Raw genomic sequence first — 56,711 nt, 5'->3', positions numbered from 1 at the left:
CGCCGTCCATTGCCGGGACGCGCCTTCACTCGGTTCGGGCACCGGCCTCGAGCACGGTGAGGTCGCGGACCGCATACCGGTGATGCTCGGCCTCTTCCTTGCACACCACCGTGAGGCAGCGGCGCACGACGTACTCCCGGTCCGGATATGGGTCCGCCGGCTTGCGACCACACACCCGATCGAGCTCGGCCTCGGTGAGCTCGTCGACGATCCGGCGCATCGTGGCCATGCGGGCCAGCCGCGGCGCGAGTACCTCGTCGAACGTCGGGGTGGCATCGAGGGTGAGCCCGAGCTTCGCCGATGCTTCGGCCGGCATCCCGCCGGCAGGAAGGCCCAACGGGTGGTACGGCGCGTCCTCCTCGAGCACGGCGTTGCCGATCCAGGCATCGCTGGCCATCAGCAGATGCCGCTGCGTCTCGACGAACGACCACTCGCCGTCGACCTGCTCGTGCAGCTTCGCCTCGGGTAGGCGCCTGGCGCGGTCGAGCGTCTCCTCCCATTGCTTCTCGATGGCATCCCAAGCGGCCCGGTATTCGGCGGCGGACGTGGCCTCACGGGCCAGCACCCGGTTGGGATGCAGCCGGTCGAGCTCGGCCTCGACGTAGGCGGTCACGTCGACGTCGTTGACAACGACACGCTCGAAGCCGCCACCGAGGGAGACGTTGCCCCCATAGCAGTCCACGATCTTCAGGCCGGTGACGTCGCAATCGCGAATCTCGAGGCCGGAGAGGTCGCTCAGGTGGATGCGGGCACCACGGAACTGGTAACTTTGGGTGTACTCAGCAGGCATTGGGACAGTTTCCCGTATCCGTCCCGCCCGTGCCAGTGAATGGCACAACGTGAGGGTTGCGTGTTGCGTCCGGGTGGGGGAGTGCGGGATCGAGCATCTTGGCGAGCGCTCGACGATCGATCTTGCCCGCGCGGTTGAGAGGCATCTCGTCCAGCCAGACGTAGACGCGTGGAATCATCGGCGCGGGTAGCCAACTACCCAGTTGGCTCGTGAGCAGCTCGTCGGGTCGCCGTTCGCCGACCAGATAGGCGACGATGGCCGCGCCGCCCGGGGTGTCCTCGCGCAACAGTGCCGCCGCGTCGACCACGCCTCGGCATGCGCGCAGGTTGTGCTCCACCTCGCCGATCTCGACCCGGTACCCACTGATCTTGATCTGGTCGTCGATTCGGCCGACGTACACGTAGTTCCCGTCCGGCTGAAGCCGAACGTTGTCCCCGGTGGCGTACATGCGCTCGCCGGGCCTCTCGGCGAACGGGTCCGGGAGGAACGAGGCCGCCGTGCGGCCGGGATGGCCGAGATAGCCTCTGGCAAGACCGGCGCGCCCTGATCGAAGGGGCCGCGTCCGCATCAATTTTTCGGACGGAGTTTTCTGGACGGCATCGTGGCTGGTCGCTATCGTGTCCAGAAACGTAAACGTTCTTGGACTCGCGAAGGGTGGCGGCGATGACCGTCTGGGCGTACGCGCGGGTCTCCACACGTGATCAGAACCCGCAGCTCCAACTCGATGCCCTGGCGGTCAGTGGCTACGACGAGCTGGTCATGGAAAAGGAGTCCGGCAAGCGCGGCGTGGCCCGACCGGCGTGGGAGGCACTGCTGGCACGGCCGCAGTCCGGCGACACGCTGAAGTTCTGGAAGTCCGACCGATGGGGCCGCTCGGCCGGGCACGTCCTGACCACGATCAACGAGCTCCGCGACCGCAGCATCATGGTGGTGTCCCTGACGGAGAACTTCGATTTGGATACCAAGGAAGGCCGCTTCATGTTCGCGGTCTTGGCCGCGGCCGCCGAGTACGAACTGGAGCTGCGCGCCGAACGCCAAGCCGAAGGCATCGCCTCGGCCCTGCGCCGCCAGGCCGAGGGCCGGATGCTGCCTGGCAAACAGCACATCGGCCGCCCACGCGTCGTCGGCCCGGCAGAACTGCAGACGTTGCGCCGGCTGGTAGATGACGGCACCTCGGTGACCGAGGCGGCCCGCACGCTGAAGATCTCACGGTCGACGGCATACGCCGCGCTCACCCAGCACGCCCCATAGCGCCGCAAGAATCACAAGCCAGACACCGAGCACGTCGCACCCGGCAGCGTCCGGCGAGCGAGGTTTCCAGGACCAAGGGGGCGATCGGTGTGGGGCAGGACAGCGAGCGCTTTTACAGGTGGTTGCGGGCATCGCGACTGCGGTGGTGGCGGGCGTCGCGGTCAACCAGGTCCTGCAAGACGGTCAGTGGAACTGGCCAGCTCTCGGTATTGCGATCCTCGGCGTGACGATATCTGTGCTGCTCACGATATGGATTGGCCTCCCACCTCCTCAACCTCTAGAACCGCCCGCTCCTGAGGCGCCCTCCAAGCGCATCCCGTTGATCCTTCAGCCAGACCCTGTCCCGAAGAACCACTTCCCGATCTGTTCGGACCCGACAAAGGCGTGTCTCCAGGTCCAGAATCTGAGCCGTCAGACCGTCGAGGTCATCCTCGACGCAGAGTGGCCACGCCTCGGCGAGATCGGTCCAGGCGGCACCTGCACGTTCTACGTCGAGCCAGGTGCCCACAACGTGCACGTGGAGTCCGGCGAGAACCGCAGCTCCCCTCACCAGTTCAATGCCCGGCAAGGGTCCACCGAGGCGCTCACATTCCACATCTCCGCCCCTGGACACTTTCGGCGACGATGGCAGAGAGCTAAGCAACTCTGACCAGCGGCTATCTAGTACTGCGGCCCGTTTCTGCCGTATTCCGGTGGCACCCGTGTTACGGATCAGCTTCCAATCACCCTCGACCAGCGTCCACGAACCGATCAGCTCATCCGGTTCCCACTCCGCGCGCATCCCCACCACTCCCAGAACGAGACCACCACCAGGACATGGCTCACGATCAAGGAAAAGGTCGCCCATTTCACCGGGATTGACCTACTTGCAACCACTACGCGACGAACCCGAAAGATAGCTCACCGCTACTTTGCGGCTCGCCGTAGCTTTAGGAGTTCCGGGCCTACTCACACCACCGGACATGCGGGCCCGCATCCGGCGGTTCGTCAGGTCGTGGTTTTGAGCCTGTGCCAGGTCGGATACAGACCCTTCAGGCCAAGATCGGCCCAGTGGATGTTGGGCAGCGCCCGCGCCAGAATGGGCGAGCCCGCGATGCGCCAATACCCCTTGCCGCTCGATGCCCATTCCCTGGCCTTATGGTCAGGAATGCCGAGCGTGCGCAGATTACGGCGTCGGGTCTTGGGCCTCTTCCATGTCTGGGTGACCGATCCGGACTTCGGGCACGTCCTGCTGGTCAGGCACCGGGTGCGGGGCTGGGTGCCTCCCGGCGGCAAGGTCGAGCGGGAGAGACACCCCGCGCCGCCGCAGCACGCGAATTGGTCGAGGAGACCGGGCTGCACACGGAACTGCTGGATGTGCCGGCCGCGGTCTGCGTGCGTTCCTACCGCTCGGACTGGTCGCCGACGCTTGGCCTGTCGTACGCCGCGATAGGCGATCTCGATGTGCCGCTGGGTGGGGAGAGCGGGCAGCCGCCGCGCTGGTTCGCCCTCGATGAGGAGTGGGACTCGGTGTTTCCCGAGGATCGCGCCCGAATCCGGGCACACGATCGCGGCTGGTGGCCGCCCGCGCTGTCGAGGCGCGCAGACCATCGGCTGCGGCGTGACGGCTGCGTGATGTGCCGCCGCGCGGGCCCCACGCGCACGCCCGCCCGCTGCGTGACCGGGCCATCGTCTACCTGCTGTTCGGCACTGAGCTGCGGCGCGCGGGCGCTGGTCGGCCTGGACCTGGACCAGCTGGAGCCGGCCGATTCTGAGCGTTTGCGCCAGGCCAAGAAGGCGCGCCTCGTCGGCGTACGCGGCAAGGGCCGCACCGTGTTCCATCGTCGAACTCGGGCTGAAAGGGTGCGACCATCGAGGTGACGGTCAACTGAGGTCGGCGAAGGCCCGCGCGCGGCGCGCCCTGACGGTCACAGCCGCACGAGGAACCCGTCCACGACGAGCGTACGGGCCAGCTCGATCTGCTGCGCCTCGGACAGCTCCGGCAGGTCGCGCACCTCGAACGGCTCGGTGTTCCCCGACAGGAACAACATCGCGGCCCGATGATCGGCGTCGGCGCTCACCAGCGACTGCGCGAACTGCAGCGCGACCCCGTCCGCCATCGTCAGCACACGCGAGTAGAGCGGCTGATACTTGACCACGCGGGTCCGCCCGTCGATCCGGGGCGCCTCGACGGCGTTGGGGACCAGCTGTCCGACGGGCCGGCATCGGCCACGCCGGACCAAGGCGTCCGCCAGGGCCCCGAAACCCTCCGCCAGGACGGCCGGGTCCTCGATGGCCTTGACCATGTCGCACAGGAGGCCGTCGAGGCTCGCGCGGACGCCCACGTCGTCGAGGTGCCGGGGCGGCAACTGGGCGAGGACGCGGTCGTCCTGGTAGCTCAGCGACTCGAGCGCCTCGATGATGAGCTTCAGCACGGTCGGCGCGTGGATCCCGACGGTCAGGTGGATGGACGGCTCGGCGTTGGCCGTGGCGGCGTGGACGCGGCCGCGTGGGACGTACAGCACATCTCCCGCGTTCAGCCGCAGGACGGCCGGCGCCGGGAGGCCGGACGCGACGACCTTCTCCCGGCGTCGCATCTTGTGCGGCGGCACGTCGTCGTGGACGTGCCAGGTCTTGGATCCCCGGACCTGGAGGACCAGCACGTCGTGGTCGTCGTAATGAGGGAGGAAGCCCTGCGAGCCGGGTGGCGTGATGTAGGCGTTGACCTGTGTCTCGAAGTTCAGCTCGACCTCGAGGCCGTGGGCCAGCGAGGCGATGGCGGGCACGTAACGCTCGACGCCGTTGAGGACGATCGTGTGGCCGTCCGCGAAGTCGTTGCGGATCCGGACGAGGTCGATGCTGCCGTCGGCGAACCGGTAGGAGCCGGGGCTCCTGTGGTCGTCCTCCCGTACGACCACCACCCCCGACGGCTCCGGACGGACGATCTCCAGGACGTCCTCGACGGCGGCCGGGCCGAACAGGCCGGCGAAGTAGTCTTCGCGACCGCGTTCGACGTGATAGTGCGTGACGCCCCACACCTTCTGTAGGAAGGTCTCCACCGTGAGCGGCTGGAGCAACTGGGCCAGTGTGAATTCGACGGTCATGCGTTCCCAAACTTTGCCGTGATCAGTTCACCGGGGTAGCCGTTGCGTACCAGCTCGTCGCAGACGTACTGGTACATCACCTTGTAGGCGTCGCAGTACACCGACCGGTTGTCGAACCCGTTCCGCTTCGAGAAGCGGTTCTCCAGATCGCCACCGCGGCAAACCTGCCGCCACCGGCACCCGGCGCATTCTCCGGGCAGGGTGTTGAAGGTCTCCTCGATCTCCAGGAAGACCGGTTCGGCGAGGAAGTCGCGCAGGCTGGTGTCGCCGGTGGAGCACACCGGCGTCCCGGTGTACCAGCCCAGTGCGGGGATGAACGTATCGTCGATCGCGACGGTGCCGTCGCTGCGCGCGATGACGACCTGGTTCTCCTTACGCGGCCGCCGGAACGCCTGGCCGGGGGCCACGTCCGGCCGGAAGTGGTCGAGCAACTGGTCGACGAAGCGCAGGTGCACGTCCGTGTCGTCTTCGCTGAACCATTCGTGGAAGAGATCTGAGAGGCACGACCCGTACTGCTTCGCCGCGCCCGAGGAGATGAACTCGACGTCGTCGGCGTTCCTGTCGGGAAGCAGGAAGGTCATGTTCCGCACGCCCAGCGCCCGCAAGTAGCGGTAGACCTCGCGATAGTCGTTCCCGCTGTGCATGACGCTGACGGTCGACGGCAGCGGATTCCCGGGCCCATGCGCCTCGACGAGCCGCCGGATCGCATCCTCCGTCCGGCTGAAGCTCGAACGACCGTGCAGGTCTAGGCGGAAGCGGTCGTTGGCCGCCTGCGGCCCGTCGATGCTGACGCCCACGGCGACGCCGTGCTCGGCGAAGGCCGCTATCCACTGGTCATCGAGCAGCGTGCCGTTCGTCTGGATGCTCAGCAGGACGGTCGCGACCGGCTCGATGATCTCCCGGAGGCGGCGGCACGCCTCACCGAACCTTCTGACCCCGATGAGGGTCGGCTCGCCGCCATGGAAGGCGATCTTCGCGTACGGGATACGCAATTCTTCACAGCCTTGGGCGATCCAGTGGGCCAGCGCCTCCGTGACGTCAGCGGAGGCGAGTGAAGGCCTGTCGAACGCCGTCTCCTCGCCCATGTTGAAGTAGTAGCAGTACGTGCAGTTGATGTTGCATCGTTCGGCCACCTTGTAGACGACCTGGAGCCCCTCGATCGACCCCGGCTCCGCCGGGTTCCACGCCGGCCGGACCGCTGTGTCCGCCACTTCGCGGGCCTATCTCAGCGGGGCCTGGTCGTAATTCCCGCCGCCGCCCTGGTGATAATTGCCCCCGCCCCGCTGCACGTAATTGCCGCCGGACTGGTTGTAGTCGAGAGAACCCGCGATTACCTCGCCCGGCCCGATGATTCCGTTCAGGATGCTTTCCCCGAGGATCTTACGACCCTCGACGGACAGCGTCGCCCGGCCTTTCGATACTTTCTCGTCATTCGCCTCTGGCATGACGAAATCTCCTTTCGTGTCAGTCTGTGCCTGGATCGGCCGTTCTCACGTTTCTTACGATCAGGGGGCATACCGCACAGGCACTCGGCCCGGCCTGTGCGAACCAGCGACATGTTCTCCGGATCGAACAGGCCGGCAGGGATTCGGTGGCGACCCCGAATTCCAGGGCGTCGTCGATCACCGAGCACCGCTCGCCGGTCCAGTTCCTGCAGCCGCTCTCGACGCAGGGCTGGGCGAACCGGAAACGCTCCTCCGGGGTCCGCCCTTCGGCGGTGCCGGCCACGAAGTCGTCATCGATCCTGAGAGCTGGACGTATGTATCCCAGCCGACCGGTGGCATCAAAGACCCCCAGGAGGATCGCGTCCTTCTCGCACCGGGCGCTCGGGCAGAGGATCTCCGCCGCGTTCTCCCCGTGGGGGCTCACCGGGTCAGCTCCCGAAGTCCGGCTTCGCGAGCCCGGCGGCCGCGATCTGCTCGTCGGAGATCTCGACCAGCCAGGCTCCCCGCGGCCTCCCGTCGTCGCCGTCTCCATGCCCTGCGCCCAGGATGGGATTGTTGATCCATGCCCTGTCGCTGAGATCGACGTTCGCGAGCTCGACGGTCACCGCTTTCTGCACGGCTTTGTTGATCCTGTTGACCACGCTCTCGTCGAGCTCGAAATCGAGCACCACACGAAATTCATGTCGCGCCACGGCCGCCTCCCTCACACTGTTTCCCGGGCGTCTATTCCACGGCAACCCCGGCCACAATCATGAGGAAAACCGAACCGTTACCTTCTTTGTTCGATCGATGACGTCGCCGGGCGCGGATGTTCTGGCCGGCATACGACCACGCCATGCTGTCGGCTGTGACGAGGTAGCGGCCATAGCTGCGCAGGCCGGCGAGCTTGACGCCGACCCCGTGCAGCGGGAGGTCGAGCTGGTCGAGGGTGCAGAAGATGTAGCCGATCTCGGCACTGGCCTGGCGGCGGCAGCGGGAGCCGACGCTGACGATCTCGTAGCCCTCGGCCAGGCGGACGCCGTGCTCTTCGTACAGGGCGGCGTAGGCGATCGCTTCGGTCCGGCGTTGGCCCGCCAGCGTACTTGCGCCGTCGAGACCGCGTCCTGTCCCGGTCATCCGCAGCGTGGGTGCCGGTCAACGTGCCTTACGTGCCAGACAAGATCATCTCGCTCTGACCTGCGAGAAGGTATCAATAACCCAAGATAACGATCGAGGTGATTCGCCCATGTTCGAGCCACGCGTGCTGCCTCACCGGTATGTGGGGTGGAACGACCCGGCCGATCCGGCCGCGCAGGAGGAATGTCGCGTCTGCGGCGGGCCGGGAGATCCGCAGCGGCCTGGGCTGCACAAGGGCGCGATCGCGCCCGAGCAGGCGCGGCGTACGGCCGGGCCGCCATCCGCGCGGCGGCGGCGTGCACCTGCGGCGTGCCGACGATGCTGATCTGCCCCTGCTGGAGTTCCTCATCCGGCTGGTGCGTACCGAGCTGGCCGACACACCGGTGCCGCTCCTCGACTCCCAGCTTGACATCCTGGCACGCCGCGCCGCGCATGCGCTGTATCTGCGCGGCGCGATCAAAACCCGCCGCTCAGACTGGCGACCACCGACCAGGCACGCCGCATGACCTCAGTCCCGCGTCATGGTGTGGGCTCGGATGCGGCTGGCCCTGCCAACTGCGAAGAGTTGGTGAAGGCGCCCAGGGGCCGCCGTCGCCGTTGGCTCCCGGCAGAGACAAGCGCGTCTTACGGGCGCGTCCCTATGACCCGAGCCTCGGTCCGTCGAGGATGCCGTCCGCCCCGCCGACGGCGGTGATCACGTTGATGATGACGGCGATGGTGGCGTCGCCTGCGGCGAGGTCGTGGAAGTTCGACAGCGGTCCGGACAGGACGCGCAGGGCGACGCCGCGGGCTTGGCACCAGTTGCGGACGGCGTGGATGTCGAGCAGGTCGCGGCAGAGCCGGAACAGCTCCGAGACCGTCAGGGTGTCGCCGGGCTGCGCCTTGGCGGCGATCTTGCCGAACGCGGGCCGGTCGAGGGCGGGGATCTTGGAGGTGGTGGCGGGGTCCTCGAAGAGAAGGACGCCGTTGGCCGGCCGGAATCCCTCGGCGACGCCTTCGGTGCGCACGAGAAGGCCGGCCTCGGTGAGGATGTGGCGCTGCCGCAGCAGGGACTGGGTCGCGGTGGAGACGCGGGAGTAGACGATCTGCACCGGGTTCTCCTCGAGAAGGGGTGGAGCCCGATTTTCCTGTCGTTAATTCGTGTGCGGAACTGGCCATCTGACGTTATGGTTCATCACTCGATGTCTGGTTTTCGAGAGGGCTTGCGGGGCCCAATCCGAGGGTGTCGTTAAATCGTCTAATCCCGACAGGCCGGCCTGCCGGGTCAGCCCTCAGGGGCGAGGCGGGCGATGTTGTGGTCGGAATCGGCGGCCACCTCATATCCGGCGGCGGTGAGGACCTGCAGCTCCTCCACCCGCCTCTGCCCGGTCAGCCGCTCGGCGGCGCGTAACCTGACCGCCGGGGTGGCGCGCCGCTCGTGGCGATGACCTGGCCAGGTCGAGCGGGGTGCGGCGCTGTGCCGCACCCCGTGGGTAGAACTATTGCTCGTCCTCAGAGGGAGATCACTCCTCGCTCCCGGGCTGGTGGTAGTCCTCGTCGCCGGAGTCGTCCCCGTCGTCGATGATCTCGTCGGGCTCCTCGAACTCCTCCTTCTTGGGCTTGACCTGCTCCGAGTCCGGCTTGACCTTCTTGCCCTGGACTGGCGTCGGTCCGGAATCGGAGGCCTTGCGTTTGGGGGGTTCCGTCGGGTGCTTCGTGAACTTGAGGTCCGTCTCGTCCTCGCTGGAGTAGTAGATCGTCTTCTGCGCCGCCCCCTGCTCGGGGAAGATGTTGATCGCCTTGACCACCATCGGCGCGGTCACCGGGTTCTCGATCAAGCGGGTGAGGTCCTCGTCCTGCTCGGAGTCGGTCACGCCCAGGATCGCCTTGAGCACCTGCGGGGAGGAGCCGAGGGCGAAGGGCATGGTCCACTTGCCGTAGGACTTGCCGTGGGTGCCCGACCCCTCCAGATTGACCCCTTCCTCTCGGGCCGCCAGGAGCGTGATCCAGCACTTGAAGCACGACAGCTTGGAGATGCCGATCGCCATCGTCATCTCCTGCAGCATCACCGTGATGCCGGTGGCCTCCTCGAGCTCCTCCAGGTCGGCCTTGAGCTTGTCGCGGCTGTGCTTGGCCTCATCGCTCGCCTGGGTCTCAGTGTGGACGCGCTCCTCCCCCGTGCCCTCGTAGGCGGTGGTGCGCGCGCTCAGGCGCACCTTCATACGCACCTTCGCCCACTCGTCCAGCAGGCCGCCCAGGAACCTGAGGGTCTTGAGCAGCCGGCGCTCGGCGTCGTGCCACTCCTTTTCATCGGGCTTCCCTGAGCGCTTGTCCAGCGAGGAGTTGTGCAGATCCCTCCAGAGGGAGTCGAGCTGCTGCTGCAGCTGCTCGGTGCCGGCCGTCGCCGCGGCGAAGAGCCGCTCCAGGTCGGTCCGCATACTGTCGTCGGGCACGTTCGCCCACACCCGCATGTTGTTCTTCGACAGGGCGACGGAGACGCACTGGCGGGCGTCCTGCAGGTGGGTCAGCACCCAGGACAGCCGGTCCAGCGCCCGCTGCTCGGGCGCGGTGGCGTCGGTCCGCTGCTGGCGGCGCTGCGTCGACCCCTTCCCGGCCACCTGCGTTTTGATGGTGTTGAACCTCGTCCTGAGCCGGTCGTGGACGAGGTCCCTGATGGCCTGCTCGTCCGTGCCGGTGACTCCTGCGGTGGTGACGGCCATGGTTTCCGGCGGATCGGTGGCCGTCATGAGACGGAGCGGGTCCACCTTCGCGGCGACCCCGACGTAGCCCTCCTTCAGGGCACGCTTCTCCTCCTCCGTCGGCAGGAGGTCCGTGAGCGCCTCGAGAACCCTGACGTCGCCGAACTCGCCGCGCAGGATGGCCAGCTCGCCCAGGATCTCCGACCAGTGGGTGAAGTCGCTGTCCACCAGCTTGCCGACAAAGCTCCACACCCTCTCGTCATACGGCTGGCGGTTGATCTGCCGGACCATCTCCAGAACGGTGATGGGCGAGTCGCCGAACTGCGGCTTGGCGCAGTGCTTCAGCCAGAAGCCCGTGGCGGCGGCCGACAATGTGGTGTTGCGCGACTGCTGCACCACGCTGCTCATCCACCTGCGCATGGCCGGGTTGATCGCGAGCAGGTTCATCAGGGATGCGAACGGGAGGAACCTCACGATGTACCGGCCGATATCGGGAGGCAGTAGCGTGAACACGGTGAGGTCCGGGCCGGGCGGGGCCGGGGAGGTCACCTGCTTGGTCTTGACCAGCGGCTCGGCGCCGACCGGCGGCCCGGCCGGCTCCTTCTGCGGGGACTTCTCGTCGCTCTGGGACTGCTCGCCGCTGCCGGGCTCCTCGTCCTGCGCGGGTTTCTCGCCGCCCTCGGAGCCGCCGCCCTGCTCGACCTCCGTGTTCTGCTGCTCGTTGCTCCCCGGCTGCTTCTTGCGCTTGTTCCTTTTGATTTTGCCCATGGCTGATCTCCTCCTCAGCGGACGTTCGACTTGTACGTCAGCACCAGGCCGACGTTCCGCAGCCCCGAGGCGTCACCGTCCACCTCCAGGACCCAATCGCCGGCGGTGAGCCCCGGCGTGGTCACGTACGTGCCGTCGCGCAGGGCGAAGGCGCGGTTCCCGGCGGCGAGCGTCACGTGGATCGCGCCCTGGCCCTCGTAGGCCGGCCGGACGCCGGTGATCTGGCCGCCGTTCATGCCGGGGAACAGCGAGGCGTCCACCGGGAGCGCCAGCTGCCCGCCGGTGGCCTGGAACTCCTCCCACTGCTCGGGGAAGTCCCTGGCCACGTCGATGAAGCGGGCCGCGGCGAACGGCTTGAGCATGCCCTTGACGGCGCTTGCGAACGGGTCCCCGCCGTGCCTGGCGGCGTACTTGACGGTGATGACGACCTCGCGCAGGTCGGCGGGCGGCCTGCCGGACAGCTCCAGCCGCCAGGTGGAGACCGCGCCGGTGCCCTCGAAGGGCAGGTAGCGGTCGTCGTCGTAGCGCACTTCGAACAGGCCGCTGCCGTCCTCGCCCTCCTCGACGTGCGACAGCGCGATGCGCTGGCCGGCCCGCCAGTCGGCGCGGACCGTGCCGGGCGCGGCGCCCTTGGGTTCGAGCAGGTGCTTGATGGCCTTGGCGTCGGCCGCCAGCACGGTCTTGTGCCCGAGCTGGGTGAGCGTGGCGTTGGGGGTGAGCCGGCCGTCCGGGCCTTCGAAGGCGAGGAAGACGGTCTTGATCTGGCGGCGGTAGTGGCCGGGGAAGTCCCGGTCGAACACCGCCTCGGTCAGCGCGAAGTCGCACGTGCCGGTGTACTTGAGCGTCAGCAGCGCCACCGGGTCCAGCCCGGTCAGCGGCACCTGCTTGACGATCTCCAGGTCGCGGCCGTCGGCCTCGACGTAGGCCTGGGCCAGCCGCTCCAGGTCCATGCCGAGGCTCTCTCCCGCCAGCAGCCCGGCGCGCCTGCTGTCCCAGTACGCGGGCCGGATGAAGGAGGTCTGCTCGGCGCCGCGCTCGAATTGGTAGGCCCGCTCGGCGGCCCTGGCCATGTCGTGGGCCAGCCCGTACGCCTGGAAGTACAGCCCGGCCAGCCGGTCCGACAGCCACGAGTACAGGTCGGCACCGCCGAACTTGCCGCGAACGAAGGCCGCGACCGCCTGCTGGTGGGCGATCTCCTGGTCGTGCACCTCCAGCTCGCGCCGGGCCAGGGCCAGCCCGTGCTCGGCGCCGGCCACCTGCTGATCGGCCTGGAGCAGGTCGTGCCGGGCGGTGTCGAGCTGGAAGCGCCAGTCCTGGGCGGAGCGCTCGTTCTCGGCGCGGATGCCGGTCAGCTCGCCCAGCATGCTGAGGCCCTCGCCGAGTGACTCCGAGATCTCCGCCCCCTTGTCCAGCGCGGCGCCGATCTGGTCGCCGCCGAACTCGGTGCCCATGATGAACGGGCCGGCCAGGATCTGCGGCGCGGCGTAGGCGATGGCCGCGCCGATCTTCAGCCCGGCCGCGGCCAGGTGGGAGTTGGCGGCGTCCTGCATCAGCCGGAGCTGGTCGAGCTGGAGCGCCGACAGGCCGTCGGCGATCAGCTGCTCGTAGTGCTGGGCTCGCGTGCTCACGGCCTCGCGGCCGGCCTGCGCCTCGTGCAGGTTCGCGGTGGCCGCGCGGACCTGCGCCTCCCTGACGCCGCGGGTCATGGCCAGGATCACGCCCTCCTGCCTGGCCTGCAGCAGCGCCAGTTCCTCGGCGTCGCGCCGCTCCAGCGCGCCGAGCAGGTCGCCGGCGAACTGGCGGAGCTTGTCCACCAGGTCCTGCGCCCGGCGGAACAGGAACCAGAAGCGGTGCTGCGGCACCACGACGGCCTGCGTCGCGGCCACCGCCTCGACGCCGGTGCCGGAGGCCGCGCCTCGCACCAGCTCCATGGGGTCGATCGGCGGCTCGAACAGCGGCACCGGCCGGCTGACGCCCAGGATGGTGAGCGACTGCCTGATCTTGCGGAGCCGGTCCTCGACGCGGTTCCAATAGCCGGTGAACAGCGCGTTGTCGGGGATGTGGAAGTACGGGTCCGCCACCCCTTCGTGCACGGCGCCCTTCCCGGTCAGGAGCTGTCCGCCGCCGGTCACCGCGTCCACCCGGTTGATCCCGGCGTACCCGCGGGCCTCCGGCAGCGGGCGCAGGCCCAGACCTTCGGGCCGCGCGCCCAGCAGGTCGTAGGCGTGGATGTAGACCATCCGGGCCTCGTCGATGCTCTCCGCCGTGTACTGGCGGAACAGCAGGTCGCCCCAGTCGAGCAGGTTGTCGATGTAGGCCATGACGACGGCGCGGCGGTAGGCGGCCGGGCGCAGCTCGGCGATGGCGTGCGGGTCGAACGGGTCGTCGCGGTAGGCGTCGAGCTGCCGGCCGTGGTCGCCCATCAGGTCGTACTGCCTCCGCAGCCCACCGATCATGGCGGCCCGCTCGCGCAGTCCCCGCAGCACCGCGGCGGCCTCGGGGTTGCCGGCGCCGGTCACGGCGTCGAACGCGGGCGCGAGGTCCGCCGCCGCCATGCCGGCGAGGTCGCTCAGGTCCTCGCCGGTCAGCGTGCGGTTCTGGAAGGCCGCGGCCAGCTCGGTCAGCCGCTCCAGCATGGGTTGGAGCAGGTCCGCCAGGTCCGTCAGACCGACGCCCAGGCGGCGCAGCCCGGCCAGGTCGGCCGCGCAGTTGGCGGCCAGGGCGCGCACGTCGAGCGTGAGGAAGGGCAGGAACCGCCAGTAGGCGACCGGCTCGGCGGGGTCGAAGACGTACTCATACCAGGCCCTGGCGTCCTTGAAGCGCTGGGCGCCGTTGAGCGCCTGGGCGATGAGCAGCGGCGCGTGGAAGAAGATCTCCCAGTAGTAGCCACCGTTGGCGCTCGGGAAGTCCAGGTGCGAGCTGGTCGGCATCGCGGTCACCTCGTACCGGGATCCGACCTTGATGGTCGTGGTGTTGGACACGGTCCTGCTGAAGGCGGGCAGCTCGTCGGTTTCCTGCGTCTGGGGGGCGAGCAGCGCGGCGACGCCGCCGGTCAGCAGCTTCTCGTTGAGCCGGTAGGCGGTGCTGGAGGTCAGCCGGACGATCTCGTACGGCAGTCCGGCGTACTCGAACGGCCGCTGGACGGCCGCGTCGGAGGGGTAGGTGGCGTAGTGGCGGTTCAGGAACACGTACAGGTTGTCGCCGGCGTCCAGCACGCCGGTGAAGTCGCGGGCGAACCAGGACGTCAGGCCGCCCCAGTTGCCGGCGATCGGCTTCCACGTCAGCACGGGACTGGTGGCCAGGCCGGCCGCCAGTTCCTTGCCCTCCGGCAGGATCGTGTAGTCGGCGCCGCTGAAGACGTAGCGCCGGCCGCCCCGCCTGAACACGGCCTTGACCTTGTGTTCCAGCTTCAGCGGGTAGCCGTCGTCGAGGTAGCGGCCGGGCAGCCCGTCCCGCAGGGTGTAGCGGTACAGCTCCTGCTCGCGGGTCAGGTAGAGCTTGTCCCCTTCCACGTACGCGGCGTCCACGCCCTCGTCGGTGACCATGACGGTGCGGACGAGGCCCAGCTCCTTGGAGTCGCGGGTCTGCGGGGGCGCCTCCCCCTTGAGGTAGGTGCAGGTGGCCGAGGTGTTGTCGAAGAAGTAGTGGCCGCTGTCGTAGGCGAGCACCGCGTTCACGGGGCCCTGCTTCGGCATGCCCGCCACGTCCCCCAGGGTGTGCTCTGCCGGGTCGCCGGTGCCGAGCAGGTAGTACTTGTTCCCGGAGAAGAGCAGGACGTCGTCGCCGAAGGCGGCGATCCCGTCCGGCAGCACGCCCGCGGGCAGCTTCCAGCGGCCGGCCAGGTCGTGCTCGGTGAGGTCGGGCAGCTCGACGTACGTGCCTCGGGCCAGGGAGATGAGCACGTTCTTGCCCCTGTGGGTGAAGGCCGCGTCCACCTTCGTCCAGGCGGGCAGGTCGTCGCCGTTGGCCGCGATCTGCCGGGGGTAGCCGCTGTCGAGCTTGCCCAGCACGTTGTCGGCGCGGGTGTAGCGGTAGTACTCCGTGCCGGAGAAGACGTAGGTGACGACCCTGTTGCTGGTGCGCAGCGTGAAGGTCGCGTCCACGGCGCCCTTGTCCAGCAGGCCGGTGCGGACGATGCCCCAGCGGTTCCCGATCGGCTCCGCCGGATCCTCGACCGGGTCCTGCTCGGCGGGGGCCGAGACGAATCCCGTGCCGGAGAAGTAGTACCGGAGCCGGTCCTTGGTGGGCAGCTCGACGGCGGCGTCGATGCGCGCCCACGACTTCGGCAGGTGCGCCTTGCCGTCGACGCGGCGGATCGGCACCTCGAGGCTGTCGTCCGGAGTGACCCGCCGGCACAGGAAGCTGCCGCCCTTGTGGTCCACGCTCAGCCAGGGCCCGTCGGTGGTGCCCGCGGGCATGTTGAAGGGGACGGCGGCGCTCTCGTCCACCGGCTCCTGGAAGATCGTGTCCAGCCTGGCGGTGGAGGCCGGCTTGCGCACGCCGGTGGCCTCGACCACGTACAGCTCGGGGGTGAGCGCGTACGCCGGGGGTTCGGGGTCGTCCGGCTTGTACGTGCACGTCACGACGATCGAGTCGTGCGCGTCCTGCGTCCCGCCGGGCACGATTCGCGAGGCCTGCACGTACAGCTCGGCGTTCGTGATGGGCTCGCTCTGCTCGGGGGTGGTGGCCAGCAGCTGGGCCGGGCTCCATTCGCCGTTCAGGTTGAGGAAGGAGTAGAGGATCCTGACCCGGTGGTCCGGCGGCGTGGCCGAGACGGTCTGGCTGCCGGCGGCGGTGCCGGGCTTCGTTGTGATCGTCGTGCCGGTGGCGTCGGCGGGCGCGGCCTTCTCCACGACCGCCCAGAACACGAAGACCCGGCCGAAGGCGTGCACGGGATGCACCCGCTCGGCGTCGATCTGGGTGTCCACCTTGAGCCAGGGCCCCCAGGTGGCTGATAGCCCGTCACCGTCCCTGAACTCGGCGCGGCGGTAGTAGTGGCGGCGCGGCTCCGTCCTGGTCCTGCCGAACAGCACCAGCCGCCGGGTGTCCTTCTCCTCCTCGTCGGGCCGGTAGACGTAGCCACCGGCGATGGCCAGCCGGGACACCTCGGTATATTCGTCCAGGTAGCGCTTGTAGGCGCGCTGCACGACGTCCGGGGTGATCTCGCCGCGCAGCAGGTCGGCCTCCAGCTCGCGGAAGGCCGGGGTCTTGGTGTCGCGCAGCTCGGGCCGCACGTAGTTCTCCGGGTAGAGGAAGATCTTCCGGTTGGCCTCCCAGATGCGGTAGGCGGACATCCACTCCCACCAGGCGCGCAGCCGTTCCCTGACGGCCTCGTCGGTCAGGCCCTCGCGCGGCGCGGCCGCCTCGGCGCCGAGGAGGTAGCGGTGCAGGAAGAGCTGGACGGCGGCGATGGCCTCGCGCACGCGTGAGGACGTGCCCTGCCCGCCCATGTCCACGTCGATGAACAGGTGCTCGTACAGCTCGCGCGAGGTGGGCAGCTCCGGCCGCCCGGCCAGCACGGCGGAGACCAGCGCGTCGCGCTTGGCCGTGTTGAGCCGGTCGTGCAGGCGGCGCTCCAGCGCCGGCCAGTCCTGCGGGCCGGTGCGGCGCGCGAGCAGGGCGTGCAGCGTGTCGCTGACCGCGGGGGCGACCGTCTCCGGGCTCGGGTCGTGCAGTGGCGCCCAGATCGAGCCGTACGCGAGCGACGGCACGGTGCCCATCCTGCCGGTCACCGCGAACAGGCCGGCCAGGCGGAGCAGGAACTCGATCTCGAAGCGGTCGCTGGGCGGCCCCTCGTGCCGCCTGACCCACCTGACCTCCTCGGGGTCCCAGCCGAACAGCTCGTGCAGCCGCCGGTACGGGTCCGCCACCACCTCCGTCAAGAACCCGCCCGTCCCGCCGGGCGCGGAGCGGACCAGCAGGGCGAGGCGGCCGATGGCGGCCATGTCGTCGAGCCGGTAGTCGGCGGCCCCCGACCAGCGCGGCCTGAACGGCTGCGCGGCGGCGCCCTCGCGCACGTACCGGTCGCCCTTGGCCAGGTAGGTGCGGCCCTCGAAGACGAACGCGCCGTCGATGCCCTCCTCGAAGCCGCTGGGCAGGTCGCCCCACGCGTCCTTGATCGAGCGGGGGTAGCCCTCCTCGACGTACTCCAGCGCGCCCGGCCGGTAGCGGACGTACTGGCCGCCGGTGAAGGCGTACAGCTCGCCGGTGGGGGCGGTGAAGGCGGCGTCCACGCGCGGGCGGGCGGGGTCGAAGGCGTTGTCCACGACGCCCCAGGTGCCGGGCACCGGACGCGGCACGCCCTCGTCGGCGCGCAGCCACTGGCGGTTCCTGAACAGGTAGACGTGGCCGTCCGGGCCGCGGAAGGCGGCGTCGATGCCGTCCTGGAAGTCCTCCGGCAGGGGCAGGGCTGGCCTGCCGAGCTCGGCGGGCAGCCCGGCGGCGATCGTGCGCGGATACCCCTCGTCGGCGAGGTCCTGGCCGGGGCCGGAGTAGCGCACGTACTGGTCGCCGGCGAACAGGAACGTGGCGGTGTCGGTGACCAGGGTGGCGTCCACCCTGCCCGCGGCCACCGCGTTGCGGACCCGGCCGGCGACGCCGGCCAGCTCGTAGGTGGTGGCGGCGGTCCTGGACACGGCGTGGCAGCCGCCGCCGGCGAGCAGGAACACGGTGCGCCGGTCGGCGAGCGCGGCCTGGATCCGGCGGCCGGTCCCGTCGAGGATCACGTCGTCGAAGGTCTCGCCGAGGTTCGCGAACGCCTCCTCCTTGCGCAGCTCGGCGGCGATCGGCCGGGGGTAGCCGGGGTCGGCGTAGCGGTACTCGGAGCCGGTGTAGCGCACGTACCGGTCGCCGCAGAACAGGAACGTGTGCTCGCCGGTGACCACCGCCGCGTCCACCCGGTCGATGCCGTGCGAGCCGGTCCACTGCCTGACCGGCGCCATCGGGGTGAACGTCCCGTCGAAGTAGCGGGTGAACTGGTGGCTGAAGAAGAAGTACGTGGCGCCGTCGGTCGCGGTGAAGGCGGTCTTGAACACCTCGCCCGGCGCCCGGTCATGGCCGAGTCCCGGCCACAGCCGCTCGGCCGGGCGCGGCGGCGACCACTGCCGCGTCGCCTCGGTGTACTGCAGACACCGCTCGCCGTGCAGCAGCACCATGGCGCCGCCCGCGAACAGCACGGCATCCGGCACACCGAACCCCTCGTCCCGGTAGACCTGCGGGATCCCCCAGAACCCGGCGTCGGCCGTCCCCGTCTCGGCCGGGGCGGCATAGTCCGCGCCGGAGTAGACCAGGTAGCGCATGCGGCCGTCCGGTCCCGGCTTCTCGAACACGTAGGTCCCGCCGTCACGCACGTAGGCCAGCGCCACCGAGGTCAGGCCCGCCCAGTGCGCGGCGATCGGCCGGGGCACCCCGTCGAGCTGCCCCGGCGCGGTGTGGGCGACGAACTGGTCGCCGCTGAACAGGTACGTCTTGCCGTCGCGGCCGACGAACGCGGCGTCCACCGTGTTGCCGTGGTGGATGGTGTCGTGCGGCCGGCCCCACTCCTCGGCCAGCGGGTACTCGCGGCCGAGCGTGACGTTGTAGCAGGACGCGCCCTTGAACAGGTACGTGTTCCCGTCCGCGCCCTTCAGCACGGCGTCGAGCTGGTCGTGGAACGCGGCGGGCACCTGCCGCAGCGTGCGGGGCCGGACCGGCGTCTGGCCGGGGGCCAGGCCCTCCAGCGCGCCGTGCCGCCACCAGCCGTCCTCCCGCTGCACGAGCACCGACCCGTCCTCGACGAACGCGCACGTCACCCCGGCCAGGTCGAGGTGGGTGTAGTGGCGGTAGAGCGTGTCGGACACGACGTGGCAGCGCCCGCCCTCGAACAGGAACACGTTGCGCCGGTCGGCGCAGACCGCGTCGATGGGGCCGTCCAGGGTGAGGTGCAGGTTGCGCAGCCGGGGCTCCTGAGCCAGCGCGGAGACCGCGCGCGGGTAGCCGTCCTGGACGCGGGTGTAGTCGTGGCCCTCGTAGCGGACGTACTGGCCGCCGGAGAACAGGTACGTGTGCGTGCGCGTCACCTCGACGCCGTTCACGGTCTCGGTCGAGTCGGCGACCAGCGCCGCGTCCACCTTGCCGGTGCGGGCGATGGCATTGGCCACGTTGCCCCAGAACGGTTTGACCGGCGCCGGGTAGCGGTCGTCCACCCGGCTGTAGTCGGCGGTGGAGTAGCGCACGTAGCTGCCGTCGCCGAAGACGTACGTCTTGCCGTCCTTGCCGACGAACGCGGCGTCCACCTGGCCGAACGGGAGGCTGCCCCACAGGCCGCGCAATGGCCGCGGCTCGGTCCACCAGCGGCGGCGGTCGTCGGAGGCCACGTAGTGGCTGCCGCTGAACACGTACGTGCGCCCGTCCCGCCCGGTGAAGACCGCGTCCACCGTGGTGAAGCCGTCCTCGGCGGGCAGGTTCCACCAGCCGTCGCCCACCGGCCTCGGGAAGCCGGGGTCGGGCGTGGTGTAGTCGGCGGTGGAGTAGCGGGCGTAGAACGGGGCCTGTTCCGCGGGGTCGCACCGCACGGTCAGCAGGCCGGCCTCGTACACGATGACGAGCCTGACGCCCTGCTCGGTGGCGAGCCGCCACTGCGGGGCGGCGCCTTCGATGCGGGCCTCCTCGGCGACGGGCAGGCCGTGCTCCAGCAGGCGGCGGCGCAGCACGGCCGTCACCTGCCCGGCCTCCAGGTCGGCGAGGTGCTCGACGGGCAGGTCGAGCAGCTTGCCGCCGGTCCCGAACAGGTACGTCTGCCGGTCCATGACGAACGCGGCGTCCACCCGGCGCAGCCCGCCCCAGTCGTCCTCGACCCGGCGCGGGTAGCCGGAGTCGGCCACGGAGTAGTCGGCGGTGGAGTACCGCAAGTACCTTTCGCCGCCGAACAGGTAGGTGCGGCCGTCCATGCCGACGAACGCGGCGTCCACGGCCCCGCCGGGCAGCACCTCCTCGACGATCCCCCACCGCCGCAGGGTCGGCACGGCGCCGGCGGCGTCCCCCACGGCGACGGTCCTGCCGTCCTTGAACAGGTGGACCACGCCGTCGCCGTCGGCGAAGGCCGCCTCGACGCCCGACTCGAACTCCACCGGCAGGCCGGGGAAGCGCGTCCCGATCCGCTTGGGGTACTCGTCGTCGGCGTTGACGCCCTCGCCCTCCAGGCCGTCGGTGTAGGCCATGACCTGGTCGCGGGAGAACAGGTACGTGCCCGACGTGTCGGCGTAGGCGGCGTCCACCCGGCCCCCATCGGCCAGCTCGTTGCGGATTCGCCCCCAGGTCCCGGCGATGGGGCGGTCGGCGGTGTCGCCGACGGTGAAGGCGCGGTCGCCGCTGAACAGGTGGATGCGGCCATCCCGGTCCTGGAACCCGGCGTCGACGACGGTGCGGAAGGGTTCGGGCAGCGGGGTGCGGCCCTCGCCCTCCCACCACCGGCCGATGGCGCGCGGGTAGCCCTCGTCCACGGTCGCGTAGCCGGGGCCGGAGTAGCGGACGTACTGGTCGCCGCAGAACAGGTACGTCCTGCCGTCGGCGTCCACGAACGCGCCGTCGATGCGCACGGGGTCGGTGAACATGCTGCGCACCTTGCCCCAGACCTGTTCCTTCGGCACCCAGCGCAGGCTGCCGGGCGTCCGGGTGAACGCGCGTGACAGGCCGTCGCGGTCGCGGCCGATGATCCACTCGAGGCCGTCGGAGGCGGTGAAGGCGGCGTCCACACCGCTCAGCTGCTCGAACCTGGGCGACAGTTCCTTGAGCGGCTTGCCCTTCTGGTCGGCCAGGACGTAGGCGTCAGCCGAGTAGGTCCAGTAGTGCTGCTCGCGGAACAGGTACACGTGGCCGTCGGCCGACTCCAGCAGCGCGTCGAACCGGTCGAGGCCCGGCGGCAGGGCCAGCGGCTCGGGGAACCCGCCCGCCAGGTCCTGGTCGCGGAAGGCCGCCTCGACCTCGGCCGCGTCCAGGCCCAGCCGGGCCGCCAGCGCGGCGAACGCCCGCACGCGCCGGTGGGCGTGGCGGAAGCGCGGGTCGGCGGGCGCGGCGAGGTCCTCGCCGGTCTCGTCGGCGAGGTCGGCGGCGGCCAGCGCGGGCACCACGAACGTCTCCAGCGCGCCCGTCGGGGTGCTGGTCGGGGTGCCCGTCACGCCCGCGCAGATGGCCAGCGCCGTATCGGCGGGCACGCCGAGGGCGTCCTCCAGCACGGCCGCCAGCTCGCCGGACTGGCGCTCGGCCAGCCCGGACAGGGTCTCCACGATCTCGGCGATGCCCGCCGCCAGCTCCACGGCAACCCTGTGCAGCAGGAAGAACACGTCCTTGGCGTAGTCCTCCAGCCCGGGCAGGGCGTACCCGAGCGTGTTGCCCGGGTTGCCGAAGAAGGCCAGCCGCCCGGCGGGTACGGCCAGCGTCCCGTCCAGATCGCCGGCGGCGACGAGCCGCTCGACCAGGCGGACGCTCTCGCCCGGGTCGAAGCCGAGCTCCGCCACCGCCTCCAGGTCCAGCCGGTACGGCTTCGCCTCCCGCACCACCGCCGCCACTCGGGCGGCGACGATCTCCTGCTCGGCCGCCGTGAACCCGTCCCCCAGCGGCGCCTCTCCCGCCAGGTGCCGGACGGCGTCGCCGGGCAACCGGCCGTCCTCGGCGCACAGGTCCGCCAGCCGGTCCAGCACGCGCCGGCCGGCCACCGCCTCGGCGAGGTCCTCGAAGTCCTCGGCCGAGAACGCGAACAGCTCCGATCGGAACTCCTCGATCTGCGCCTTCATGGCGTCCAGCACGCCCTGCCGGTACGGGTGGAACTCCGGCGGCAGGGCCAGGTCATCGGCCTTCAGCCCGGCCAGTGCCGCCTTGTCGGCGTAGTCGCCGTCGGCGTCCAGCCAGCCGTTGAAGCGCAGCCCCTCCACCAGTGTCTCCACCTGGTCCGGCGTGAGCGGCAGGGCGGCGAAGACGTCCGGGTCGAGCGTGAGCCGGTCCTGCCGGAAGCGGCGCACCCGCTCGTGCAGCGCCTCGAACGCGGCGGGCGCGGCGCCGCCCAGGTCGGCGTTGACGGCCAGGGCCGCCTCGTCGCCGGTGAACAGGATCTGGCCGTCCTCGTCGAGGCAGCCGTTATAGATCAGGTTGTCGTACAGCTCGGTCTGCTCCGCCGCGGTCATGGTGGTGCCGAGCGAGGCCAGGTCGGACGGGTACAGGGCGGGCGGGCCGGCGGCGTCCTGGCGCAGGCGGGTGATGAGCGTGTACAGGGCGGGGCGGTGCGGGGTGAAGTCGCCCGCCAGGCGCAGCCCGGCGGCCTCCTGCGGCAGCGCGGTCGTCTCCATCGTCCCGTCGGGGCGTAAGTAGCCGGCGGTGACGAGGTTGGCGTGGATCTTCGCGGCGAGCCGCTCGCCCAGGCCGAGTCCCGCGAAGTCCTCCTCGGTCACCACGGCCAGGTCGGTGAGCGCGTCGTGGGCCGCCGCCTTAGCGATGGAACGCTCCAAGCGCAGCACGCGATCGTCCTGCGGGCAGACCACGCCGTCGTAGGCGGTCAGCACGTCGTACACGACCTCGGCGGCGCGCTCGCCGAACCGGTCGGAGGCGAGCACCTCGGGCCCGAACGGCTCCAGGCGGGAGCTGAGGTCGCCGGCCAGGGCGGTGGCGTGCTCGCCCGCGTCCTCGCCCGGCGTGCCGCCCAGCATCTCGCGCAGCGACATGGGGCCGAGCCCGGTGGCGCGCAGCCACTCGGCCACGGCGGCCAGCGTCTGCGCCAGCCACAGGCTCGCGGCCGGATCGCCGCCCGCCAGGGTGCGGTAGCAGTCCCGGGTGCCCGCGCCGGTGTCCACCGGCGGCGGGAAGGAGCCGTACGGGCGCGGCGCCGGATCGGCGTCCAGCACGTCCAGCACGTCGAACAGCTCAGCCGCCGACATCCCCAGCGCCGAGGTGAGCACGCCGACGCGGTGCAGCAGCGACAGCTCCGCCAGCCCGACGGCGGGCCCGTCGAACGGCGCCGTCTCGTGCGGCGTGGCGGCGTACTTGGCGCGGAAGCGGGTGACGATCTCGGCGACGTCGGGCTCGGCCAGCGCGTGCGCGACCCGGCGGCGGTACTCGGCGTTGCGCGCGGCCAGAATGTCGCCGCGGCAGGCCAGAACTTCCCGCCCGGCTGGCAGCTGATCGGGCCACGGCCAGATCAGCGCCCGCTCATAGGGGTCGCCGAACGTCCTGCCGAACAGGCCGACCGGGTCGGCGCCGCCGCGAACGCCCACGGTGTCCATCGGCGCGGCCAGCGCGCATACGACGTCGACGGGCAGGTCCCAGGTCCTGCGCAGGTGGACGACGGCCGCCAGGACGCGCAGCGCGGGCAGGTCGATGCGGTTGCCGCAGCAGGAGCGCAGCACGAGGTCCAGGTCGGTGAAGGACAGGCTGGACTTGCGGGCCAGGTGCACGAAGCGGTGCGCCCGCTCGTACCAGGCGAGCGGGACGGGCTCGCCGTCGCCCCACACGAGCGTGTCCTCCTCCTCGTCCACGCCGGCCGGGCCCTCGCCCTGGTTGACGTAGAAGGCTCTGGCCTCGGCCGGGCCCGGCCGAGGGGCCGGGGTGAGGTTTTGCAGCAGCAGCTCGCGCAGCTCGTCCGCGGTGAGGGTGGCCGCGCGGCGGAAGCGGGCGAGGTCCCGCAGGGCCGTCAGTTCCTCCTCCTGCAGCCCGTAGCGGGCCCGCAGCTCCGCCTCGGTCACCGGCGTCGTCACCAGGCGTACCTCGTGCGGGGTCAGCCCCAGCATCAGCCGCGCCACCACATCGGGGTGGGCGGCGCCGGCGAAGAGCCGGTACAGCTCCGCCGGGGTGACGCCGAGCTCCTCCAGGTAGGCCTTGAGCCGCTCGTCCTGCAGGGAGAACGGCTTGTCGAAGGGATGCTCCATCTTGCGCAACCGCCCGTACGGGTCGTCGCCGACGACCTTCTCCAGGACCTCGACGACAATATCGAGGTAGGGGATCTCGGTGTAGGTGTTGTCGGCGTCCAAGACGACGTCCTTCAATCCCGGCCGCCGTTCCAGCAGCGACGGGCGCTCGAAGCTGTCCTCCAGCAGGCGCAGCAGGTCGGCGAGATAGGCGGCCGGCGAGTGCACCGACCGGGCCTCGTCTCCTTCGCGGAACTCCAGCTCGCCGAAGAGCCGTTCGTAGGTAGGCAGGGATCCGTTCGCGGACAAGAGATCCTCCCGGGTGTCCGGCGGAGGCGCGGCACGTCGATGCACGGGCCGCGCGGCGCCGGGCCGCTCCCCCGGCCCGACACCGGTCGTAGCATTGGTACTCCGGCTCAACATCCGATTGCCGCCGGATTACAGTGAGTGATCACTGTCGCGCCATTCCGCTCCCACCTGCGGTGACGCCGGATCCTTTACGATACGTTCTGCTCATTTAGCGCATTCTGCTCAGCGTCGGGGTGGCGGCCGCTGCTCATCAGACAAAAACTCTGCAGGCATGACCGACGACCGTAGGCATGCCTCCTAGCGCCCGGTAACAACCGGAAACACACCACAAGTCCAGATCTTGAATGGAAATGATCAACCGCAGGACGGCCTGCCGAAGCGTCCAGCTAAGTTACTCGCGGGTACCGCCAACGGCTGTCCGCCAGTCCCAAGCCCAAGAACCTACTTTGGGGCTGGGGGCACCTTCGGGAGCGGAGGGCCGTATCGTGCATTTCGATTCCCCTACCTGCTTCGGTGGGTAGGTGCGGGCCTCGCCTACCGGCGGGGCCTTTGCGTTGTCACCACCTCGCTGGTCAGCGCCTTTTCCTGCTGGTCCGGACCGGCCTGGGGTGCGTTGAAGTCCGACGTTGCGCATGGCGTTGTCTCGCCAGCAATCCACGGCGCGGATGTACCGCAGCACGACGGGTGAGGCGGGCGCCCAGCGGCCGTGTTTGGCGATGACGGCGACTGGGACGCCGGCGGCGTAGGCGACGGTGGCGCCGCCGGCGCGCAGGCTGTGCGCGGTGACGGTCTCGGCGTATGGCACGCGGGTGCGCACGGCCAGGTCGCGGACGACGACGTTGACCGCGTCCGCGCCGAGCGAGGGGCCGACGGTGCCGTGCCGGTTGACCCGCCGCAGCAGCCGCCCGCCTACCTGTCCGGCCTGATCGAGAACCTCCAGCCAGTCGCGCCAGGCGGCGACCGGGTCGGTCAACGGGTGGCTGCCGCGCGGGATGGCGACCGCCGAGCAGGAGCGCGCCCAGGCCCGTGGCACCGCCGCGGCGCACGCCGAGGAGGCCGACCGGCTACGTCAGGCGCTGGCCGCCGAACAACAGCGGCGCGAACAAGCCGTCACCGCCGTCGCGGTGGCGCAGGCCTTGCTGACCAAGCAGGACAGCGCTGAACAGCCCGGCCACCCTGAGTCGGCCGCCTCGTCCGTGCACGATGCCCAGCCAACGAACAATGGACAGCAGCCACGTGCGGCACTGTAGGTCGTTTCACTGAGCCCGGGATATTCGCGGAACGATGTAGTGGGATTCGCCTTCGCGTGGCTACTCAATTTCAGCTAGGCGATGGTTAGCGATGTCTGGCCACTACCGCTTAGACGGTCAGCTGTGTCTCAGCACTATGCGGGCAAGGGCGGGAGCGGCCAGGACCTGGATGTTCATGCCGTGTTACTTGTGTTTGCCTGAGTAGTTAGGGCGGTCGGCCGAGCAATCGTCAAGACCTGTGGATCACGAGTTGCCTACGAGATTCCTGACGATCTGATCGCTGCCCGGCGCGCCTCTTGATCAGGGGATATACACCTCGTAGTAGAAGCCCGGCATATAAGGGCCGCCCCCGCGGAACCAGTGACAGCCGACGAGCCCGGTGTACAGGCCGCTCTGCGCAGCGTCCTCGTAGGCGACGTCGCAGTCGGCCAGGGTCTGGTAGGGACCCTGCATGTACCAGTCCGGTGTCGGCCAACCCCCGGCGGCCACGGCCACGCTGGTCTGGGTGGCGGCGAAGGCGGGTGCGGTACTAGCCAGGACACTGGCGCCCAGCGCCACGGCGAGTACAGCGGAATGTAATCGGCGGATCTTCATTGTGGGTGACTCCTCACATTCGGGAAGAAGAACACCTTTAGATGAGCACCGGCCACGAGCAATCGTCAAGACTTGGATCAACGCAGCATCTCCCGCCGCTGGTCATAGCGGAGCGATTGTCAAATCATGTGTATCGATGAGTGCGGTCGGACTTCCCAGGTCGGCCGTTGGAGCTGATCGTTGTACACGATGATGTCGGAGTGGTCGGTGGGGCGGACTGTGGCGAAGTGGAGCCGATGGGAGGGGATATAGCGGCTGTCATCCCCTGAAAACGTGGAGGCGGTTCTATGCCACAGCGGTCCTCAGTAGGGCCGATGAGGCTTTCCTCTTCTCGATCATGTGACGTTCGAATGTGATGGGCGCCAAGCCGTCGTTTGCGCTGTGCCGCCGGATGGTGTTGTAGACGTCCGCGATCGGTGGCGATCTTCAGGCGGGTCTCGGCCCGGGTGCGGAACCGATGGCGGCGGACGACGGCTCGATCGAGTCCGCCGAGCTGAGCCCCGACGGCCGCTGGGCGGTCACGCTCGACCCGCCGGTCGACCAGGCCGCCGCGCGGATCGCGAGGTTGTGGGACACATCGACCGGCCAGAAGGTGGCGACGTTCGACACGGACCACGCGTCGTCTTCAGCCCGGACGGCAACCTGGTCGCCGGCACCTACTTCGACGGCAAGCGCGAAGTCACCACGGTGGATGGCGAGTCGATGGGTGTCCTCTCGGGTGGCACGATGACCGTCTCGCTGCGTAACACCAGCAGTGGCGACGTCATGGCCTCGTTCACCGGCCATCGGGGGTCCGCGGCCGTGGCGTTCAGCCCGGACAGCAAGACCGTCGCCACGGGCAGCACGCTCGTCGCCGAGTCCTTTGACGCGCCGATCCGCTTGTGGGACCCCTCGACGGGCAAGCTGCTGACCACGTTGACCGGCCACCGTAACGGGATCCAGAGCATGGGGTTCAGCCAGGATGGGAAGGTGCTGGTCACGGGTGCCGCCGGCGGGGTGACGAAGGTGTGGGACGTGGTCGGCGGCAAAGCCACGGCGACGCTTGGTTCCCGGTGTGGATCAGCCCCGACGGCAAGACGCTCGCCGACACGCTGCCGGGCGGCAAGGACGGATTCGAGCTGAGGCGCGTGCCCGACGGGAAACGGCTGGCTTCGGTCGCCAAGGCCGGGCGCTTCGCCGGCTTCACGCCCGGCTCCAAGGCGTACGCGACCGACAAGGACGGGGGCGTCCGCCTCTTCGACCTCGCGACGGGGAAGGTTCGCGCGACTCTGACCGCGACGGTGCGGGGCGATCTGGCGTTCAGCCCGGACGGCAAGCTCATCGCCGCCGTGACGAAGGAGGGCGAACCGGCTCTGTTCGATGCCGCGACCGGTCAGGGGCTCACGCCGCTGACCGGCCACACCGGCAAGGTCACCGACCTCACGTTCACGGCGGACGGACAGGCGCTCTTCACCACCGGGACGGACAAAACGGTGCGAAAGTGGAACGTCAAGCGCTGATCATGGCCAGGGGTCGGCCGGGTCGGTCAGTGCTTGTACGCGGCGACGACCTCCACCTCGACGAGCCAGCCCGCGACCGGGAGGTTGGCGATCTCGATCGTCACGCGGGCCGGGCGGGCGGGGTTGACCTCCATGGGCAGGGCGGGCGATGCTGTGCCGAGCGGGACGGGTACGGCCTGGCCGGTGGTCAGGTCCGTGTTGGCGAAGAACTGACGGTAGGCGCGGTTCCAGCCGGTGAAGTCTGCCGCCTCGGCTCCCGGAGGCTTCTCCAGGTAGGCGCGCATGGAGACGACGTCGGCGAGGCCCAGCCCGGCCGCGGCGAGGTTGGCCTTGATGCGCTTGAGCACGTTGAGTGCCTGGGCCTCGGTGACGGTGACGCCCGGGGGCAGGGTTCCGCCGGCGAGGTCGACGTAGCGTTCGGGAGCGTCGGCGGGGGCCGCGGGGTTGGCCGCGGCCGGCCCGAGGCCGCTGGCGGTGTACGAGGCCACCTGCTTTCCGAGCGCCACTCCGTCGGCGATCGCGGGGTTGGTGTTGCCCGCGGGGAGGAACGGCTTGACCTCCTGCGGCCGGGGCGACCAGGTGGGGGTGGCGGCAGCCGTGCTCGTGCCGAAGACGAGGACGACGGCCGCGGAGAGAGCGATAGTGCGGATCTTCATGCGGTGGTGTCCTCTCAGGAGGCGCTCAGGACGCGCTGGTGCAGCTCGGTGACGACCTTGCGGGCGGACTCCAGGGCTCCCGCCTGCCAGGCGATCATGTAGCTCAGCCAGTCCCCCGCGAAGTACACGTGCCCGGCGGGTTTGCCGAGGAGCTGGTACGCGCCCTGCCGGGACGGCCAACCCACCCACGCGCCCTCGATGTGCGGCTGAAGTTTCCAGGCGATGGACACCGACGACGCCAGTTCGTCGCGGTATTTCGCGCCATGAATCTTCATGCCCTGCTCGATCGCGCGGCGCTCGCGCTCGGCGGGCTTCAGCGCGGCGTACGCGTCGGCCTGGGCGCCGAAGTTGTAGTAGCCGACGACCATGCCGCGCGCCGTCCCGTACCCGTAGGAGGGGTACCAGATCGTGCCCAGATCGAGGTCTGTGGCGGTGACGCCGCCGTAGATGTCCTCGTCGGTCTCCCACCAGCGGCGGCGGTACTCCAGACCGATCTTGCCGGCGTTCGCGACGGTTGGGGTGGCGAGGGCGGCCTGGACCTCCGTACCGAGGTTGTGCGCGGTCTTGGCGAGGATGTGCGGGGGCATCGCCGCGACGCACAGGTCCGCCTTGATCTTCTGGGTACGGCCGTGGCGGTCCTGGTACTCCACCTCCACGCCGTCCTGCAGATTGGTGATCTTGGAGACCTTGGCCCGCAGCCGGATCCGCTGCCGCCCGATCTTGTTGGCGAAGGCCCGTGGGATCGCGTCCATGCCGCCCACCGGCTGGAACATCAGCATCGCCTGTTCGTAGCCGAACTCGAACGCGAACCGCTGCCCGACGCCGCTCGCCAGCACCTCCGACAGCGACGGCACCGGCCCGAGAACCGTACCCTCCTGCTCGCCCGCCCCCGGGTTCACGCTGTGGCCGCGCCGGGAGGTTGCGGAGTACCTGAATCCGCTCGCCTTGTCGCCCACCGCCCCGAAGCTCGACAGAAAGGCGATCAGCCGCTCTTTGTCCTGCGCGGTGAGGGCGGCGTCCAGCGCCCCCGCGTCGGTCGCCCGCGACAGCAGCTCCGAGACGTACCCGTACACGTCGGCCTTGGCGGTACGCCAGCGGACGGGGGCCGACATGCTCTGGTGGTAGATGTACGCCTGGGCGTTGGAGTTGGTGAAGACCTCCAGGTCCACGCCGAGCTCGCGACAGTAGTCCATGGTGACCATCCACTGCGCCAGCCGGGCCGGGCCCGCATTGAGGTAGAGGCCGTCACTGAACTGCGCGACCTGCGTGGAGCCGTCGAGCTCGGTCACACGGTCGCCGCCACGGACGGTCCAGTTCCGGCCGCCGACCCGGTCCAGCGCCTCCAGGATCGTGCAGTCGTAGCCCGCCTTGCCCAGCTCGTACGCCGTGGTGAGGCCGGCTATCCCCGCGCCGAGGATCACCACCTTCTTCGCGGACCGCCCGGTGAGCGAGAAGTCGGACGGCTGCGGCGGGCCGAAGGTTCCCTTCGTGGCCGCCTCGGCGGAGGGCGCAAGCCCGAGCGCGCCCATAGTCGCGAAGAGCGCGCCCGCCCCGCCGGAAACACCGACGGCGGACAGGAAATCGCGTCTGCTGTACCCCAACACTTACCTCCAAGGTTTCGCTGGAGGTAAGTGTTGGGAGGCTTTGTTGCTGATCACCCGCTCTTGTGTTGTTTGTGAGTTTCAAGCGGATCATCGTGTTTGTGGTGAAAAGTTAGCTTAAAGCGTCTTCTGTGCCCCGCTGGATTCCCGGGGTGCGCTCGTCGTGGTTGGGCCATGAGGAGTCAGGCTCGATCGACTGACCAGTGGGCTCCTGCCTGGACAGGGCTGGGGCGGTTGGCACCGCCTGGAGAGATGAACGACGTCGAGCGGCAGTTCTTGTCGAGCCAGCACCGGCGCACGGCACACGACCGAGAGTTATCGACCGGAGTTGTCGTATCCGGGCCACGTTGTTCGTAGCCAGGATGAGAGGCTGCCCGCCAGGGGCGCTGCCACGACCACAGGAGATGACCACCGATGCCGCACCCACAGGCCAAGATCCACCGCATGTTCGAACTCGTCGAGCCGATCGCCACCGTCACCTTCTCCGAGGTGCCCAACGAGGCGTTCCTGGCCCTCGGCATGCGCAACTACTGGGACGGATACTTCGCGGGCCGGGCCGCGCCGCTGGGCCTGGCACCGGCCGAGGTGGTGCACGCGGTCTTCTACAACTTCGCCGACGGCGAAGTGGCGCGCCACATCCCCTGGGTGTGGGGGAAGATCAGCCCGCAGGAGGCGATCGCCGTGCGCGAACGGGGCAGCGCCGCTGCCCTGCGGCAGATGATCGGGGAACTCGCCGACTCCCCCGCTCTGGTACGGGCCGCCGACCTCGCCACCCGAGCAGCGCTCAGCGCGCCGGCCGAGGGCCGAGTGCTGTACGCCGGGCTGCGGGCGCTCGACGTGCCCGAGGAGCCGGTGGCCAGGCTCTGGCACGCGGCGACGCTGCTGCGCGAGCACCGCGGGGACGGCCACAACGCCGCCCTTCTCGCTCATGGCATCGGCGGCACCGAGTCCCACGTTCTCATGGCTGTTTCCCTTGGGATGAGGGCGGAGGAGTTCGGCCGGATCCACCACCTGCCCAAGGCGCAGCTAGCCGCGGTCGTCGACGGGCTGCGCGACCGCGGTCTCGTGGACGCCGCCGGTGGGTTCACCCCCGCCGGCCGGGAGACCAGGCAGCGGATCGAGGCGCTCACCGACGAGCTGGCGGCCCCGACGTACGACGTGCTCAGCGCGGACGAGCTCGACGAGCTGGTCGCGGGGCTGGAGCCGATCGCCGCCGGGGTACGGGCCGTCGACGACTGAGCGGGCCCTGCGCCGATGAGGACCATCCACCACGGCATGACCTTCAGGCGACGCGGCCGTGCCTCTGCCTCATGATGGTGGAGTCGATGCAGCTTCACTTCCCTTGTCACCTCAGAGGCCTCAGAAGCCGACGCGGGCGATGATCTCCAGCACGAACGGCGCGGCGACGACGAGGACGGCGATGACGATCAGCAGTGCGATCACGTTGCCGACGAAGCTCGACCGGCCGGAGCGGCGCGCCAGCCGCGCCGAGTCCTGAGTGGATTGGCGCGCCCACTCGGCCGCCCTGGCCGCGTTCTGGTTGGCGTTCTGCTGGCTCTGCCACGAGGAGAAGTTCGGGTTGGTCATGACGATCTTTCCTTTCGTACCGTATGGAGCAGGTCGTTCATGGGGGCGAGTCCCCGGCCGGGCCGTCCTGCGGCCTCCGTGCCGGGATGCGTGTTCGGATCGCGCCGGCGAGCAGAGCGGCGCCGAGGGGCCCAGCACCCAGGAGGTAGGGGGCTCCCGGATCGCCGGTGAGCGGGCCGAGCAGAGCGGCGGACGCGATGACCGCTCCAGCCGCCGGCCGGACCAGTCCGGCGCGGGCGAGCCCGTAGGCCAGCAGCGCGATGCCGACGGCGGCGGCGTAGGCCAAGGCGAGCCGCGGGACGGACTGCGCCGCGACCCATCGCCCGCCGGTGACCCGCAGGGTCGCCTCGACCATCCAGGCTGAGGCGACCACCCCGAGCAGGGCCAGTGTGACGGCGGCCCGCCCCCGTCCTGCGTGCCGCGCGACGTCGCGGTACACCGTAGCGGTCGCCGCCACCCCGGCCCATGCGCCGGCCCCCCACATCACCTCGGCGGATGCGGTCAGGGTCCCGGCGAGGCAGAGCATCGCCGAGGCCAGCAGCCCCAGCCCGCCGAGCGCCCGCGCTCTCATGTCCGTCGTCAGGGCCGGCGGTCCGGGCTCAGCAGTGGCTGCTCAGTGCCATGTACTCGATGGCCGGGAACAGGCGGGGGTCGAACTCCGCGTCGGGGTAGTCGATCGTCCACCGGTACGAGTCGTTGTGGCTGGGCATGTTCATCACGAACTTGGTCCTGTTCGTGGGGTTGGCGTGGGAGTTCTTCAGCCAGCCGAGCACGGCGCCGTCCCCGTCCTTGAGCTTGGCCCACATCAGCCAGGCGTCGTTGTCGTCACTGCTGGTGACCCTGCCGGCGAACTTGGCCTTGCCGTCGGCGCGCAAGATCCATTTGGCGCCCGAGAACATCGTGCAGTCGCCCGCCCGCCCCGTTGAGAAGGTGAAGGTCTTGGTGGGCAGGTCGGCGGCGCCCTGTGCGTGGGCGGTTCCGGTGGTGGCGAAGGTCAGCCCCGCGATCAGGGCCGCAGTGGTCGATATGGCGCCCAGCATCCTTCGGGTCCCGCGCATGGGATTGTCCTTTCCTGAAGGTGGTGACTCGTCGATCGGTCACCCTCAGGGTGGGCGGTACCGTGTCCCATCGTCATGGGTCGCGTGTCCCAGTCGATCCGGGAGGTTGGCCCGGGCGCGCTAGGAGGATTCGGGCGGACCGCCGAGCCCGGCCTCGCGGGCCCGTACGATCGCCGCAGGCCGGTCGGCCAGCTGCAGCTTGGTCAGTATGTTCGAGACGTGGTTGCGCACGGTCTTGCCGCTCACGTCGAGGCGCCGCGCGATCGCTGTGTTGTCCAGGCCCCGCGCGACCAGCCCGAGCACCTCATGTTCGCGCTCGGTGAGTTGCGGGAACGGGGAAGCCGCGACGGCCTTGGAGAAGTGCGCGAGCAGCCGCGTCGCCACGCCGGCGCCGAAGACCGCCTCGCCGCGGGCGACCGCGCGGACCGTGGCCGTGATCTCCTCGGGGCCGGCGCCTTTGAGCGCGTAGCCGTGGGCGCCGGCCCGCAGGGCGGCCAGGACGTTCTCGTCGTCGTCGTACATCGTCAGGATCAGCGCACGTGTGGGCAGACCGGCGGCTCGCATCCGGGAGGTGACCGTGAGCCCGTCGCCGCCGGGCATGTTGACGTCGAGTACCGCGACGTCGGGCCGGCGCTCGATCGCCGAGCGCAGCGCTTGCTCGCCGGTCACGGCGACGGCGAGCACCGTCATGTCCTCCTCGGCGTCGAGCAGGGCCCGCAGGCCCGACGCGAACACGGGGTGGTCGTCGGCAAGGATCAGCCGGATCATCGTGCCCTCCCAGACTCGCCCAGCTCCGCCGGCAGGAAGGCGCGCACACAGGTGCCGCCTTCGGGCATGGAGCATATCGACCATTGCCCGCCGACCTCGGCGGCCCGCTCCCGCATGGAACGCAGCCCCACCCCGGGCGCCCGCTCAGGATCGAGCCCGCGGCCGTCGTCGCGTACCGTCACCTCGACGCCGCCGGCCGCCAGCGCGATCTCGGCGGTGCAGCCGGTCGCGCCGCTGTGCCGGACCGCGTTGGTGATCGCCTCGACGGCGATCCGGTAGGCCGCCGTCTCGACCGCGGCGGGCAGCGGCGGCAAGTCTTCCTCGCCGATGACCTCGATCGGCATCGCTCCCGCCAGGGTCGCCGCTCGGGAGCGTACCGCCGCGACGATGCCCAGCTCGTCGAGCGCGGGTGGGCGCAGTGCCTCGACCAGGCGCCGGATGTCGGTCAGCGACGCGCTCGCCTCCGCGGAGATCTCGCCGAGCAGGGAACGCGCCGCCGAGTCACCCGGTACGGCGCGGGCCGCCAGCGCGGCCTTGAGCCCGATCGCGGCCAGCGTCGGTCCCAGCCCGTCGTGCAGGTCACGGCGGAGCCGGCGGCGTTCGTCCTCCCGCGAGGCCACCACTTCGGCGCGGGAGCGGGCCAGGTCGTCGTGCAGTCGTACCGCCTGCACCGCGCTTCCCACCTGCTGCGCCAGCGAGGCGATCAGGCTGAGGTCGATGGGATCGAGCGGGTCGTCCGAGTCGCGCGCCGAGACCAGCAGGAGCCCGACGAGCGACCCGTGGTAGCGCAGCGGCTCGGCGTGCACCTCGCCCGCCGCGATGCCGTGCCGGGCCGCCGAGTGGCGCTCGCCCGCGCCGTCCACCAGGTCGATCGCCACGTACGGCACGCGTAACGACCGGGCCACGGTCTCCACGATCGCCGGTAGCATCTCGGCGGGCAGCAGCACCGCCTGCAGCCGTGCCCCGAGGCGCATCAGCGCTCCCTCCGGGTCGTGGCGGTCGCCGTACATCACGCGGTTGACGGTGCTCTGCGCCGCGTTGCGCAGCGGCGCCAGCGCGAGCGCCGCACTGGCCGCGGCGAGCGCGGCGGCCACGGTGCCCGACAGCCGCAGCACGCTGACCAGGAGCGCGACCACGGCCGCGTACCCGGCGACCAGGAGCGCGACCACAGTGGCGTACACCAGCGAGCGGTTGGCCAGTCTCTCGACGTTGAACAGGCGGTGGCGGCGCAGCGCGACCCCGATCCCGGCCACGAACGGCAGTCCCGTCAGGCCGAGCGCGCCCCACGGCAGCGGCTGCGTTCCGGTGATCAGTTCCGGGAGGTGCCAACCCGCGATGCCGAGGACGGCCGCGGCCGCGCCGCCGCCCAGCAGCCAGCGCGTCCGCCCGCGCATCAGCGGATCCGGGTTGGCGCGATAGCTGATCGCGCCCCAGACCGTCCCGGCCACCAGTACCAGCGCCACCACCGCCGTCTGACCGCTGTGCAGCAGGCCGAGCCACCGCAGCGCGTCAGGCGCCATCAGCGCCGCGACCCCGCTCCACGCCGCCATCGCGGCCAGGGGCGCGGCGTAGGCGATGGCGATCGTCTTGCGGGTACGGGGCGACAGAGGCTGGCGAGCCGTGAACGCGAGCACGAAGGCCAGGAACGCTCCCCAGCCGATGGAGTACGACACGATCGCGTTGATGTGGAACAGCCAGAGCTGAGGGCCGCCGGTGGCCAGCGCGAGTACGGGCAGCCCGACGGCGACGGTGAGCGTGCTGCCCAGCAGCCCGGCCGCGAGCACGAGCAGCGGGGCCGTCGCGGGCGCCTCGGGCCGCCGCAGGTACAGCGCGGCCGCCAGCCCCGCCAGCGCGAGGACGAACACGAGATTGCCCCAGCCCTGCACGAGCAGCGGGTACGGATCGGGCCGATCGACGCGCACCGCCACGACCGCGTCCTCGCCGGCCACGCCGTAGGAGACGCTCGCGCCCAGGCCGGGACGAGAGACGGCGCCGAGCCCGTCGGCCAGGCGCCTGCCCGCGACGGCGATCACCAGGTCCCCGCTCCGCAGCCCAGGCCCCGAGGGCGCGGCCGGCACGTCCACCACGACGCCCTCGAGACGCCACGTCGACCAGCCCAGCCGCACGATGCTGCCGTCGGACGGCGCGTCCAGCGAGACGGCGGTCGCGACGACGCCCAGCACCACCAGGACGATCGCGACCCCGGCCGGAACCCTGCGCGACCGTCGCACCGAAGCCAGCCAGGACAGCCGCGCGGACACACCCCCATCCTCACCGACAACCGGCCGCGAAACCAGCAGCGTTGACGTCGCCCAAGACCTGACCTTGCAGACGCAAATCCCGTGCACTGCGTGGGGCCGGTCTGACGAACACCTCGGCCTGGGACTGCCATCATGAGGAGCCGGAGCGGCCGACAGCTGCCCGCCGAGGTCCGTTGGGAAGGGCGACGCCATGTCCGACCAGTCCGTTCGGCTCAAAGGCGACCGTCTCAGCAGGACCGAGAGGATCATCGCCGGTACGGCAGGGGCCATCGTCACCGTCGACAACGACCTGGCCACATTCGCTGCCATCCTCGCGGCCATTGGGGCGGCCGCAGCCCTGATCGCGGTGCTCGGTATCCGGTTCAACACGGTCAAGGCGGCCGGTGCGGAGCTGGCCCGCACGGACACCGAGGGCTTGGCGCCTATGCCCCGCCGCCTGATGCGGGCGTGACCGATGACCGACCGCGTCAAATCTCGCCGAACCAGGAGCTGACGGATCAGCCGATTAGTGCGGAGGTGCGCCACGGCCTCGGCACCACGCTCGGCGTGGCCCCGGTTGCGGTCACTCACCTCACCGAACTGATGCCTTCGGTGGACCCGCTAATTCTGCGAGACTGCCGATCGGCGCGCAAGGTGAGCCAGCACGGGCACTTTCTACTCCGTCGCGATCCGGGTAACCCCTGACAAAAGCGCCACCGAGAAGGTGCGGTCCGCGTCGTTCTTCTTCGGCAAGCGCTGGGGAAACAAGGTCTTCGCAGGCCGGCGTGGAGCGGACGGGCGAGTCGGCATCGTCACCGAAGCCTACGGGGCGTTCCTCGTGCTGTGCGAGGTCGAGTTCGAGAGCGGCCGCCGCATCCTGCTGGACCATTACTGCGATTTCGACATGGGTGCGCTGCTCCAGGCATGATCTACGAGGACGTCCAGGGTGAAGCCCTGGGTGACGGCTGCTGGATCGGCATCTCGTCCCCCGGCTGCTCGCACGCCCGATACTCGCTCGACCAGCATCACGTTCCACAGAGTCGCCTTGAGACTGACGCGTTCTGCAGGGATGTGCATGAGCTTCGGCTGATCAACTGCTGAATGCCGAAGTACCTGCTGATCAAGCGGGGCACCGATGACTCGAACGCGGCCCTGACGGCCGGGTTCGAGGAGTTGGCGGCCACGATGTACTGCTACATCGAGGAGCTGGTCAAGGTCGGCGCGTTCGTCGCGGCCGAGGTCTGCCCGGTAGCCGCCGTGCGCACCTGAGGGCACCACGATGGCCATGACGGCGTCCCCGATCGCGAACGGGCGGTCGATGGCGGGGCCGATTTCGGTGATCACGCCGGCGACACTGCGCGCCCGGACCCCGTGATGCAGGATGAGCGGGAATGTGACCGGAGCCCATCCTGCGTCGGCGTAGCCGTCAGGCCGCCGGTCCGGCGTCCAGCCTGGTACCGCGCTGTACAGCGTCCGGGGACAGCTCCAGCCGCCGACGCAGGCAGCGCATCGGGTGCCGCCACCGGCCGCGCTCGCGAGCGACGCCGACCAGCACCTCGACCACCAGCTCCGGCACGACCCGCCTGTAGGTCACGGGGTTGCCTTTGCCATGCGGGCCGCTCGCCCACCCGGCGGGCAGCTGCTCGGGCCACGGATGCTCAGCCGCGGCGGCCGGGCGAAGATACGCGGCCGCCTCGGCGGCCAGGTCGTGGCCCAGCCGGGTAGTCCGGCCGGCGACCCGCAGCTGTCCTCCGTTGGGGGGATAGCGGCCCAGCACAAGCCCTGAGGGCCGGGTCAGACTGCCGATCACCCCTGCGATGATCGCGTGGCGGCCGCCACTGGGTTGCGATCCCGAGCTGGTCCAGTTGTGGGAGGCGCAGCGGCGCCGTCGAAGGCACCGTGAACATACAAGTTACGTGGAATCAGACCGTTGGGGTGATCATGTCCTCTTCGGTTCTCGTCACGTACTTGAGGGGCAGTGTTGGGCACGTTGGTGTTGGAGGAGAAGTGGCCCGTCCTGGGGAGGTACGACAAGGCGGCCGAGTGGCTGGGCATCTGGGTTGATCTGGGTCGGGCGCCGCGGACGATCGATGCCTACGCGCGTGGGATCACGGAGTACCTGGAGGTGTGCGAGCGGGACGGCGTCGACCCGGTCACCGCGAACAAGGCAAACGTCGCGGTGTTCGTGCGGGAGCTGGCGACCCGGCCGAACCGGCACGGCGCGAACGTGGTGTCCCTGGACTCGGGGACCGGGTTGTCGAACGCGACGATCCAGCAGCGGCTGGTGCCGGTCAGGCTGTTCTACGACTTCCTGATCGAGGAAGGCCTGCGGGAGAGCAACCCGGTCGGGCGCGGGAAGTACACACCCGGCCGACGCTTCGGCGGTCAGCAGCGCGGGTTGGTACCGCGATTGTCGAAGTTGCCGTGGATCCCGGACGAGCAGCAGTGGATGCGGGTTCTGCAGGCGGCTCGTGGCGAGGGCATCCGGAACCGGCTGATGCTGGCGCTGGCCTATGACGCGGCACTGCGTCGGGAGGAGCTGTGCTCGCTGCGGACCGATGATCTGGATCCGGCGCATCGGACGTTGCGGGTCCGGGCAGAGACGACGAAGAACCAGCTGGAACGGGTGGTGCCGTACTCGACGGCGACCGGGGCGCTCATGATGTCCTACCTGGCGCACCGGGCCACGATCAGCCGGGCACGCGGTCCGTTGTTCTTGTCGGAGTCGCGTCGCAACCACGCCCAGCCGCTGAGCTTGTGGACCTGGTCGAAGGTCGTTCGCGGGCTCGCTCTGGAGGCCGGAGTGCCGCAGTTCTCCACGCATACAACACGGCACCTGTGCTTGACGGACCTGGCGCGCATGGGCTGGGAGCTGCACGCGATCGCGACGTTCGCCGGCCACAGGTCGACCGAGTCGACCTTGGCTTTCATCCATCTGTCGGGTCGTGACCTGGCGCAGAAGCTGGCCAGCGGGATGGACCACATCCACGCCTGGAGGGTCCAGATGCTCACCGGCACCACCGCGCAGGCGGCGCGGTGACGGCGGCACTGACCACGGCCGCCAGCGAACTCGCTGAAGGACGCTGGTCCTGGCCGATCTCCGCGGATCTCCACGACGCCGACGTTGTCCTCCGCGAGGCCGAGATCACCGCGATCAGCGAACTCGGCCTGGAGAACCTGCGGCGGTTGAAGCGACACGATCCTCAGGCCCCGGGCTGGGCGGCGATCAGACCGCTGCTGCGCCCCTTGGAGCTGGCTGACGGGAGCCTGGACTCTCCGCCGACCAGCCACCGCCGCCGAGCCATGGCCGATGCGACAGCGCTACTCCTGTTGCGCTGCGCGCAGACCAGACGGGCGTTTTGGGGCTGGACGGCCGCCGAATGGGTGGACGTACTCGGCGCCGACCAGACCGGATTCCGGCAATCGGCACCCGCCTGGGCAGACGATGCGGTCCGCTCCTACGTGGCCAACCACGCCTACCTGCTCGGCGGGTTCAACGAGTTCCATCGACTGGGCAGCTTCCAACGTCTCCCGCTGGCCTGGCGGATCTTCGGACGGACCCGCGTGGACGAAGAGATCAAGAAGGTCAGGGCTGTGCTGGCCGGATGGGGCTACCGGCTCGGCCAGGACGACGACAAGCTCCTACCGATGGTGATCTGCCAGCTGTTCCTGCTCAACCGCAGCCCGCACCTCGAAGATCTGGCCACCGATCTGTTCGACCGCGTCCGGACCGAACGGCTCTTCGGCAACGGAGCACGTCTCAACACCCTGCACGCCGTTCAACGCGCGGTCGCCGACCTCGGATTCTGCCGGTCGCCCGTCCTGACCACCGGCGGCGCCACCGCGAAGGCCGGCGGAGCACCGCAGGTCTGGACGCGGTGGGTCGAACGCTGGCACGCCACCTCGACGTTGACCCCCAACACCAGGAACGGAACCCGCTCGATCCTGCTCAAGATCGGCAGGTGGGCTGCTGCGGAGCAGCCCCAGGCCACCGATCCGGCCGCGTGGACCCGGCAGACCTGCGCGGCACTGGCCGCCGCCCTGGATCGGATGAACGTCGGGGACTTCGCCGAACGCACCGTCGGCCTCAAGGAACGGATGGGCAAACCGCTGGAGGCCTCGAGCAAGGCCAGCCAACTCGCTGCGGTCAGGACGTTCTTCCGGGACTGCCAGGAGTGGGAATGGCTGCCCCGCCGGTTCGACCCGCAACGAGCCCTGGCCACCCCACGCAGTATCGCCGCGCTGCTCGGCCCCAACCCGCGCGTGATCGCCGACGACATCTGGGCCAAGCTCCTTTGGGCCGGCCTCAACCTCACCGCCGACGACCTGCCCGTCACCCAGGCCGGCCTCTTCTACCCTCTCGAGCTGGTCCGCGCGGTGACACTGACCTGGCTGTTCAGCGGCCAGCGCAGCGATGAGATCGCCCGCCTGCGGGTAGGCTGCATCCGCTGGCAGCACGACGGGCAGACCATTCGTGGTGACGCCACCGACGTGCTCGCCCAAGACGCGGTCTGTCTGCTCGACGTGCCCACCCATAAGACCGGGACCGCGTTCACCAAACCGATCGACCCGCTCATGGGCGAGGCCATCGAGGCCTGGCAGGCTATCCGACCGGCCCAGCCCACGATGGTCGACCGCCGCACCGGCGAGCACGCGGACTTCCTGTTCGCCTTCCGCGCCCGCCGCGTCCCATCGACCTACATCAACAGCACCATCATCCCGCTGCTCTGCCGCAAAGCAGGCGTCCCGACAGCAGACGTCCGTGGCAACATCACCAGCCACCGGGCCCGCTCCACCATCGCCTCACAGCTCTACAACGCCAAAGAACCCATGACCCTATTCGAGCTGCAGGCCTGGCTTGGCCACCGCTCCCCGCAGTCCACCCAGTTCTACGCCAAGATCACCCCGACCACGCTGACGAAGGCCTACGACGACGCGGGCTACTTCCAACGCAACGTCCGCACCATCGAGGTCCTTATCGACCGGGCCGCGGTCGAGAGCGGAGCCGCGGCCGCCGGCGAGCCGTGGCAGTACTACGACCTGGGGCACGGATTCTGCAACTACAGCTTCTTTGAACAGTGCCCGCACCGGATGGCCTGCGCCAAGTGCGACTTCTACACCCCCAAGGACTCCTCCAAAGCGCTGCTGCTGGAAGCCAAGGACAACCTGCAGCGCATGCTTGCCGACGTCCCGCTCACCGACGACGAGCGCGCCGCGGTCGACGACGGCCAGGCTGCCTTGGATCGGCTGCTCGGCCAGCTCGCCGACGTCCCCACTCCCGCCGGACTTACCCCCCGGCAGATCAGCACGCCAGCCGCGGCGACCCTGCTGCCGGTCATCGAGATCAACCGGAGGCCCACCTAGTACTACAGCCTGATTTCGTGATGTTTGAGCCAACGCCTCCAGTAGTGGCTGGCTCGTGCGCGCGTCTGGTGGTGTCGTCGACGTTGGGACCAGTCGAGGGCGTGACTGAGCGGGCGGGTGATCGTGGCGGTCAGACGTGCCAGGAGATGGCGGATTTCTGCTGGTGTGAGGCGGACCAGGCCGCTTGGGCTTTTGGGGCATGGGCGGCGGTGACGGCAAGGTAGGCGTGGGCGAGCATCGCGAGGGTGATGTGCCGGTGCCAGGCGTCATAGCGTCGGACCTGGTACTGGTCCAGGCCGGTCTCGTTCTTGGCGCTCTGGAAGCATTCCTCGATGGCCCAGCGGGCGCCGGCGACGGCGATGAGGTCCTCCAAGCTGGTGTCGACCGGGGCATGGCACAGGTAGTAGGCCAGTTCGAGTTCGCCCTTGGTGTTGGGGGTCAGGCTGCGGCGGACCAGCAGCCAGCGCTGGTAGCCGGGTTCGGTCTCGAAGTGCACGGTGGCCAGGGCCCAGTCGTACAGGCGCGGTCCTTTGGCGCCGTTGCCGCAGGAGCGGCGTTTCCATGCCTCGGGCGGGGCCTGGGCGGTCGCGGTGTCGGCGTTGATCTGCCCGCCCCACGCCTTGCCGATCCATTGGTTCTTGGGCACCGCGACCACGTAGCTGAGGTGGTGTTCTTCCAGGAAGCGCCGGAACTTGAAGTCCATGCCGTATGCCTCATCGGCCGTGACCCACGAGGCCGGTACGCCCGCCTCCAGAGCACGGGTGAGCAACGTCCGGGCCAGTACGGGCTTGGTGGCGAACTGCACATCTTCGCCGATGCCTGCCTGGGCGCATCGAGCTCGATCATCGGTCCAGGACTTCGGCAGATACAGTTCGGCGTCGATCAGCGCCCGGCCTGACGGGGAGGCGTAGGCGAGGAAGACGCCCAGCTGGCAGTTCTCCACCCGGCCCGCGGTGCCGGAGTACTGACGCTGCACCCCGGCCGACTTGTCGCCCTTCTTCAGGAATCCGGTCTCATCCACGATCAGCACGCCGTCGCGGTGACCGAGGTTGTCCATCACGTAATCGCGCAGGTCAACTCGCACCTCGCGAGGGTTCCAGCGGGCGCTGTTCAACAAGCGCTGCATGCGATCAGGAGCCGCGTCCCCGGCCGCCTCGGCCAACTGCCAGCCGTTCTTCCGCTCGATCGGAGCCAGCAACCCCAGTAGGTATGCCCGCGCCTGACGGCGCGGCTCCACCCGCCCGAACCGGCCGGCCACCCGCCCGAACAGCACATCCAGCCCCGAGACCCACTCCTGGAGATCATCGGACGTTAACTCACCAACCATGCGTTCAGCCTACAGGTCACAAAGCCTGGCTGTAGTACTAGTCAGGCCGCGTGCCACAGCTCAGTGGGTGCCGCACGAAGTCTGGATGAGCGTCGCCGAGATCAATGCTGTTCTCATCAAGACCGTTGGCGATGTGGAAACGGCCTGCGTCGAAGACGAATTCCACTGCGATGGTGCCGTCCGCCAGGTCATAACTCGAAGGACGCCACTCGAGGAGAGCAACTTCGCGCAGTTCCTGGCCGACGAACGGTTCAAGCCGTTCGTCGGCGCTGGACCAGGCCGGAGTTAGCTCGAACCACTCCCAGTCACTGATCTCAGTCGCCGTGTCGATGCTGTTCCAGCCGATCGACAGCTCATCGAGCTTCCAGTGGCAGACCTCTACCCGGACCCCGTCGAAGTCCAAGACGATGGGGCAGTCAGCAAACCAGTCCCCGTCCTCGACGAAACGCACGATCGCGAACCCCGTCAGACGCCGGCCACCAAGCGCGGCCAGGCCCGGTCCGTGTTCCTCGCGGACGGCTTCAAGCCCGACGAGAAAGGTCGGCTCGAACCCGGAAATCCCCATCACGCTAGGCGATTCTCCAGGTTCTTCGCGGAACCGGCCAGCTGATATCCACCAGCAAGCCGATGGCCCCGCTTGACAGATCAGATTCCACATAATGATCTTGTTCACGGTGCCCTCGACAGCTCCGCTGCTGTGCTCCAGAGTCAGCCCGGCTTGCACGGCGTCGTGGTCACGGCGCAGACCGGTGGCGAAGGCAGCCAGATGAGTCGGCTCTCCTGCTTCGGCAGCGGTGATCCAGTCGTCGAGCAGGTGGCCATTCCGGGCGGTCATCATCGCGGCGAAGCCGCGGACGTGGCCGGCGGCGTCGGCGAGTTCGGGACAGCGAGCCAGGACCTGCTCCAGGCGGGGCTTGTTGCCTGGGTCCAGCCGGTGACGCGGCGGGGTTTGGGCGGCGGGCAGGGCTCTTGCCGCACTTTCTGGTGCCCGCGTAGCGGCTGGAGCCAGCCCTGGACGGCGCGTCGGCTGCCGGTGAAACCGTCGGCCTTGATCTCGGTGTGGAGCTGGGCGGCGTTGGTGCAGCCCTGGTTCCACCGGCGGGTGAGGTAGGGCTTGAACCCGTCCAGCTTGCTGGAGCGGCCAGGATCGGGGCCAGAAGTTCGTCCACGCTGGTGGCGGTGGCGTACTTGCGGGCGGTGCGGGAGGCCAGGCCGAGCTCGCGGCTGATGGCATTCAGGGACGCCCCGTTGTTCTTCAGCGCCTGTACCTGGGCGTAGCGTTCCTGGGTCCGCGCCACCATGGGCCGTTCGTTTCGGTAGGAGTCCACGGTCCTGGGACGCTCGGCGGGTTCGGCCTCACCGCCGGTCTCTTCCTGCATCGCAGTGTTCGGGTCGGGCGCTTCCTGCAGGCAGGAGCGGTGAGCGCGGACCGTCTTCTCCAACGCCTGGGCAAGGTTCTGCCACAGGTGGAATCGATCAGCGAAAATCTTCCGCCCGCAGGCGGCCTCACCGCAGCGGAATCGGCGTACGTCCAGCTCGATCACCAGCGGCCGTCCGCACGCCGCCAGGTCCCGCAAGGTCCGCCGGTACCGGCTGTGCATCCGGGCTGATGAGACCCCGCACTCCGGGCACGAGGCCTCGACCGTCGAGGCGCACGCCGCGATCCGTACGACATCGCCCTGGTCCTCGACATCCTGGACGTGCACATCCTTGAGGGTGGGGCACAGCAGATGAAGGCAGCAGGCGTCGTCGCCCGCCGGGGAGTGCAGCACAATTGACCCCACGGCCGCTCGTTGGTGATCAGGTTCTCGACAAACCAGATCGTTGACGAGCGGCCGCTTCGGTGCGCAGCCCGTTACGCAATCGCGATCAGCCGCACCATACCGGCCCAGGCTTCCCAGAGCTCACCCTGAGTCACCGTTCATCGAGAGTGGGCCAGAGCCACATTTCCTGCGCGTCACACTGACACCACCACCAAGCGCTCCAGCAGGGCCTCCGTTCCCGTCCCGGGCGCGGGGGTGTGCAGCGACAGGCGGTGGCCGGGCAGTTCGGGCAGCGGCAGGGTGGTGGTCTCGAAGGTCAGCGTCCCCAGGCCGGGAATCTCCAGGGCCTTGGTGCCGTGAGTGGGGCCGCCCACGGGGAGTTCCGCCCAGATCTCGGCGAAGGCGGGGCTCGCGGCGCACATGTCCGCGGACAGGCGGCCGAATTCGGGATCGTCCGGGTAGCGGGCGGCGTCCGCCCGGAACAGGCCGATCATCGCTCGCGCCGCGTCGTGCCAGTCCACGACTGCCGCACGGTAGCGGGCGTTGGTGAAGAAGCTGACCAGGCAGTTGTGGTCGTACTCGGCCCTCCGCTCCCGAACGTGTCCCCCAGCCGCCAGGTAGCTGAGTGAAAGATCACGGTTGCGGTTCGTGATCATCGCGAGTCGGCTGTACCGGTCGTAGTGCCGGCTCGACTGGTTTCAGGAGTGAAAAGCGGCTGTCGAAGCAGCAGTTGCCGTATCGCTGTCGTGGAGGCTTTCCGGCCCGGCGGTGGGTGGGCACGGCCATGATGAGGTTGTGCGTGTGCCGGGTCTGGAGGTAATCGGCCTCGGCACGGGCCCCGTAGGGGTAGAAGCGATTCTCTGGTGAGTAGGGGCCTGAAGTGCGGTCTGCGGTCCCGGCGGCCTCGCCGGGACCGCAGACCGAGGTGGGTCAGGGGGCGATAGTCAGTGGTTCGCCAGGGTTGATGACTTTGACCGGGACGTCGGGGACGAGGCGACGGACCGCGTCGACGAAGAGGGCGGGGTTCTTGTCGCTCTTGAGGAAAAGCGCGTCCCCTATCGTGCCGCCGGTGAAGGCGTAGTGCTGCGGGATCGCGAGCTTGGGTCGAAGGGTGGCGGTGAGCTCGGCGGCCTCTTCGGCGTTCATGACGACCTGTTTGGTTCGCGGTATCCGGATGTGCAGGCCGTTGACGGGGAGCAGTGCCACATCGAGCGGGCCGTAGCGGTCTGTGAGGGTGTGCAACTCCGGGATGAGCAGCGTGTCCCCGGCGAAGTAGACGCTGCGCCCACCGCCGCTGATCACGTAGGTGACCTCGTATACGCCGTGCTTGCCCGGCGCTGCGGAGATGGTCAGATCGCCGACCCGCGCGGACTGCCAGGGCTCGAGCGCGCGGACGTCGCTGAATCCTGCCTTGCGGGCTTTCTCGACGACCGGGCCGGCGACCAGCAGGGGCACGTCCTTGCTGGGATAGCGGCTGAAGGCGTCAAGGTCGCAGTGGTCGTAGTGCTCGTGGCTGATCACGACCGCGTCGAGATGCGGCAGCGTCTCCGGCTGCAGGGCGATCGGTTCGCCCGGGTGGTAGAAGGTGCGTTGAGAGAACCAGGGATCGGTCAGCACGGTCAGGCCGCCGATCTGGACCAGGTGGCAGCTGTGGGTGATCCGGGTGACGACGAGCGGCTCGGTCATGGCGTTTCTCCCATCGGGCGGGTGGTGGACATCGAGGAATCACGTTGGTCGCGGCGACGTGCGAGGGTGCGCTCCACGGCTAGCGCTCGCCCGTGTGCGTCAGGTGGAGGCCGCCGAGCGGCGTGCGCTGCGCCAGGATGACTCGCCGGCTGATCCGCCAGGTGCTGTCCTCGCTTCGCAGGGTGTCGAGGTGCGTCACGCTTGCGACGGACCCGTCGGCCATGATGATGAGACCCTTGGACTGCGCGGTGACCAGGTCGTCCTCCTGGCCGGTGATCACGATGTTCGTGACGTGATGCGCGATGGGGTTGCCCGCGCCGAGCTTCAGGGCGCCGTTCCTGATCGCCTCGACGCCCTCGAACGTCCCCGCTCCCACGTCGCTGAGGTCGTAGACGACCTTGGGCGTGAAGATCTCCTCGAGCCGGTTTAGCTCGCCTCGGTCGAAGATGTGTCCGGTCAGGGCCAGGGTCCGGCCGATCGCCTGGCGGTCTTCCATGGACAGTTCGCGTGCCATTCGGATCTCCGTTCGTTTTGGTACGGCGTACCAGAACGTACTCGATTCCTTGTGGGACGGCAACCGGCCACGGTATGCTTGCGGGCATGACCTCCTCCCGGCCCCTCGTCGAACGCAAGCAGCGCCAGGCGCGCCAGCGCATCATCGAGGCTGCTCAGGAGCTGTTCCAAGAGCACGGCTTCGACCGCGTTTCGGTCGGCGACATTGCCGAACGCGCCGAAGTCGGACGCACCACGTTCTTCCGCCACTTCCGCGACAAACAGGAGGTCGTGTTCGCCAGGGAGCAGGAGCTGCTCGACATGGTCGCCGCGGCTGGCCAAGCAGACGACGCCCTTCCCCCGCGCAGCGTGACCGAGGGCGTCGCACAGCTCAGCCCGGTTCTGCTCGCCCTGTGCGCCCAGGCGACCGCCGACCCCGCGGGCTATACGCGCCATTTCGCGTTGATCGAGCAGCACCCGGAACTGCGCGACCGCGACGCCGTGAAGATGCAGCAGTTCGGGGACAAGCTGAGCGAACTGCTCATCCGACGCGGATCCGACGAAGCCACCGCCGTCCTCGCCGGCCAGATCGCCCTGGCCTGCTTCCAGACCGCCAAGCGCCTCGGCAACAACCCGCTCACCCTGGTGGACGACACCCGCGCCGCAGTCAACCGAGCCCTAACGCTCGGGGTCGGCGCCACCGATACAGCGACCCTTTGAACCCGGCTTGACTCTCGGGTGGTGCGCTAGCCTCCGTCTTTGATCAGGCGTGTGAGTTCGCAGTCTGAGTCTGCTGGTCGGTGGCCGGTTGGTGTGCCCGGTTCGAGGTCGTGCCGGAGTGCCGAACAGATCCGCCGGCAGGCCGAGCGCCTTGGCCCGCCGCAGCTTGACGATCTCCTCCAGCAGCGTCTCCAACCCCAGCTGGCCCGGATCGGACTTCAGCTCCTGCAAGAACCCGTCCTCACCCGTGGCCAGCTCCCACAACGCCCGCGCCGAGTCCGCCGACAACCGGTCCAACACCTGCAGGCAGAACTCCCGCTCGAACCGGGCTCGGCACGCGCCCATGATTCGCTCAACCCTGCCCGGCGGCTCAATCCTCAACTTCCGGCACCGCGACAGCAACGCAGCCCGCAGTCCCTCGTGGTCAGCACCATCGGACAGGTCTCCGTGGCCAGCCACTCGATCAGCGCGTCCTCATCCGCCCGAGTCGACTCGCGAAACCCCAGAGCCTCCCGGATCTGCGCCCGGTGCCATTCGATCGACCGGCCCGACCAGTTGTAGTCGACCAGTAGCGCCGGATCGACCTTCACCTGACCGGCCACGTAGTCCACCGCAGCCTTGGGCAACTCGCCCATATGCCGAGGGAACCGGGCCCCTGCTCGAAGAACTTCAAGATCAGACTGAAGCCCAGCCGCGTCGCGCCGGTCTTGTTACCCACCAACTCCCACTCGCCGTCCAGCAACGTCCATGCGGCGATCAGTTCTTCCGGCTGGATCAGGCCGCGCTGGAGCAAGTGGGTGAGCGTCGGAGCCCGGCGACTGCACAGCCACGGCACGGCCTACCCTCACGTCGTCCTGTGTGGAAGGGTGCGTTCTAGATCACCAGTGGGTGTGGGAGGGCGTGCGGGTGTCCAGCGAGAAACTGAAGCCGCTTGAGGCGGGCGACCCGAAGGAGGTCGGTGGGTACCGGCTGCTGGCGCGGCTGGGGGCGGGCGGGATGGGTCGCGTCTACCTGGGCCGCTCGAAGGGCGGCCGGCCGGTCGCGGTCAAGGTGATCCACCCATACCTGGCGGAGGACGCGCAGTTCCGGCGGCGGTTCGAGGCGAAGGTCGCCGCGGTGCGGCGGGTCGGGGGCATCCACACCGTGCAGGTGGTGGACGCCCGCGCCGACGCCGATCCGCCCTGGCTCGTGGCCGAGTACATCGCGGGGCCGTCGCTGCACGAGGCCGTCGGCGAGCACGGCGCGTTCTCCGCGGCGGCGGTCGCGGGGCTCGGCGCGGGCCTGGCCGAAGGGCTGATGGCGATCCACGAGCGGGGCGTCGTCCACCGGGACCTCAAGCCCGGCAACGTGCTGCTCGCCCAGGACGGGCCCCGCATCATCGACTTCGGCATCGCCCGCGCGCTCGACGCCACCTCGCAGACCACCCGCACCAGCGTGGTCGGCACGCCCGGGTTCATGTCGCCCGAGCAGCTTCGGGGCCGCGAGGTCGGGCCGGCCAGTGACGTGTTCTGCCTGGCTGCCGTGCTGGCCTTCGCCGCCACCGGCCGGCGGCCCTTCGGCGAGGGCCCGATCGAGGCCCTCGGCTACCGCGTCATCAACGAGGAACCCGACCTGACCGGCGTGCCGGAGCCGCTGCTCCCGCTGATCGCGTCCGGCCTGGAGAAGGATCCGGAAGACCGGCCCGGCCTCGACGCGTTCCTCGAACGTTGCTCCGCACTCGCCGAGGGCGGGGACGCTCCGCTGCCGGAGCCCGTCAGCACCATGATCGCCACGCTGGTGGCGGAGACCGAGGTGCTGGCGCCCCCGCCGCAGGACGCGCCGGGGAACGGCCGGCGGTTTCCGCCGCTCGGACGAATGAAGCTCCCGGTGGCCGCGATCATGGGCGTCCTGCTGGTCGCCTTCGCCGCCTGGGCCATCGGGGACGACGGAAACGCACCGGCCACCTTCAAGGCCACCTCCAAGGCCATCGCCACTCCCCAGCAGACCCCGACTCCCCCGACACCCGCGCCTCAGCCGTCCGAGACCGCGAGCGCCACCGACAGTGCCACCCCCACCCCCACATCCGATCCCACCCGCAAGGCGTTCGAGAAGATCTCGGCGGGCGACTGCCTGGACGCCTACGAGCGTCCGTCCGGCGAGTGGAGCAGGAGCAAGCCGCGCGCGGTCGGCTGCGGCCGCTCCGACGCCTACCTGAAGGTGCGCAAGGTGGTCGGCGGCTCCTCCGAGTGCATCAGGCACGGCGCCGATCTGGACGGGGAACTGTGGTGGAGCTACGGCGAGGACGCGAACGAGATCGCCCTCTGCGTGCAGCGGCAGTTCCGCACGGGTGACTGTTTCCTGGCCACAAAGGGGGAGAACGAGAACTCGGTCACCATCAACAACTCGGATCTGATGACGTCGTGGCCGTGCGGGGCCGGCTCCGCTCCAGGGGAGTACGACTTCGTCCTCCGTATCACCGCGTTCACCAGCGGTGCCTGCCCGCCGGGCGGCAGAAGGGTCCACTGGGAGATCCGAGGCCGCACCCTCTGCACCCGCATAGTCTGACCACATCCGCCACCCCGGCACCGGCACCAAAACCTGGAACGGATCCTGCTGGCCGCGCGGGACCTGGTCATCGAGCGCGGCCCCGCCGTGCCGCTGGACGGCATTGCGCGCCCGGCGGGCGTCGGCAGCGGTACCCCTCACGGTGCGCCTCTGGTGATGCCCTCGGCATAGGCGCCGGCTCGATCGCGGCAGACGATTTCGACTCCAGGATGGGCTCGCAGCCAGGCCGCAAGGGTGTCGGCCGTCCGGCCGGCCAGCACATCGACCACGGTGCTGGTGGAGATGTCGATCAGGATCGTTCCGTAGGAGTGGCCGCGTCGTAGGGCGAAGTCGTCCACGCCGAGCACCCGTGGGCCCGCCGCGAGGCCCAGGTCGGGCAGGGCACGAATCAGCCTGATCAGCGTCATCCGGCTCACCGAGGCCGCCAGCCGATCGGCGAGCCGGGCACCGGCACGACCGCCCAACGCCAGCGCGACGGCCTGCAACGCTGGTGCCGCTCGGGTGCTGCGGCGGCCGTATCGGACGGTCAGCCCCGGGATCTGCTCAGCAAACGTCGTCTTCGCGCAGGTGTCAGCGCGGCAGAAGAATCGGTGCACCCGCAGGTGAATGAGCAGTTCTTGGCCCCCGACCGCGGTATCGGACAACCGCCGTTCATAGTGGCTGTGCACCCGATGCGACGGCGTTCCACAGTCCGGGCAGAGTCGCCAGTGCCCGAACAGGCGGGGAGATCGCCGAGCGATCTCGGCCAGCCAGGCCATCGCGCGCCGTTCCCAGCGGTTGAGCCGGCTTGTATGTCCGGCACGCCGAGCCCACCAGGAGCGTGTTGAGGTGCCGGCGTTGCGCGCCACATGCGCGATGACGTGGGCGCGCATCCAGCCAGGCAGGAGGCTGGTCGTGGAAATCGTCGTCGGTCAGCTTCTCGACCAGGGTGAGGAGGCGGTCGCTGCCCTGGCGCATCCAGGGGAGCGCGGTGCTCAGGTCGTTCATGCGTCCGTCCGGGCCGCCAGGCGGGCGGCGATGTCCGCGCGCAGGGCCTTTTTGTCGATCTTCCCGACCTTGGTGGAGATCAACTCGTCCACGACCACCAGGTGTTCGGGGATCTTGAAACGGGCGACGCCGCTGCGCTCCATGGTCGCGCGGATCTCGTCCAGGGTGACGGTGCCGCCGGGGCGGGGCACGACGTACACGCACACGCGTTCGCCGAGGACGCTGTCGGGCATGGCCACAGCGGCGACCTGGCTGACCGTGGGGAGCTGGTAGACGAGGTTCTCGACCTCCTCGGCGGAGATCTTCTCGCCGCCGCGGTTGATCATGTCCTTGTCGCGTCCCTCGACGATCAGGTTGCCATCGGGGGTGCGACGGCAGATGTCGCCGGAGCGGTACCAGCCGTCGGCGGTGAAGGCGCGCGCGTTCTGTTCTGCGGCCTTGTAGTAGCCGCGCGGGGTGTAGGGGCCGCGGGTGAGCAGCGAGCCGGGTTCGCCTTCGGGGACGTCGTTGTCGTACTCGTCGACCAGGCGCACCTCATCGGCCGGGGACAGGGAGCGGCCCTGGGTGGTGCAGATGACGTCGTCGGGGTCGTCGAGGCGGGTGTAGTTGAGCAGTCCTTCGGCCATGCCGAACACCTGCTGCAGCGTGGCGCCGAGTATGGGCCTGACCTTGCGGGCCAGTTCGTCGGCGATGCGGGCGCCGCCGACCTGCAGGACGCGCAGGCTGCGGACGTCGCCGGCGCCGTGCTTGGCGGCGTGTTCCAGCCATCGGACGGCGATGGCGGGGACCGCGGCGGTGTGGGTGACACCTTCGGCGGCGATGGTGGCGAAGGCGCGGGTGGGCTCGGGGGAAGGCAGGGTGACGACCCGGCCGCCTTTGAGTAGCGTGCCGAGCAGGCCAGGGCAGGCGAGCGGGAAGTTGTGGCCGGCGGGCAGGGTCACCAGGTAGACGGTATCTGTTCCCATCGCGGCGATGTCGGCGCTGGCGCGGGCGTTGTAGGCGTAGTCGTCGTGGGTGCGGGCGATGAGTTTCGGCAGGCCGGTCGTGCCGCCGGACAGCAGGAAGACGGCCACGTCGCGGCTGGTGGGCGCACTTTCGTCCATGCGGGCGCGGTCGGTCTTGGGGCCGGCGGACGGTGCGCACAGCGCGCGCAGGTCGGCGCTGCCGGGGGCGAGGTCGTCGCCGGTGACGAGGACGTGCCACCCGGCGCCGGTGACCGCCGTGACGTCGGCGGCCAGCTCGTGTCCCAGCGCCTGGTGGTCGAAGTCGCGCATGCGGTCCGGGACGGCGATCGCGACCGCCTCGGCGTGGGTGGCGAGGTAGGTCAGTTCGCTGCGCCGGTGCCCGGGCAGAGCCATCACCGGGACGATGCCCGCGCGCAGGCAGGCGAGGGTGAGGACGACGAACTCCCATCCGTTGCCGAGCTGCACCACGATGCGGTCGCCGCGGCCGATGCCCAGATCCAGCAGGCGCACGGCTGCCGCGTCGGCGCGTTCGGCCAGCTCGGCGTGCGTGAGCCGGAGCCCGGCGACGGGATCGGCGAGTGCGGGCGCGTCGGGGGTGCGGTCGGCGACCTCCCGCAGCAGTTGCCCGAGCGGTACTCCGGCCCAGTAATCTTCCGCGGCGAAGCGTTGGGCTTCGGCGTCCGGCCAGGGCACGACGTGGTCAGAGATGGGGCTGGGCATCGTCGGCCTCCCTGGGGATGATCACGGCGTCGAGGGCGACGAGACCGTCGGCGGTGAGCCTCAGCGGGTTGATCTCAATCTCGTCGATCAGCGGGTTGGCGGAGAGCAGGTCGCCGAGCGCGGAGACGATCCTGCTCAGCTCGCCGGGGTCGAGGACGGGCCCGGACCGCCATCCGGTGAGCAGGGCGTGTCCAGTCAGCTCCGAGGGCATGGAGACTGCTTCGGCGGGGCTGAGCGGGGCGAGCCGGACGGTCACGTCCGCCAATGCCTCCGCCACCGTCCCGCCCAGGCCGACGAGGACGACGGGGCCGAAGACCTGGTCGCGGCGGGCGCCAACGATGAGGTCGACCCCGGCGGGGGCCATCTTCTCCACCAGGTAGCGGCGGGCGCCGGCGGCGTCGAGCCGGACCAGCGCCGCCTCCAGGTCGTCGCTGGTGGCGATGTTCAGGTACACGCCGCCGAGTTCTGTCTTGTGCAGTACGTCGGCGTCGAGCAGTTTGACCGCAACGGGGCCGCTGAACTCGGCCAGGGCAGCACGGGCGCCGGCGCGGTCGTCGCAGGCGCGGCGCGGCATGGTGCGCACCCCCATCCGGGCCAGGAGATTCTTGGCCTGGTGCTCGTCGTGGCGGCCACGGACATCCGCCGGCACCCGGCCGCCAGGAGAAGGGGCAGCGGTGTGCGCGCGAGCGCGGGCGTCGGTGAGAAGGGCGGCGGTCGCGGCGGCGACACCGCGCGGGTCCGTCGTGACGGCTACCCCGGCCTCCAGCAGCTCACGCCGTTTCCGGGCGACCTCCTCGCCGGTCCCGCCGAGCCCCAGCACCATCGGAGTGCCGTGGGAGCGGCCCTCCTCGACGGCGGCGGCGATGTCGACGGCGTCGGGCTCGTGCAGCGTGTACGCGGCGATCACGTCCACGCCCGGATCCGCGCCGACCGCGGCGAGGACGCGTCCGAGCTCCGGACCGGGACGCCCGGTGTCGACCGGGTTGGCCTGGTAGGTCAGCGGCGGCAGCAGCTCGGCCAGAGCGTCCCGCGTGGCCGTGGTGAGCTCGGGGACGTTCGCCCGGCGGCCGCGCAGGTCGTCCAGGAGCAGCAGGCCAGGGCCGGCTTGCGCGGTCACCACGCCGACCCCCGCGGTCCTGCGGGGCCGCAGGCGGGTGACGGCGAGGGCGCCGACGGCGTCGACCAGCTCGCGCTCGTCATCCACCAGTACGGCGCCCGCCTGGGCGAGGGCGGCCCTGGTGATGCGCCACGACGTCGCCAGCGCGCCGGTGTGGGAGGCGGCGAAGGCGCCGATGTCGTTGCGGCCGACGACGAGAGCGACGACGGGGCGGCGTTCGGCGAGCCGGCGCACGCTGTCGACCAGGCGGGGGCCGTCGGCCACCGATTCGAGGTGCAGCGCGACGGCGGCGGTGGCGGGGTCGTCGGCGAGATGGCCGAGGACGTCGGGGGCGCCGAGGTCGACAGCGTTGCCCAGCCCCACGGCGAGGCTGACGCCGTGCCCGGCCTCGGTCAGCAGGAACGCCAGGGCGTGGTTGACGCCGCCGCTGGCGGCGACGACGGCCACCTTGCCCGGCCGCACCTGGGCGGCGCCGGGCACGAAGGTGGCGGTGAGACCGCAGTGCGGGGCCAGGAAGCCGCTCGTGTTGGGGCCCAGCAGCCGGATGCCGGTCCGGGAGACGATGTCGGCGAGAGCCCGCTGGTGGGCCGCACCGGCCTCTCCGGTCTCGGCGAATCCGCCCGAGTAGATCACGGCGGCGCGGGCTCCCGCGGCGGCGGCCTCGGCCAGGGCACCGGGGCATGCGGGGGCGGGCACACAGATCATCGCCACGTCGATCGGGCCGTCGGCGGCGGCTTGGGCGATCGAGCCGTACATGCCGTCATCGCGGCCGTTCACCAGTGCCAGGTGTCCCCCGACGGCGGCGAAGCCGGACAGCGAGCGCGCCAGCGTCGCTCCGAGCTTGTGTGGATGGCGGGATGCTCCGATGACGGCGATGCCGCGGGGCGCGAACAGTGCTGACAGATCCCCCGAGATCGCTGTGGTGGCGGTGTCGCTCACGCAGCCACCCCCACCAGGTCGGAGCGGCCGGACAGCACGATCGTGTGGGCGCGGTCGTGGTCGAGTGCCGGTTCGATCAACAGCGTGGGAAGTCGGTGCCGCAGGCGGGCCTGCTCGCACACCAGGGTGCGGGTCAGCGGCGTGCCGCCGGCCACGGCGACCAGTACCGGCCGTTCGCCGGTTGCCACGAGCTCGGCGAGGCGCGCGTAAACCTCCGGTAGCTCTGCCTCGGAGTCCGGCGCGTCCAGGAGTAGACCCCACTCCCCCTGCGCCGGAGTGGCCGACAGCGGCAGGTCGTCTACTGCTGCTGGCGTGCCGTCAGCATCGGTGACGACATCGACGAGCCGACTCGCGGCCTGCCAGCCGCCGCTCTCAAAAGGCGTGCGCAGCGGCTCGGTGCCGTGGATCTCAACCCACCTGTGCAGGCTGGCCTGGGTGAACTCGGGGGCGCGGCGGGCCAGCCGCGCGTCGGTGATGCTGCGTGACAGGAAGTGGTAGGCGAACTGCCAGGGCTCGAAGGCGTCGTAGTAGTGGCCGAAGTGCTCCCACCATGACAAGCTCGGCCGCGCGGCGTCCTGGACCTGCCGGACGGACGGCTGGGCCGCCGACTCGTAGGCCGCGAGCGCGGCGGGCAGATCGCCGCCGTGCTCAGACAGCGCACGTGCCAGCGCCACCGCGTCCTCCATGGCCATCTTCGTCCCCGAACCGACCGAGAAGTGCGCGGTGTGCGCGGCGTCGCCGAGCAGCACGACCGGTCGTGGCGTCAGGGTATGCCAGCGTTTGGTGCGACGAGTGCGGAAGTTCCCCCAGCGCGAGTTGTTGGTGAGCAGCCGCTTCCCGGCGATCTGGCCGGCGAACAGCTCCTCCAGGTACGCCTTGGAGAGCAGGTCACTGGGGCCGGGCGGCTGCGTGACGTCGAACGCGTCGAGCCCTGCCCGCCGCCACGAAGCCTCGTCGGTCTCCACAATGAACGTGGACAGGTCCGCCGAGATCGGGTAGCCGTGTACGGCGAAGACGCCGTGCGGGCCGCGCTCGTGCAGGAAGGTGAGCCCGTCGAAGAGGTAGTCCGTGCCGAACCAGATGAACTTCGCGCCGGCGGTCTCGACCCCGCTGCCGAAGCCGAGCCGGTCCCGAATCTGCGAGCCGGTGCCGTCGGCGGCCACGACCAGGTCGTAACCGGTCAGATCGTCGAGCGTCACCTCGGTGGAGAAGCGCAGGTCGGCGCCGAGCCCGCGGGCGCGGTCCTGCAACAGCGCGAGCAGCGTGCGCCGGACGATGGCGGCCATGCCGTTCCCGCCGCAGCGGACACGCTCTCCCTTGAGCCGGACCTCGATGTCGTCCCAGTGCCGGCCGTGCTCGTCGAGCGCCTCCCGCAGCACCGGGTCGGCCTCGTGGATCCCGGCCAGCGTACGGTCGGAGAAGACGACGCCGAAGCCGAAGGTGTCGTCTGCGCGGTTGCGCTCGAACACGGTGACCTCGGCCGCCGGGTCGAGCCGCCTGATCATGGTGGCGAAGAACAGCCCTCCCGGGCCGCCCCCCGCGACAGCGATGCGCATCAGCTCCCCCTGACGATCGTGTTGCACAGCTCGCCGACGCCCTCGACGTCGGTCCACACGCCCTCGCCGTCGACCACGAACCGGAACGCGGTCTGGGTGTGGCGGTGCGCGGGCGCCTCCTCGCGCGGGCCGAGGTACTGGATCGCCGCCGTGGCATACGGGGTGCCGGGCAGGCCGGGGTTGGCCAGCGCGATTGCGCGGCGCGCGCCGCCCCGCCCCACGGGGACGAGCTCACTGGCCCGCTCGGCCAAGGGCAGCTGGGTTTGCTCCTCCGCCGTGATCTCAGGGAGGTGAGTGTTCATGCGATGGTCCTCCCGATCGTCCGGCACCCGCGGTCCGGCTCTGCCCGCGGCGGTGGTGTGAGCAATGATCCGCCACACTACATATCGCCACACTACAACAAATTGCGAACGACCGTCTATGAAATGAAATATATAAATGGGGAATGCCATCCGATGACGGCTCACACTGTCTCTGGCCGATCGACGCCGGCCGCTTTCCTGGCGGCGCGCACCCGCGGCACGGCCGCGATGAAGATCGCGCCCAGCAACGCCGGCAGCACGAACGCGTAGAAGTTCCATTCCGTGCCGAGACCAGACCCCAGGATCCAGCCACCGAGCAGCGGGCCGAGGATCGCCCCCAGTCTTCCGACGCCGAGCGACCAGCCGAGGGCCGTCGCGCGTGCGGACGACGGGTAGTGCGTGGCGACGTAGCCGTTGACGAGGATCTGCGTGCCGACGCTGCCCAGCCCGGCCACCGCGACGCACACCATGAGGACGGCCGTGTCCAGGTGGAGGCTCAGCAGATACAGGCACAAGGTCGCGGCGAGGAAAGCGCAGGCAGTGACGATCTTCGAGCCGAAACGGTCGGCGAGGAAGGACACCATGATGGTGCCGACGATCGCGCCCAGGTTGAGCACGAGGAGGAACTGCAGTGAGGAGCCGAGCGGGTAGCCGGCCTGGCGCATGA

General features: G+C 69.8%; 50 protein-coding genes and 1 pseudogene. 14 read left to right on the top strand and 37 right to left on the bottom strand.

The genetic code is table 11. The features are described from left to right. Positions 1-25 precede the first annotated feature (25 nt). Together KME78_RS52840 and KME78_RS52835 are read right to left on the bottom strand one after the other, a co-directional pair. Positions 26-790, bottom strand: coding sequence for a DinB family protein (locus KME78_RS52840; RefSeq protein ID WP_219537620.1), 765 nt, complete (start codon positions 788-790; stop codon positions 26-28). Next, a complete protein-coding gene (locus tag KME78_RS52835) occupies positions 780-1,358 on the bottom strand; it encodes an AMP-binding enzyme (RefSeq protein ID WP_219537619.1) in 579 nt (192 codons plus the stop codon). Before KME78_RS52835 ends, KME78_RS52840 begins: the two co-directional genes overlap by 11 nt. A gap of 95 nt (positions 1,359-1,453) precedes the next feature. On the opposite strand from KME78_RS52835, the gene KME78_RS52830 reads away from it, so the two are divergent. Both KME78_RS52830 and KME78_RS52825 read left to right on the top strand, forming a co-directional pair. After that, positions 1,454-2,041, top strand: coding sequence for a recombinase family protein (locus tag KME78_RS52830; RefSeq protein WP_219537618.1), 588 nt, complete (start codon positions 1,454-1,456; stop codon positions 2,039-2,041). 1,317 nt (positions 2,042-3,358) lie between these two features. After that, positions 3,359-3,901, top strand: a complete 543-nt coding sequence (locus tag KME78_RS52825) for a hypothetical protein (protein ID WP_246654401.1) — start codon at positions 3,359-3,361, stop codon at positions 3,899-3,901. Between the two features lie 47 nt (positions 3,902-3,948). Here KME78_RS52825 and KME78_RS52820 read toward each other — a convergent pair whose 3' ends face one another. Genes KME78_RS52820 through KME78_RS52795 form a run of 6 tightly spaced genes read right to left on the bottom strand, consistent with a single transcriptional unit; the run spans position 3,949 to position 7,685 of the window. Then, the gene (locus KME78_RS52820; RefSeq protein WP_219537617.1) at positions 3,949-5,124 is read right to left on the bottom strand and encodes a cupin domain-containing protein; all 1,176 of its coding nucleotides are present in this window, start codon (positions 5,122-5,124) and stop codon (positions 3,949-3,951) included. Beyond that, a complete protein-coding gene (locus KME78_RS52815) occupies positions 5,121-6,335 on the bottom strand; it encodes a radical SAM protein (RefSeq protein WP_219537616.1) in 1,215 nt (404 codons plus the stop codon). Before KME78_RS52815 ends, KME78_RS52820 begins: the two co-directional genes overlap by 4 nt. A 9-nt stretch (positions 6,336-6,344) precedes the next feature. After that, entirely contained in the window at positions 6,345-6,569 is a 225-nt protein-coding gene (locus tag KME78_RS52810) for a hypothetical protein (RefSeq protein ID WP_219537615.1), read from the bottom strand. A gap of 19 nt (positions 6,570-6,588) precedes the next feature. Then, entirely contained in the window at positions 6,589-6,993 is a 405-nt protein-coding gene (locus KME78_RS52805) for a hypothetical protein (protein ID WP_219537614.1), read from the bottom strand. A 4-nt stretch (positions 6,994-6,997) separates the two neighbouring features. Beyond that, positions 6,998-7,261 carry a hypothetical protein gene (locus KME78_RS52800; protein ID WP_219537613.1) on the bottom strand — a complete coding sequence of 88 codons (264 nt, stop codon included), beginning with the start codon at positions 7,259-7,261 and terminating at the stop codon, positions 6,998-7,000. A gap of 31 nt (positions 7,262-7,292) precedes the next feature. Further along, a complete protein-coding gene (locus KME78_RS52795) occupies positions 7,293-7,685 on the bottom strand; it encodes a deazapurine DNA modification protein DpdA family protein (RefSeq protein ID WP_219537612.1) in 393 nt (130 codons plus the stop codon). A 140-nt stretch (positions 7,686-7,825) separates the two neighbouring features. Between KME78_RS52795 and KME78_RS52790 the strand changes: the two genes are divergently transcribed. Further along, positions 7,826-8,191 carry a hypothetical protein gene (locus tag KME78_RS52790; RefSeq protein WP_219537611.1) on the top strand — a complete coding sequence of 122 codons (366 nt, stop codon included), beginning with the start codon at positions 7,826-7,828 and terminating at the stop codon, positions 8,189-8,191. Positions 8,192-8,323: 132 nt separating this feature from the next. Here the strand turns inward: KME78_RS52790 and KME78_RS52785 are convergent, their stop codons facing one another. The 5 genes from KME78_RS52785 to KME78_RS52765 form a co-directional block, all read right to left on the bottom strand. After that, positions 8,324-8,776, bottom strand: coding sequence for a recombinase family protein (locus tag KME78_RS52785; protein WP_219537610.1), 453 nt, complete (start codon positions 8,774-8,776; stop codon positions 8,324-8,326). A 173-nt stretch (positions 8,777-8,949) separates the two neighbouring features. Beyond that, positions 8,950-9,150: a hypothetical protein gene (locus tag KME78_RS52780; protein ID WP_219537609.1), complete on the bottom strand. Its 201-nt coding sequence runs from the start codon at positions 9,148-9,150 to the stop codon at positions 8,950-8,952. A gap of 37 nt (positions 9,151-9,187) precedes the next feature. Then, positions 9,188-11,131: a nucleic acid/nucleotide deaminase domain-containing protein gene (locus KME78_RS52775; RefSeq protein WP_219537608.1), complete on the bottom strand. Its 1,944-nt coding sequence runs from the start codon at positions 11,129-11,131 to the stop codon at positions 9,188-9,190. A 14-nt stretch (positions 11,132-11,145) separates the two neighbouring features. Beyond that, on the bottom strand, positions 11,146-24,309 hold the full coding sequence (locus KME78_RS52770) for a hemopexin repeat-containing protein (protein WP_219537607.1): 13,164 nt from the start codon (positions 24,307-24,309) through the stop codon (positions 11,146-11,148). Positions 24,310-24,700: 391 nt separating this feature from the next. Further along, positions 24,701-25,282 carry a site-specific integrase gene (locus tag KME78_RS52765; protein ID WP_219537606.1) on the bottom strand — a complete coding sequence of 194 codons (582 nt, stop codon included), beginning with the start codon at positions 25,280-25,282 and terminating at the stop codon, positions 24,701-24,703. 19 nt (positions 25,283-25,301) lie between these two features. Here KME78_RS52765 and KME78_RS52760 point away from each other — a divergent pair, with 19 nt between their 5' ends. Beyond that, positions 25,302-25,559 (top strand): hypothetical protein, encoded by a 258-nt coding sequence (locus KME78_RS52760; RefSeq protein WP_219537605.1) that lies wholly within the window; start codon positions 25,302-25,304, stop codon positions 25,557-25,559. Between the two features lie 300 nt (positions 25,560-25,859). Here the strand turns inward: KME78_RS52760 and KME78_RS52755 are convergent, their stop codons facing one another. Further along, entirely contained in the window at positions 25,860-26,153 is a 294-nt protein-coding gene (locus tag KME78_RS52755) for a hypothetical protein (protein ID WP_219537604.1), read from the bottom strand. A gap of 426 nt (positions 26,154-26,579) precedes the next feature. Next, on the bottom strand, positions 26,580-26,762 hold the full coding sequence (locus KME78_RS52750; protein ID WP_219537603.1) for a hypothetical protein: 183 nt from the start codon (positions 26,760-26,762) through the stop codon (positions 26,580-26,582). A gap of 93 nt (positions 26,763-26,855) precedes the next feature. Between KME78_RS52750 and KME78_RS52745 the strand changes: the two genes are divergently transcribed. Beyond that, entirely contained in the window at positions 26,856-27,275 is a 420-nt protein-coding gene (locus KME78_RS52745; RefSeq protein ID WP_219537602.1) for a WD40 repeat domain-containing protein, read from the top strand. Further along, entirely contained in the window at positions 27,206-27,652 is a 447-nt protein-coding gene (locus tag KME78_RS67665) for a WD40 repeat domain-containing protein (RefSeq protein ID WP_219537601.1), read from the top strand. Before KME78_RS52745 ends, KME78_RS67665 begins: the two co-directional genes overlap by 70 nt. A 26-nt stretch (positions 27,653-27,678) precedes the next feature. Here the strand turns inward: KME78_RS67665 and KME78_RS52735 are convergent, their stop codons facing one another. Then, positions 27,679-28,308 (bottom strand): Rid family hydrolase, encoded by a 630-nt coding sequence (locus KME78_RS52735; protein WP_219537600.1) that lies wholly within the window; start codon positions 28,306-28,308, stop codon positions 27,679-27,681. 14 nt (positions 28,309-28,322) lie between these two features. Continuing rightward, positions 28,323-29,909 carry a flavin monoamine oxidase family protein gene (locus KME78_RS52730; RefSeq protein ID WP_308127463.1) on the bottom strand — a complete coding sequence of 529 codons (1,587 nt, stop codon included), beginning with the start codon at positions 29,907-29,909 and terminating at the stop codon, positions 28,323-28,325. A 414-nt stretch (positions 29,910-30,323) separates the two neighbouring features. On the opposite strand from KME78_RS52730, the gene KME78_RS52725 reads away from it, so the two are divergent. Then, a complete protein-coding gene (locus tag KME78_RS52725; protein ID WP_219537599.1) occupies positions 30,324-31,148 on the top strand; it encodes a MarR family winged helix-turn-helix transcriptional regulator in 825 nt (274 codons plus the stop codon). A 120-nt stretch (positions 31,149-31,268) separates the two neighbouring features. On the opposite strand, the gene KME78_RS52720 is transcribed toward KME78_RS52725, so the two are convergent. The 5 genes from KME78_RS52720 to KME78_RS67660 form a co-directional block, all read right to left on the bottom strand. Then, complete coding sequence (locus KME78_RS52720) at positions 31,269-31,496, bottom strand: hypothetical protein (RefSeq protein WP_219537598.1); 228 nt, start codon at positions 31,494-31,496, stop codon at positions 31,269-31,271. Positions 31,497-31,533: 37 nt separating this feature from the next. Then, positions 31,534-32,067: a hypothetical protein gene (locus tag KME78_RS52715; protein ID WP_219537597.1), complete on the bottom strand. Its 534-nt coding sequence runs from the start codon at positions 32,065-32,067 to the stop codon at positions 31,534-31,536. Between the two features lie 28 nt (positions 32,068-32,095). Then, positions 32,096-32,554 (bottom strand): DUF6294 family protein, encoded by a 459-nt coding sequence (locus KME78_RS52710; RefSeq protein ID WP_219537596.1) that lies wholly within the window; start codon positions 32,552-32,554, stop codon positions 32,096-32,098. A 120-nt stretch (positions 32,555-32,674) separates the two neighbouring features. Then, positions 32,675-33,322: a response regulator gene (locus KME78_RS52705; protein WP_219537595.1), complete on the bottom strand. Its 648-nt coding sequence runs from the start codon at positions 33,320-33,322 to the stop codon at positions 32,675-32,677. Continuing rightward, positions 33,319-35,583, bottom strand: a complete 2,265-nt coding sequence (locus tag KME78_RS67660) for a sensor histidine kinase (protein WP_219537594.1) — start codon at positions 35,581-35,583, stop codon at positions 33,319-33,321. Before KME78_RS67660 ends, KME78_RS52705 begins: the two co-directional genes overlap by 4 nt. Positions 35,584-35,773: 190 nt before the next feature. Between KME78_RS67660 and KME78_RS52695 the strand changes: the two genes are divergently transcribed. From KME78_RS52695 to KME78_RS52685, 3 genes are all read left to right on the top strand, one after another. After that, positions 35,774-36,034 (top strand): hypothetical protein, encoded by a 261-nt coding sequence (locus tag KME78_RS52695; protein ID WP_219537593.1) that lies wholly within the window; start codon positions 35,774-35,776, stop codon positions 36,032-36,034. 216 nt (positions 36,035-36,250) lie between these two features. Further along, positions 36,251-36,490, top strand: coding sequence for a pYEATS domain-containing protein (locus KME78_RS52690; RefSeq protein ID WP_308127466.1), 240 nt, complete (start codon positions 36,251-36,253; stop codon positions 36,488-36,490). Positions 36,491-36,663: 173 nt separating this feature from the next. Further along, complete coding sequence (locus KME78_RS52685) at positions 36,664-36,831, top strand: YciI family protein (RefSeq protein ID WP_219537591.1); 168 nt, start codon at positions 36,664-36,666, stop codon at positions 36,829-36,831. Positions 36,832-36,988: 157 nt separating this feature from the next. Here KME78_RS52685 and KME78_RS52680 read toward each other — a convergent pair whose 3' ends face one another. Continuing rightward, on the bottom strand, positions 36,989-37,372 hold the full coding sequence (locus KME78_RS52680; RefSeq protein ID WP_219537590.1) for a hypothetical protein: 384 nt from the start codon (positions 37,370-37,372) through the stop codon (positions 36,989-36,991). A 171-nt stretch (positions 37,373-37,543) separates the two neighbouring features. Between KME78_RS52680 and KME78_RS52675 the strand changes: the two genes are divergently transcribed. Together KME78_RS52675 and KME78_RS67655 are read left to right on the top strand one after the other, a co-directional pair. Next, positions 37,544-38,602 (top strand): tyrosine-type recombinase/integrase, encoded by a 1,059-nt coding sequence (locus tag KME78_RS52675; protein ID WP_219537589.1) that lies wholly within the window; start codon positions 37,544-37,546, stop codon positions 38,600-38,602. After that, a complete protein-coding gene (locus KME78_RS67655) occupies positions 38,599-40,926 on the top strand; it encodes a tyrosine-type recombinase/integrase (protein ID WP_219537588.1) in 2,328 nt (775 codons plus the stop codon). The genes KME78_RS52675 and KME78_RS67655 overlap by 4 nt, the downstream gene beginning before the upstream one ends. Before the next feature lie 130 nt (positions 40,927-41,056). Here the strand turns inward: KME78_RS67655 and KME78_RS52665 are convergent, their stop codons facing one another. The 6 genes from KME78_RS52665 to KME78_RS52640 form a co-directional block, all read right to left on the bottom strand. Next, on the bottom strand, positions 41,057-42,253 hold the full coding sequence (locus tag KME78_RS52665; protein ID WP_219537587.1) for an IS701 family transposase: 1,197 nt from the start codon (positions 42,251-42,253) through the stop codon (positions 41,057-41,059). Between the two features lie 37 nt (positions 42,254-42,290). Further along, positions 42,291-43,091 (bottom strand): hypothetical protein, encoded by an 801-nt coding sequence (locus KME78_RS52660; RefSeq protein WP_219537586.1) that lies wholly within the window; start codon positions 43,089-43,091, stop codon positions 42,291-42,293. Then, the gene (locus tag KME78_RS68285; protein WP_372455119.1) at positions 42,988-43,959 is read right to left on the bottom strand and encodes a transposase family protein; all 972 of its coding nucleotides are present in this window, start codon (positions 43,957-43,959) and stop codon (positions 42,988-42,990) included. The genes KME78_RS52660 and KME78_RS68285 overlap by 104 nt, the downstream gene beginning before the upstream one ends. Positions 43,960-44,210: 251 nt before the next feature. Then, positions 44,211-44,672: an MmyB family transcriptional regulator gene (locus KME78_RS52650; RefSeq protein WP_219537584.1), complete on the bottom strand. Its 462-nt coding sequence runs from the start codon at positions 44,670-44,672 to the stop codon at positions 44,211-44,213. Between the two features lie 274 nt (positions 44,673-44,946). Then, positions 44,947-45,702 carry an MBL fold metallo-hydrolase gene (locus tag KME78_RS52645; RefSeq protein WP_219537583.1) on the bottom strand — a complete coding sequence of 252 codons (756 nt, stop codon included), beginning with the start codon at positions 45,700-45,702 and terminating at the stop codon, positions 44,947-44,949. 79 nt (positions 45,703-45,781) lie between these two features. Further along, on the bottom strand, positions 45,782-46,216 hold the full coding sequence (locus tag KME78_RS52640; RefSeq protein WP_219537582.1) for a nuclear transport factor 2 family protein: 435 nt from the start codon (positions 46,214-46,216) through the stop codon (positions 45,782-45,784). Positions 46,217-46,302: 86 nt separating this feature from the next. Here KME78_RS52640 and KME78_RS52635 point away from each other — a divergent pair, with 86 nt between their 5' ends. Further along, positions 46,303-46,914: a TetR/AcrR family transcriptional regulator gene (locus tag KME78_RS52635; protein WP_219537581.1), complete on the top strand. Its 612-nt coding sequence runs from the start codon at positions 46,303-46,305 to the stop codon at positions 46,912-46,914. 377 nt (positions 46,915-47,291) lie between these two features. Here the strand turns inward: KME78_RS52635 and KME78_RS52630 are convergent. Continuing rightward, positions 47,292-47,576: pseudogene (locus KME78_RS52630) on the bottom strand (DUF4158 domain-containing protein); the annotation flags it as partial. 244 nt (positions 47,577-47,820) lie between these two features. On the opposite strand from KME78_RS52630, the gene KME78_RS52625 reads away from it, so the two are divergent. Further along, entirely contained in the window at positions 47,821-49,458 is a 1,638-nt protein-coding gene (locus KME78_RS52625; protein WP_219537579.1) for a serine/threonine-protein kinase, read from the top strand. A 137-nt stretch (positions 49,459-49,595) separates the two neighbouring features. Here KME78_RS52625 and KME78_RS52620 read toward each other — a convergent pair whose 3' ends face one another. The 7 genes from KME78_RS52620 to KME78_RS52590 form a co-directional block, all read right to left on the bottom strand. Beyond that, on the bottom strand, positions 49,596-50,216 hold the full coding sequence (locus KME78_RS52620) for an ISL3 family transposase (protein ID WP_246654408.1): 621 nt from the start codon (positions 50,214-50,216) through the stop codon (positions 49,596-49,598). Further along, positions 50,110-50,445, bottom strand: a complete 336-nt coding sequence (locus tag KME78_RS52615; protein ID WP_219537577.1) for a hypothetical protein — start codon at positions 50,443-50,445, stop codon at positions 50,110-50,112. Before KME78_RS52615 ends, KME78_RS52620 begins: the two co-directional genes overlap by 107 nt. Next, positions 50,442-52,130 (bottom strand): (2,3-dihydroxybenzoyl)adenylate synthase, encoded by a 1,689-nt coding sequence (locus KME78_RS52610; RefSeq protein WP_219537576.1) that lies wholly within the window; start codon positions 52,128-52,130, stop codon positions 50,442-50,444. Before KME78_RS52610 ends, KME78_RS52615 begins: the two co-directional genes overlap by 4 nt. Continuing rightward, complete coding sequence (locus KME78_RS52605; RefSeq protein ID WP_219537575.1) at positions 52,111-54,186, bottom strand: acetate--CoA ligase family protein; 2,076 nt, start codon at positions 54,184-54,186, stop codon at positions 52,111-52,113. The genes KME78_RS52610 and KME78_RS52605 overlap by 20 nt, the downstream gene beginning before the upstream one ends. After that, entirely contained in the window at positions 54,183-55,742 is a 1,560-nt protein-coding gene (locus tag KME78_RS52600) for an FAD-dependent monooxygenase (protein ID WP_219537574.1), read from the bottom strand. Before KME78_RS52600 ends, KME78_RS52605 begins: the two co-directional genes overlap by 4 nt. Continuing rightward, on the bottom strand, positions 55,742-56,044 hold the full coding sequence (locus KME78_RS52595) for a cupin domain-containing protein (protein WP_246654400.1): 303 nt from the start codon (positions 56,042-56,044) through the stop codon (positions 55,742-55,744). The genes KME78_RS52600 and KME78_RS52595 overlap by 1 nt, the downstream gene beginning before the upstream one ends. 161 nt (positions 56,045-56,205) lie before the next feature. Beyond that, positions 56,206-56,711: MFS transporter (locus tag KME78_RS52590; RefSeq protein WP_219537572.1), on the bottom strand; the 506-nt coding region annotated here is incomplete at its 5' end.

This window comes from Nonomuraea guangzhouensis, from assembly GCF_019396345.1.
In the GTDB taxonomy this organism is placed as follows: domain Bacteria; phylum Actinomycetota; class Actinomycetes; order Streptosporangiales; family Streptosporangiaceae; genus Nonomuraea; species Nonomuraea guangzhouensis.
This window is presented reverse-complemented; position numbering and strand designations above follow the sequence as displayed.

What these genes read in the sequence shown, in the direction of transcription:
- KME78_RS52840 (WP_219537620.1), bottom strand. Translation starts at nt 790, where the DNA reads ATGCCTGCTGAGTACACCCAAAGTTACCAGTTCCGTGGTGCCCGCATC.
- KME78_RS52835 (WP_219537619.1), bottom strand. Translation starts at nt 1,358, where the DNA reads ATGCGGACGCGGCCCCTTCGATCAGGGCGCGCCGGTCTTGCCAGAGGC.
- KME78_RS52830 (WP_219537618.1), top strand. Translation starts at nt 1,454, where the DNA reads ATGACCGTCTGGGCGTACGCGCGGGTCTCCACACGTGATCAGAACCCG.
- KME78_RS52820 (WP_219537617.1), bottom strand. Translation starts at nt 5,124, where the DNA reads ATGACCGTCGAATTCACACTGGCCCAGTTGCTCCAGCCGCTCACGGTG.
- KME78_RS52810 (WP_219537615.1), bottom strand. Translation starts at nt 6,569, where the DNA reads ATGCCAGAGGCGAATGACGAGAAAGTATCGAAAGGCCGGGCGACGCTG.
- KME78_RS52795 (WP_219537612.1), bottom strand. Translation starts at nt 7,685, where the DNA reads ATGACCGGGACAGGACGCGGTCTCGACGGCGCAAGTACGCTGGCGGGC.
- KME78_RS52790 (WP_219537611.1), top strand. Translation starts at nt 7,826, where the DNA reads ATGTGGGGTGGAACGACCCGGCCGATCCGGCCGCGCAGGAGGAATGTC.
- KME78_RS52775 (WP_219537608.1), bottom strand. Translation starts at nt 11,131, where the DNA reads ATGGGCAAAATCAAAAGGAACAAGCGCAAGAAGCAGCCGGGGAGCAAC.
- KME78_RS52760 (WP_219537605.1), top strand. Translation starts at nt 25,302, where the DNA reads ATGGCGACCGCCGAGCAGGAGCGCGCCCAGGCCCGTGGCACCGCCGCG.
- KME78_RS52755 (WP_219537604.1), bottom strand. Translation starts at nt 26,153, where the DNA reads ATGAAGATCCGCCGATTACATTCCGCTGTACTCGCCGTGGCGCTGGGC.
- KME78_RS52745 (WP_219537602.1), top strand. Translation starts at nt 26,856, where the DNA reads ATGGGTGTCCTCTCGGGTGGCACGATGACCGTCTCGCTGCGTAACACC.
- KME78_RS52735 (WP_219537600.1), bottom strand. Translation starts at nt 28,308, where the DNA reads ATGAAGATCCGCACTATCGCTCTCTCCGCGGCCGTCGTCCTCGTCTTC.
- KME78_RS52725 (WP_219537599.1), top strand. Translation starts at nt 30,324, where the DNA reads ATGCCGCACCCACAGGCCAAGATCCACCGCATGTTCGAACTCGTCGAG.
- KME78_RS52720 (WP_219537598.1), bottom strand. Translation starts at nt 31,496, where the DNA reads ATGACCAACCCGAACTTCTCCTCGTGGCAGAGCCAGCAGAACGCCAAC.
- KME78_RS52715 (WP_219537597.1), bottom strand. Translation starts at nt 32,067, where the DNA reads ATGAGAGCGCGGGCGCTCGGCGGGCTGGGGCTGCTGGCCTCGGCGATG.
- KME78_RS52710 (WP_219537596.1), bottom strand. Translation starts at nt 32,554, where the DNA reads ATGCGCGGGACCCGAAGGATGCTGGGCGCCATATCGACCACTGCGGCC.
- KME78_RS52705 (WP_219537595.1), bottom strand. Translation starts at nt 33,322, where the DNA reads ATGATCCGGCTGATCCTTGCCGACGACCACCCCGTGTTCGCGTCGGGC.
- KME78_RS52695 (WP_219537593.1), top strand. Translation starts at nt 35,774, where the DNA reads ATGTCCGACCAGTCCGTTCGGCTCAAAGGCGACCGTCTCAGCAGGACC.
- KME78_RS52685 (WP_219537591.1), top strand. Translation starts at nt 36,664, where the DNA reads ATGCCGAAGTACCTGCTGATCAAGCGGGGCACCGATGACTCGAACGCG.
- KME78_RS52665 (WP_219537587.1), bottom strand. Translation starts at nt 42,253, where the DNA reads ATGGTTGGTGAGTTAACGTCCGATGATCTCCAGGAGTGGGTCTCGGGG.
- KME78_RS52660 (WP_219537586.1), bottom strand. Translation starts at nt 43,091, where the DNA reads ATGATGACCGCCCGGAATGGCCACCTGCTCGACGACTGGATCACCGCT.
- KME78_RS52650 (WP_219537584.1), bottom strand. Translation starts at nt 44,672, where the DNA reads ATGATCACGAACCGCAACCGTGATCTTTCACTCAGCTACCTGGCGGCT.
- KME78_RS52645 (WP_219537583.1), bottom strand. Translation starts at nt 45,702, where the DNA reads ATGACCGAGCCGCTCGTCGTCACCCGGATCACCCACAGCTGCCACCTG.
- KME78_RS52640 (WP_219537582.1), bottom strand. Translation starts at nt 46,216, where the DNA reads ATGGCACGCGAACTGTCCATGGAAGACCGCCAGGCGATCGGCCGGACC.
- KME78_RS52635 (WP_219537581.1), top strand. Translation starts at nt 46,303, where the DNA reads ATGACCTCCTCCCGGCCCCTCGTCGAACGCAAGCAGCGCCAGGCGCGC.
- KME78_RS52620 (WP_246654408.1), bottom strand. Translation starts at nt 50,216, where the DNA reads ATGGCCTGGCTGGCCGAGATCGCTCGGCGATCTCCCCGCCTGTTCGGG.
- KME78_RS52615 (WP_219537577.1), bottom strand. Translation starts at nt 50,445, where the DNA reads ATGAACGACCTGAGCACCGCGCTCCCCTGGATGCGCCAGGGCAGCGAC.
- KME78_RS52610 (WP_219537576.1), bottom strand. Translation starts at nt 52,130, where the DNA reads ATGCCCAGCCCCATCTCTGACCACGTCGTGCCCTGGCCGGACGCCGAA.
- KME78_RS52600 (WP_219537574.1), bottom strand. Translation starts at nt 55,742, where the DNA reads ATGCGCATCGCTGTCGCGGGGGGCGGCCCGGGAGGGCTGTTCTTCGCC.
- KME78_RS52595 (WP_246654400.1), bottom strand. Translation starts at nt 56,044, where the DNA reads ATGAACACTCACCTCCCTGAGATCACGGCGGAGGAGCAAACCCAGCTG.